This is a genomic window from Erythrobacter tepidarius (assembly GCF_002155695.1).
GTDB classification, from domain to species: Bacteria; Pseudomonadota; Alphaproteobacteria; order Sphingomonadales; family Sphingomonadaceae; genus Erythrobacter; species Erythrobacter tepidarius.
This window is the reverse complement of sequence record NZ_MUYJ01000007.1, coordinates 56,684-111,890: the sequence shown is the minus strand read 5'-3', so window position 1 is coordinate 111,890 and position 55,207 is coordinate 56,684. Positions and strand designations below refer to the sequence as shown.

The following is a 55,207-nucleotide window of genomic DNA, read 5'->3' as shown; positions in this document are numbered from 1 at the left end:
GGTGAAGGAGATCGCGCTCTATGGCGGCGATATCGCCAAGTTCGTCAGCCCGGCGGTGTGCGCGGATGTTGTTGCCCGGGTCCGCGAACGGGGACTCAAGGGCCAGAACTAGGCACCCCTGTCCACAGGCGCGGCTTCATTCATTGAAGTGTCAGGCCCGCAGGGCTACAGGCGGCATCGCACACGGATGAAATGATGATCAAAGCCACACTCAATTCCGCCCTCGGCGCATTGCTCCTTGTCGGCGCGGCCTGTCCCGCGCTTGCCCAAAGGCAAAAGGACGATACCCCGCCGGTTGCCTTTGGCGACAATGCCAAAAAGGATGAGGACAAGGACGCGAAAGCCGCGACACCGCAGCGCACCTATGCGCCGATCAATTACGATGTGAACGCCGATCCAGAGAACATCTGGGTGCTCGATCTGTCGAATGGCCAGCGGGTCAAGATCCGCCTCCAACCCGATTGGGCGCCGGCCCATGTCGCGCGGATCAAGGAGCTGACCCGCCGCGGTTTTTACAACGGCGTAATCTTTCACCGGGTGATCGACGGCTTCATGGCCCAGGGCGGCGATCCGACCGGCACAGGACAAGGCGGCAGCGAGCTGCCCGACCTGAAGGCTGAGTTCAATCCGATGCCGCACGTGCGCGGCACCGTGTCGATGGCCCGTGCGACCGAGGAAGACAGCGCCAATAGCCAGTTCTTCATCGTGTTCTATCCGCGCTTCAGCCTCGACAAGAGATACACCAATTTCGGCCGGGTGATCGAGAACATGGACGCGGTCGACGCGATCAAGCGGGGCGAACCGCCTGCCGATCCAACCTTCATCGTCCAGGCATCCATCGCGAGCGACAACCTGCCACCCCCGCCGCCGCCAGCACCCAAGGACGATGCGCCAATCACCGCCGACATGCTGAACGCGCCGGTAGGCTAAGGGGCTTTTCCGCCCCGGTTCAAGCAGCTAGGGGCGCGGGGCGATGAAGGTAGACCTGTTCGATTTCGAACTGCCGCCGGAGCGCATCGCGCTGCGTCCGGTTCGCCCACGTGATGCGGCGCGGATGCTGGTGGTGCGTGGTTCACAAGCTCGGTTCGAGGACCGCGGAGTGCGCGACCTGCCGCAACTGCTCAATCCCGGCGACGTGCTTGTGTTCAACGACACCCGCGTGATCCCCGCCCAGCTCGAAGGTCGCCGCGCCGAAGGCGAAGCCAGGATCGGCGCGACGCTGCACAAGCGCATCGACTTGCGCCGCTGGCAGGCGTTTCTCAAGAATGCCAAAAGGGTGAAGATCGGTGATCAGCTGGTGTTCGGCGGCGGCGTCACCGCGCTGGCCGAGCAACGCCATGCCGATGGTTCGCTGACCTTGTACTTCGAAGGTGAGGAGCCGGTCGAGGTGCTGCTCGACCGGGCGGGCACCATGCCGCTGCCGCCCTACATCGCCAGCAGGCGGCGGGTCGATGCGCAGGATCTGGAAGACTACCAGACCATCTTCGCGCGCGAGCAAGGGGCGGTCGCGGCGCCCACCGCCTCGCTCCACTTCACCCCGCGCCTCGTCGATGCCCTCGACGCTGCCGGAATCGGCCGGGCGATGCTGACGCTGCATGTCGGCGCGGGCACCTTCCTGCCGGTGAAGGCCGAAAATACCGAAGATCATCAGATGCACGCCGAATTCGGCCGTGTCTCGCCGGAAACCGCCGACCAGCTCAACGCGGCCCGCGCGGCAGGCGGCCGGATCATCGCGGTCGGCACCACGTCGCTGCGCCTGCTGGAGAGCGCGGTGGACGAGAAGGGCATCATCCGCCCCTTTTCCGGAGATACCGCGATCTTCATCACCCCCGGCTTCCGGTTCAAGGCGGTCGACGGGCTGATGACCAATTTCCATCTGCCCAAGTCGACGCTGATGATGCTGGTTTGCGCGCTGATGGGGCGCGAGCGGATGATGGCGGCCTATGCCCACGCCATTGCCCATCAATACCGCTTCTATTCCTATGGTGACTCCTCGCTGCTGCTCCCCTAACCGGCAGTCATGGACCAAGCAATTCTGTCGATCCGCGGCCTGACCAAGACCTATCGGGGCGGCATTCGCGCGCTCGATGCGGTCGATCTCGATATCCGCAAGGGCGAAATCTTCGCGCTGCTCGGGCCGAATGGGGCAGGCAAGACCACGCTGATCGGCGCCGTCTGCGGCCTGGTGCGGCCCTCGGCCGGGACGATCATCGCCTTTGGTCGCGACCTGGCTCGTGACTGGCGTTCGGCACGCGCGCGGATCGGGCTGGTGCCGCAGGAACTCGCCACCGACATGTTCGAGACCGTGTGGCACGCGGTCGCCTATTCGCAAGGGTTGTTCGGCAAGCCCCATGATCGCGCGCGGATCGAGGAAATCCTCCGAAGCCTGTCGCTGTGGGACAAGAAGGATGCCCAGATCCGCGCGCTTAGCGGCGGAATGAAACGCCGCGTGCTGATTGCCAAGGCGCTGGCGCATGAGCCTGAACTGCTGTTCCTCGATGAGCCGACTGCCGGCGTCGATGTCGAATTGCGCAAAGGCATGTGGCAGCAGATCGCCGCGCTGAAGGAGCGCGGGGTGACGATCATCCTGACCACCCATTACATCGAGGAGGCCGAGCAAATGGCCGATCGGGTCGGCATTATCCGCGGTGGACGCATCCTGATGGTGGATGAGAAACACGCGATTATGGAGCGGCTCGGCACGACCGAGGCGGTGATCGATCTGGTCGCACCTCTGTCCGCGCTGCCGCCCGAAATCGCCACTTTCCCGGTCGAGCTGGGCGCGGGTGGCAGGCAGCTGGTGTATCGTGGCGGAACGGGAGAGAACGGCGGGCGTGCCGAAGTCGCGCAGCTTACGCAGGCGCTCACCCGCGCGGGGATCGGCTATGCCAGCATCGACATCCATGATTCCTCGCTGGAGGACATCTTCGTCGGCCTGCTCGGCAAGCAGGTGGAGGCGGCGTGATGCACTTCAATTGGCGCAGCGCCCATGCGATCTACCGCCGCGAGATGGCCCGTGCCTTCCGCACCGCGTTCCAGTCGATCCTTTCGCCGGTGCTCACCACCGCGCTCTATTTCCTGGTGTTCGGCTCTGTGATCGGGGCAAGGATGGAACCCATCGGCGGGGTGCCTTACGGTGCCTTCATCATCCCCGGCCTGCTGATGCTGACCCTGCTCGGCGAGACGACAAGCAACGCCAGCTTCGGGATCTACATGCCGCGATTCACCGGTACCATCTACGAGCTGCTCTCGGCCCCTGTGGGCGTGGCCGAAACTCTGGCCGGTTTCGTCGGCGCGGCGGCCACCAAGGGGCTGATCCTCGCCGCGATCATCCTCGGCACGGCGCGGCTGTTTGTCGACTACGAGATCGCCCATCCCTTTATGGCCGCGGGCTACATCATGCTGGTGGCCGCAAGTTTTGCGCTGTTCGGTTTCATTCTGGGCATCTGGGCGGATTCCTTCGAGAAGCTCGGGATCATCCCGATGCTGATCCTCACCCCGCTGACTTTCCTCGGCGGCACCTTCTATTCGATCCGCGATCTTCCCGCACCCTGGGAGGCGATCGCGCTCGCCAATCCGATCGCCTTCCTCGTGAGTGGGCTGCGCTGGACCTTCTTCGGGGTGTCGGACGTGCCGATTGCCGTCTCGCTCGGCCTCACGCTGGGGTTTCTTGGCCTGTGCACCTTAATCATCGCGGTGATTTTCGGCACCGGGTGGCGGCTGCGCGAGTGACGGGCGGGTCTGCGAGCGTCCTTTGTCGAGGGCAAAGCGCTGTCCGTCTGACATCAACCGCAGCTCGTCGCCTCGTTCATGTGCCCGAAAGTGACCGAATCCTAACGCCTTGGTCACCGCCGCACCCCCTGCGGCAGGCAAGTAACAAGGATTTGAAAATATGAGAAGAATCGCAATCACTTCGCTCGTTGCGATGGGCGCGATGGCACTTCCGGCGGCTGCCCATGCGCAGTCGAATGATGACCCGAAGGTCGAACCCTACGTCGGCGTGACCGCAGGGATCCACGATCTCGGCATCGGTCTGCCAAACGATGACGGCGGCATCTACGGCGTTGTCGCTGGTGTTGATGTGCCGGTCGGCAAGACCTTTTTCGTGGGTGCCGAGGGCAACTACAACATCGGTGATGGCGCGATCGACAGCGAATACGGCATCGCCGCGCGCGCCGGTGTGCGTGTCGGCCAGACCGGCAAGGTCTACGTGCGCGGCGGCTATCAGGAAGTCGATTTCGATCTCGGCAATTTCGTCACCCCGGCTGTGATCGGGCTTGACGACACCGATGGCGATTATCTCGTCGGTGCCGGTGTCGAATTCGGCCTCGGCGATAGCCCGATCCGCTTCCGCGCCGGGCTCGACACCATCGCCTTCGATTCGACCCGTGCCACGGTGGGTGTGCTCTACACCTTCTGAGGCCCGAGCCACTCCGCACATTACCGGCCGGAGCAGCACCTGCTGCTCCGGCCTTTTTGCTGCGCGCGTGACAGCGCCGCTCGCGCCCGCTAGGGGCGCGCTCGCCATGACGCTCCCGCGCTTCTCCTTCACCCTTCACGCCACCTGTGGCAAGGCCCGCACCGGCACGATTGCGATGCAGCGCGGCCAAATCCGCACGCCTGCCTTCATGCCGGTCGGCACCGCGGCGACGGTCAAGGCGATGAAGCCCGAGGCTGTGCGCCAAACCGGCGCCGACATCATCCTCGGCAATACCTACCACCTGATGCTGCGCCCAGGTGCCGAGCGGGTGAACCGGCTGGGCGGTTTGCATCGCTTCATGAACTGGCCGCGCCCGATCCTGACCGATTCGGGCGGCTATCAGGTGATGAGCCTGTCGGACCTCAGGAAACTGAGCGAAGAGGGCGTCGAATTCAAAAGCCACCTCGACGGCAGCAGGCATATGCTGACCCCGGAACGCTCGATGGAAATCCAGCGCCTGCTCGGAAGCGACATCGTCATGGCCTTCGACGAATGCCCGCGTGCCGACCGTCCGCGCGACGAGATCGCCGCGTCGATGGAGCTCTCGATGCGCTGGGCGAAGCGCAGCCGCGAGGGCTTCGACAAGGGCGAGGAACACGCCGCCCGCGCCGCGCTGTTCGGCATCCAGCAGGGCGCGCTCCACGAAGATCTGCGCCGCATCAGCGCCGACAAGCTCGTCGATATCGGCTTCGATGGCTACGCCGTCGGCGGGCTGGCGGTGGGCGAGGGGCAGGAGGCGATGTTCGGCGTGCTCGATTACGCCCCCGATATGCTCCCGGCTGATCGCCCGCGCTATCTGATGGGCGTGGGCAAGCCCGATGACCTCGTCGGCGCGGTCGAACGGGGCATTGACATGTTCGATTGCGTGCTGCCGACCCGGTCGGGCCGCAACGGGCAGGCCTTCACCAGGAACGGCCCGCTCAACCTGCGCAATGCCCGCTTTGCCGAGGATGCCGGCCCATTGGACGAGCGATGCTCCTGTCCGGTCTGCGCCACCTATTCGCGCGCCTATATCCACCATCTCGTCAAGTCGGGCGAGATACTCGGGGCAATGCTCGTGACCGAGCACAACCTCAGCTTCTATCAGGCCTTGATGGGAGGCATGCGCGATGCCATTGCGGCAGGCGTATTTGCCGATTTTGCCGCCACGTTCCGACGCGATTACCTTGGAAGTTCCGCTTGATGCCCAAAGCCCCCGAAGACTGCGAGACCATGGTCGAGGTGCGCGAGGGTGTCGACGCGCTCGACCGCGCGCTGGTCGCGCTGCTGGCGCGGCGCTTCGGCTACATGCGCGCCGCCGCCCGGATCAAGCCGGAGCGCGATGCAGTGCGTGACGAAGTGCGCAAGGCCAGCGTGATCGCCGCCGCGGTCGCCGAGGCCGAGGCGCATGGCATCCCCGGCGATGTCGTCGCAGATATCTGGGAACGCCTCGTCGAAGGCTCGATCGCCTACGAGTTCTCCGAGTGGGACCGGATCAGGGGCTGATGGCCTCGCCCAGAAACGCGGCGAGGCGCGGCTGCTTCTTGTCCGGCGCCTGCTGACGGATCGAGCGGGCCAGCTTCGCCACGCGCGCCTCCCACCTGGCGATATTGCGCGGCGGGGTGTTTTCACCCACCGGCCCGAGCGACAGCGTGCGCACCGGAGCAAAGCCGCAAAAGCCGAGGATCTGCCCCTTCCAGCGCCGGATCACGGGATTGCCGTGATACCACCTGAGCACGAAGGGCGGGGTGTCCATCGTCACGATGAGATCGGCCGACCGGCCCTGCATGAGCTTGTCCCACCACGGATCGCCGACGTGATAGGCGAAGGTGAATTTCGGCAGGAACAGCCGGTCGATCAGGCCTTTGAGCTCGGCCGGTTCTGCCCCCCACCACATCGGGAAGGCAACGACGAGATGGTCGCAGGCATCGAGCACCTCGGCCAGTTTGGCGATGTCCGGTTCCCACGCGGTGCGCTGGCGGTAGCCGGGGCGCAGCACGGGGGTGAAAGCGAGCCGGCGCACCGCCACGCGGGTCACTTCGGCGCTGGCAGGCAGCGCCGCCGCATAGCAATCGAGCAGATGGGTGGTCAGGCGAGCCTCGTCGGGATGCCCGTCGAGCAGCAGAACTTTCATCGTCGAGCGGATCCCTTCTGTCAGGCGTCCGGCCAATGATGGCCAAGGCCTGAGCAAAAGAAAAGGGCGGCCCCGAAAGGCCGCCTTCATGCCATCTGCTGTGAAACCCGCAGGATCAGCGCGAGTAGAATTCGACCACCAGGTTCGGTTCCATCGTCACCGGATAGGGCACCTCGTCGAGCTTCGGCACGCGGGTGAACTGCACCTTGTCATTGCCGTCGGGCACGACGTAGTCGGGAATGTCCCGCTCGGGCAGGCTCTGGGCCTCGATCACCAGCGCCATTTCCTTGGCCTTGTTGCCGAGGCTGATGACATCGCCCACATCCACCCGACGCGAGGCGATGTTGCACTTCACGCCGTTGACATAGATGTGCCCGTGGCTGACGAGCTGGCGCGCAGCGAAAATGGTCGGCGCGAACTTGGCGCGATAGACCACCATGTCGAGGCGACGCTCGAGCAGGCCGATCAGGTTCTGGCTGGTGTCGCCCTTCATCCGCGCGGCTTCGGCATAGGTGCGCTTGAACTGCTTTTCCGTGACGTCGCCGTAATAGCCTTTGAGCTTCTGCTTGGCGCGCAACTGCAGACCGAAGTCGCTCATCTTGCCCTTGCGGCGCTGGCCGTGCTGGCCGGGGCCGTAGGAACGCTTGTTCACGGGCGAATTCGGGCGACCCCAGATGTTTTCGCCCATCCGGCGGTCAAGCTTGTACTTGGCGCTCTTGCGCTTCGACATAAGTCGTATCCTTCAATGTGCTGGATTGCCCCTGCGGCAACCATTCAACCCGGCATCGCTCCACCGCGCAAAAGGCGCGATGCGGCGCCTGCTTCACCGGGGTGCAGGGCCCATTTGCGAAGGCGCGCGCTTAGCAGGTTTGCCGCCGAGGTCAAGCCGTGCCTGCCTGCGCGAGGCCAGCGGCTCCTGTCGCGCTTGTCCAACCCTGGTTGATGCACACCTTCAATCCTCCGGCTCACGCTCAAGCGCGCTGAGGATGCCGCGCAGGGTGCGCACTTCAAGTTGATTCCAGCCGGGCTTGGTGAGCAGATTGCGCAAGGTGCGACGGGTGCTTTCGGTGCGGGATTCGGGACGGAAATAGCCGCGCGGTGCCAGCAGCCTTTCGAAATGGGCAATCATCGCGTCGAGCTGCTCCTGCGGAGCCGGAGGGAGCACGTCCTCGCGGGTCGGCTGCACCAGCGCATCGTCCGCACCGGCCAGCTCGCGCCCCATGCGCGACCATTCATAGGCGACGATCACCACTGCCTGCGCGAGGTTGAGCGAGCCGAACTCCGGGTTGATCGGGATGGTCAGGATATTGCGCGCCAGTGCCACGTCCTCGGTTTCGAGGCCCGATCGCTCGGGGCCGAACATAATCGCGTGACGGCCTGGCAGGGTGTGGACCTGACGCCCGGCCTCGTCCGCGCCGATCACCGGCTTGGTCACCCCGCGCTTGCGCACCGTGGTCGCATGGATGTGCTGGCAGTCGGCCACGGCCTCGGCGGTGGTGGCATAGACCTTGGCCTGTTCGAGCACGATGTCCGCACCCGAGGCAGCGGGGCCGGCAGAAGGGTTGGGCCAACCGTCGCGAGGGGCCACCAGACGCATTTCGGTCAGTCCGAAATTGAGCATCGCGCGCGCCGCCTTGCCGATGTTCTCGCCCAGTTGCGGGCGCACGAGCACGATCGCCGGCTTGCTGAGATCGGCCATGTTTGCCTTAGTCCTTTGCCGCTTGCTGGACGGTGCTGGCAAATTCTTCGAAGTCGCGCGCCTCGGAGAAATCGCGATAGACGCTGGCGAACCGAATATAGGCAACCGAATCGATCTGGCGCAGGCCCTCCATCACCAGCTCGCCGATGTGCGAAGAGGGCACTTCGGCCTCGCCCGAGGTTTCGACCTGCCGCTGAATGCCGGAAATCAGCTGATCGAGCCGTTCCTGGTCGATCCCGCGCTTGCGCGAGGCCAGCGCGATCGACTGCTCGAGCTTGTGGCGGTCAAACGGCTCACGCCGGTTGCCCGACTTGATTACCACCACCTCGCGCAGTTGGACGCGCTCGAAGGTCGTGAAACGCGCGCCGCAGGACGAACACTGGCGCCGCCGCCGGATCGAGGTGCCATCCTCGGTCGGGCGGCTGTCCTTTACCTGGGTATCGTCATGTGCACAAAAAGGGCAGCGCATTCAGCGATTTATTTCTTGATTCTCTGATAGAGTGCGAAGCCTGCGCCGATCGCGAGGCCGATTGGCCATGAAACCACCGGCAGCAAAGCCCCAGCCACCGCGCCGACCGCGGCACCGGTGAGAACCGGCGCGGTAGAGGGGTGGTTCAATCCCTCCTTGGCCATGCCGGTGACTTCGGCCTTCACATCCTCGACCCAATCCGGGGTCTGGCGCGGTTCCCGATTCATGACGCGGCTCCTCACATGCCCGGATAGACGGGGAAGGCAGCGCACAACGCGCTCACCCGCTGGCGCACGCTCTCTTCGGTCTGCGCGTCGCCTTCGGGTCCGTTTTTGGAAAGGCCTTCAACCACTTCTGCGATGAGCTTGCCGATGGTGCGGAACTCCTCGGGGCCGAAGCCGCGGGTGGTGCCGGCGGGCGTGCCGAGGCGGATGCCGCTGGTGACGAAGGGCGAGCGGGTATCGTAGGGAATGCTGTTCTTGTTGCAGGTGAGAAATGCCCGGTCGAGGCCCTTTTCGGCGTCCTTGCCGGTCACGTTCTTGGCTGTGAGATCAACCAGCATCGAATGGTTGTCGGTGCCGCCACTGACGATACGCAGGCCGTTCGCCTCAAGGCTGGCCGCCAGTGCCCGCGCGTTCTCGACAATCCGGTGGGCATAGGTCTTGAACGACGGATCGAGCGCTTCCTTGAAGGCCACTGCCTTGGCCGCGATCACGTGCATCAGCGGGCCGCCCTGGAGGCCGGGGAAGACCGCCATGTTCAGGGGCTTGGTGAACTTCTCGTCGTTCCACAGGATGATGCCCGAACGCGGACCGCGCAGGCTCTTGTGAGTGGTCGAGGTGACGATGTCGCAATGCGGGAAGGGCGAGGGGTGCGCACCGCCGGCAACGAGGCCGGAGATGTGGCTCATGTCGCACAGCAGCACCGCGCCCACTTCGTCGGCGATGGCGCGGAAGGCAGCGAAGTCCCAGATGCGCGAATAGGCGGTGCCACCGCAGATGATGATCTTCGGCTTGTGTTCGCGCGCCTTGGCGGCGACTTCGTCCATGTCGATCGTCTCGGTCTCGCGGGAAACGCCATAGGAGACGACGTTGAACCACTTGCCGCTCATGTTGACGGGCGAGCCGTGGGTGAGGTGGCCCCCGGAGTTGAGGTCCAGACCCATGAAGGTATCGCCCGGATTGAGCAGGGCGAGGAACACCGCCTGGTTCATCTGCGAGCCCGAATTGGGCTGGACATTGGCGAAGTTGCAGCCGAACAGCTGCTTGGCCCGCTCGATGGCGAGGGTCTCGACCACATCGGCATAGTCGCAGCCGCCGTAGTAGCGCTTGCCGGGATAGCCCTCGGCATATTTGTTGGTGAACACGCTGCCGGTCGCTTCGAGCACTGCGCGGCTCGCGATGTTCTCTGACGCGATCAGTTCGATCTTGTCGCGCTGGCGGGCGAGTTCCTTGCTGATGGCGGCCGCAATCTCGGGATCGGCGGTGGCAAGATCGTTGCGCCAGAAACCGTCCATCGCGGCGACGGCTTGACGGGCGGAGAAATCGGCGGGGGCGGTGCTCATTGATGGGTCTCGATATGGTCGGGGGAGAACGGGGGCTTGCCGAGCTTGCCGACCCGGCGCTGGTGTCGCCCGGCCGGATCGCCGGCATCGGCGAATTCTGTTTCGAGGAAGGTCGCAACGCAGGACTTCGCCATTTCGATCCCGACCAGGCGCGCGCCAAGCGCGATGCAATTGGCATCATTGTGCTCGCGCGCGAGCGCAGCGGAGAGCGGCTCGCTCACCAACGCGCAGCGCACCTGCGGGTGGCGGTTGACGCTGATCGAGATACCGATGCCGCTGCCACACAGCGCGATGCCGTATTCGACCGTGCCGTCGGCAATGATTTCGGCGAGGCGGTAGCCGTAATCGGGATAGTCCACGCTCTGCCCCGGTTCCGGCCCGAGATCGGCGACTTCGTGGCCTTCCTCGATAAGCCATTCGGCAAGCTCGGCCTTCAGTTCGACGGCCGCGTGATCGGAGGCGATGGCGATGCGCATGGGGGGGCTATAGGCGCGCGGGCGACGATTCTCCACCCCCGCACGCGGGGTTTTTCGACCAAGTGCGCAACGGTGCGCGCAGCTTTTGCTTTACGCGGCCGAAAGGGCATGGGTGGTAGGCACTTGTCGATGGATGATCCCGCACCTCGCCTGACTGCCGAGCAATGGCTCGCCCGGGTCTTTGCCGATGGCCGCCCGCGCCATTTCGGCACGGGCTGGCTGAGCGGGGTGCTGGGCATCGTGCTGGCGCTGCTGGCGCTGCTTTCGGTGCTGTGTTGGCATTTCCCGCAATATCTGACCTTGCCCGAATTGCGCGAGCGCTATCCGCTCGCACTGGTGCGGCTCGCGATTGATATCGGCCTGCTGGCAGCGATGGGGTTGGCAGGGCTTTCGATGCTGCTGCGCAAGCGCAAGGCGTTGGGGGTGACGGCGCTGATTCTGGCGGGTGCGGCGCTGACGCTGGGCGCGGGAGGAGCCGAAATCCCGCGCGCAGGCAGCAGCGTGATCTATCTCGGGCTCGACTGGTTCGTGCTGGGGGTGCTGAGCACGGCGGCGATTCTCGTGCCCTTGGAAGGCGCCTTTCCACTGCGGCGCGGGCAGGGGGCGTTCCGGCGGGGCTGGCTGACGGACACGCAATATTTCTTTGCCAGCCACGCGCTGGCACAGCTGATGAGTGTCGCAGTGCTCGCCCCGGCGGTGGCGCTGGGCGAGATGCTGGCCGTGCCTTCGGCACAGGCTGCGGTGCAGAGCCTGCCGTGGCTCGTGCAGTTTGCCTTGTGCGTTCTGGTTGCCGATCTGGCGCAGTACGGCGTGCACCGCGCCTTTCATGCCATCCCGTTACTGTGGCGCTTCCACAAGGTGCATCACTCGGTCGAGACGATGGACTGGTTGGCAGGATCGCGGCTGCATCTGGTCGATGTGATCGTGACGCGCGGGCTGGTGCTGCTGGCACTGCTGGTGGCTGGATTCGCCGAGACTGCTCTCTATGCCTATCTCGCGCTGGTGAGCTTCCACGCGGTGTTCATCCACGCCAACTTCGCGCCCCGTTCACGGTGGCTCGAACGCTGGGTGGCGATGCCCCGCTTTCACCACTGGCACCACGGGGTAGAGCCCGAAGCGCGCGATGTGAACTTCGCGGTACATTTACCCGTAATCGACCGCTGGTTCGGGACGTATCATCTTCCGGAAGGGCGCTGGCCCGGCGGTTACGGCATCGCTGGGGAACGCGCGCCCGAAGGCTGGGTGAAGCAGCTGGTGTGGCCATTTTCGATGCGCCAATGAAAAACCCCGCCTGAGCGGGGTCTTTCGCGTTTTACTGATCGAGGAACGAGCGCATCTTCCTTGACCGGCTCGGGTGCTTCAATTTGCGCAGGGCCTTGGCCTCGATCTGGCGGATACGTTCGCGCGTCACCGAGAATTGCTGGCCGACTTCCTCCAGCGTGTGATCGGTGTTCATCCCGATCCCGAAGCGCATCCGCAGCACGCGTTCTTCACGGGGAGTCAGCGAAGCGAGCACGCGGGTGACGGTTTCCTTGAGGTTGGCCTGGATCGCGGCATCCACCGGGATGATCGCATTCTTGTCCTCGATGAAATCGCCGAGGTGGCTGTCCTCCTCGTCCCCGATCGGGGTTTCGAGGCTGATCGGCTCCTTGGCGATCTTCATCACCTTGCGCACCTTTTCGAGCGGCATGGAGAGGCGCGCGGCCATTTCTTCCGGCGTCGGTTCGCGGCCTTCCTCGTGGAGGAACTGCCGGCTCGTGCGCACCAGCTTGTTGATCGTCTCGATCATGTGCACCGGGATGCGGATGGTGCGGGCCTGATCGGCAATCGAACGCGTGATCGCCTGCCGGATCCACCACGTGGCGTAGGTCGAAAACTTGTAGCCGCGGCGGTATTCGAACTTGTCGACCGCCTTCATCAGGCCGATATTGCCTTCCTGAATGAGATCAAGGAATTGCAGGCCGCGGTTGGTGTATTTCTTGGCGATTGAGATAACCAGCCTGAGGTTCGCCTCGACCATTTCCTTCTTGGCGATGCGCGCCTCGCGCTCGCCCTTCTGCACCATGTTGACGATGCGGCGGAACTCGGGAAGGCTCATGCCGGTCTGCGCGGCAATATCGGCGATTTCCGAGCGGATGCGCTCGATCGCGGGGCCCTCGCGTTCAAGGAAGGCGGCCCACTTCTTGTCCTTCTTTGCGCGTTCCTTGATCCAAGCGTCGTCCATTTCGTTGCCGACGTAGGAATCGAGGAAGTCGATCCGCTTGATCTTGTGACGCTCGGCGAGCCGCAGCATCTGCCCACCCAAGGTCGTCAGCCGGCGGTTGAAGGCGTAGAGATTGTCGACCAGAAATTCGATCTTGGTGGCGTGGAACTGCACGCTCTCGACCTCGGCGGTGAGATCTTCGCGTAGCTGCTCGTACTTCTTCTCCTTGGCCGCGGGGAAGGCATTGCCCGCCGCCAGCGTCTCGACCCGCTCGGCCTGGAGCTTCTCGAAATCTTTGAACAGTTTGGTGATGCGTGCGAAGCGTTCGAGCGCCTCGGGCTTCAGCGCGGCTTCCATCTGGGCGAGGGAGAGGGTGTTGTCCTCCTCGTCGTCATCCTCGCGCTTGGCGCGCGGCGCGCCGTCCTCGTCCTCTTCCTCGGGCTCCTCCTCGACCTCGTCATCCTCGCGGATCGTCGGGCCGGCAGTAGCTTCGGAGATTTCGTCGTCATCGGCATCCTCGGCGCCCTCGGCCATCTTCTCGGCCGGAGGCTCCTTGGACAGCATTGCGTCGAGGTCGAGGATCTCGCGCAGCTGCATATCGCCATTGTTCAATGCTTCGGACCACTGGATGATCGCGTGGAAGGTGATCGGGCTTTCGCACAAGCCCATGATCATCATGTCGCGCCCGGCCTCGATGCGCTTGGCGATGGCGATTTCGCCTTCGCGGCTGAGCAGTTCGACCGCGCCCATTTCGCGCAGATACATCCGCACCGGATCGTCGGTGCGCTCGCTTGTGGCGACTTTCTTGTTGCCGGCGCGGGCGTCCTTGGCGGCCTTCTTCTCGCCGTCCTCGTCGTCTTCGTCCTCGTCGTCGACGGCCAGCGTTTCGTCCCCTTCGCCGTCCTCGTCACCTTCGGCCTCGGCGTCCTCGTCGCTCTCGACAATCTGTACGCCCATCTCGCTGAGCGCGGTCTGGATGTCCTCGATCTGGTCGGGGCTCATCTCGCCCGATGGCAGCGCTTCATTGAGCTCGTCATAGGTGACATAGCCGCGCTTTTTCGCCTTGCTGATCAGTTTCTTGATCGAAGCCTCGTTGAGATCGATCAGCGGGGCGTCTTCCTTTTCGGCCATAATTTCCGTTCAGTCCGTTACCGGGCGGCCGTTCCTGCGTGACGCAGGTGGCGGTCGCCAATTCATCCCATCTCCTCCGTCGGAGCGGAGTCGTCACCCATGGCCACCGGAGCGGCCTTTTTGCGCCCGAAAGCCTTGAGGCGTTCGTCGAATGTCATGAGCTGTGCACGCAACCTGGCCTGTTCGGCGAACGATCCTTCGGGATCGCTCTCGAACCGGGCAATCGTGGCCGCAAGCGCAGCCTCAAGCGCTGGCCGTTCAACCAGCAGCGACACAGCTTCGGCCAGTTCCTCGCACGCATCGCCGGTGGCTGTGCCCTCATCGAGAAAGGCGTAACGGATGTCTGCCGGCGGGGCAGGGTGACCTAGCGATTCGCATATGGCGTGTGCGCCGTGCGAATCAAGCGTTTCTGCAAGTTCGAACAGCGATTCGACCAGCGGCGCCGCGGTGCGGTCGTGCCGGGCGAGGGTGGAAAGCGCTTCGGCGTGGCGGGCAATCTCCTGCGGATAGCGGGCAAGTCCGGCAACCACGGCGGCGAGCAGGCCCTTTCGCTGGCCGCCATGGATGATGTCCCGCAGCCGCCTGCGCCCCTCGTCCGACAGCCCTGGAGGCGGCAGCGTCGCGCCGCGCCGTGGCCGGGTAAAACCGGGGCGGGGCGCGCGCGGCGGATAGGCGAAGGCGGAGAAGCGGTCGGAAAGCTCGCGCCGGTAGAGCGCCTTGATCTCGGGATCGCGGATGGTTTCGACATGGGCCATCAGCCGGGCTTTCAGCCCCGCCTTGGCTTCGGGTGTGGCAAGCGGCTGCGCGTCGCGCTCGAACTCCCAAAGCGTGTCGATCAGCGGGGCAGGACTGGCGAGCAGCCGCTCCATCGCATCCTTTCCCTGCGTCTTGATCAGATCGTCGGGATCAAGCCCGGCAGGCAAGCGCACGATGGCGAGCGAGCGCATCGGCGCAAGCAGCGGCAGCGCCCGCGCAATTGCGCGCATCGCCGCGCGCTGGCCCGCGGCATCGCCATCGAAGCACAGCACCGGCACCTCGACCATGCGCCACAGCAGCTCAAGCTGCATCTCGGTCAGCGCCGTGCCCAGCGGGGCGACCGCATCGTTGATGCCCGCATTGGCGAGGGCGATCACGTCCATATAGCCTTCGACCACCACCACCCGGCCCGACTGGCGCGCGGCAGGCGCGGCGCGGTGGAGATTGTAGAGCGTGCGGCCCTTATCGAACAGCGCGGTATCGGATGAGTTGAGATACTTGGCGACGCCTTCCCGCTCGTTTAGCACGCGAGCGCCGAAAGCGATCACCCGGCCACGCGCGTCTTGGATCGGGAGCGTCACGCGCCCGCGGAAGCGGTCGTAACGCTCGCCCGCCTCGTTGGCCGCGCGCATCCCGGCGCCTTCCAGCATATCCTCGCCGAACTGGGCCAGCGCCTTGGCGAGCGCCTGACGATCATCCGGCGCCCAGCCGAAGCCGAACTCGCCTATGATCCGCGCGGAAAAACCGCGCCGCTGCAGGTATTCGCGCGCCGCAGCGCCGCTCGGGCCGGCAAGACTTTCGACGAAAAAGCGCTGGGCGGCTTCGGTCACGTCGATCAGGCTGGCGCGCTGTTGCGCTTTCTTCGCCTGCACCGGATCGGGGGCGGGAACCTCCATCCCCGCCATCGCCGCTAGTTCCTTGATCGCATCCATGAACGACAGGCCGGCATGATCGACCATCCAGCTGATCGCATCGCCATGCGCGCCGCAGCCGAAGCAGTGGTAGAATGCCTTCTGATCATTGACGTAGAAGCTCGGCGTCTTCTCGTCATGGAACGGACAGCACCCTTTCCACTCGCGCCCAGCGCGGGTCAGCTTCACCGAGCGCTGGACGAGCGAGGACAGCGCGATCCGCGCACGCAGCTCGTCCTTCCATTGCGGGGTGATCGCCATGCATCTTAGGTGCGCTCGAAAGCGGCCGCGTTCAAGCGCAGCTGTGGATGGGTCTGTGGCTTAGGACAGCGCCGCCTTGACCAGCGTGCTGGCGAGCTTGCCGTCGAGCGCCGCGCCGTGGCGGGCCTTCAACGCGGCCATGACGGCGCCCATGTCCTTCATGGTGGCAGCGCCCGTCTCGGCCTTGATTGCCTCGATCGCGGCCCTGGTGGCGGCCTCGTCCATCATTTGCGGCAGGAATTCCTCGATCACCGCCAGTTCCGCGCGCTCGATCGCCGCCAGTTCCTCGCGCCCGCCCGAGACATAAAGCTCGATCGATTCGCGGCGCTGCTTGGCCATCTTCTGCAGGACGCTGACCACCAGCTCGTCGTCGGGGATGGCCTTGCCCGAAGTGCGTTCCTCGATGTCGCGGTCCTTGATCTTGGCGCTGATCTGGCGGAGCGCGGCGATGCGGGCCTTATCGCCCGCCTTCATCGCGGCGATGGTGGCGGCCTTGATATCGTCACGGATCATGGGTCTTTTCCTGTGGAGGGGTTTCGTGGGTGCGCCTCTAACGCAAATGGCGCGGCACGCCTAGGTTGACGCGAGGGATGCATGAGCCTAGCGGACGAAACTTAGCACCATCGCTGGAACCCCTGTCACGGAGCGCCCCATGGCCGACCCCGCAACCTTTCGTGCGCCACCTCCAGGGACGACCGGAGTCCTCGTTCTGGCCGATGGCACGGTGATCTGGGGCCGCGGGTTCGGTGCAGTCGGTTCTGCGGTGGGCGAGGTCTGCTTCAACACCGCGATGACGGGCTATCAGGAGGTGATGACCGATCCTTCCTACGCCGCGCAGATCGTCACCTTCACCTTCCCGCATATCGGCAATGTCGGCGCGAACGGCGAGGATGTGGAAAGCCGCGTCGAGGGCGCGGTCGGCTGCATTGTGCGCGAGGACGTGACCGAGCCGAGCAATTTCCGCAGCATCGAGCGTTTTGGCGAGTGGATGGCGAGGAACGGCAAGATCGGGCTTTCGGGCGTCGATACCCGCGCGCTCACCCGCCGCATCCGTCTGTCCGGCGCGCCCAATGCGGTGATCGCCCATGCGCCCGACGGCAAGTTCGATATCCCCGCACTGCTCGAGCGCGCCAAGGCATGGCCGGGGCTGGAGGGCATGGATCTCGCGATCCGCGTGACGCGCGGGGCGCAAGAGGCCTGGGAAGGCGGCCCATGGTCGCTCGGCAAGGGCTATGGCCGCGCCCCGTTCGATGCCAAGCCGCACGTGGTCGCAATCGACTATGGCGCGAAGGACAATATCTTCCGCAACCTCGTGCGCGCCGGGGCGCGGGTGACGGTGGTGCCGGCCAAGACGAGCTTCGAGGCGATCATGACGCTGAAGCCCGACGGCGTGTTCCTCTCCAACGGCCCCGGCGATCCGGCGGCGACCGGCGAATATGCGGTGCCGGTAATCAAGGCGCTGCTCGATGCCGATGTGCCGCTGTTCGGCATCTGCCTCGGCCACCAACTGCTCGCGCTCGCCGCGGGCGCGAGAACGATCAAGATGCACCAGGGCCACCGCGGTGCGAACCACCCGGTGCAGCGCGTGGGCGAGGGCTGGGGGGAGACTTCGGGGCTGGTCGAGATCACCTCGATGAACCACGGCTTTGCGGTGGATGCGGCAACCCTGCCGGAGAATGTCGAGCAGACCCATGTGAGCCTGTTCGACGGGACGAATTGCGGCATCGCGATCAAGGGCAAGAAGGCCTTCGCGGTGCAGTATCACCCCGAGGCAAGCCCCGGGCCGCAGGACAGTTTCTACCTGTTCGAGAAGTTCGTGGGAATGTTGGCGAGGGAGACTGTCTGATGGCTGTTGTTCGTAGCTTCACAACAAAAGAACTTGATCGGCAGGTGGCTCACTCTGAGGTGGATGCGACGATCTCAACCGTTGAAGTTGATGGCGAGAAGTTCGTCCAGATCGACACCTACGGCTCCAAACGGAGAGCCATGCCAAACAAGGTCTCGCAAAGCCTCCGGCTGTCTAAATCGGCCTTCGACGAACTCGTTAAAATTGGATCGAAGCACTTCTGATGCCCAAAAGAACCGACATCTCCTCGATCCTCGTCATTGGCGCTGGTCCGATCATCATCGGGCAGGCCTGCGAGTTCGATTACTCCGGCACGCAGGCGATCAAGGCGTTGAAGGAGGAGGGCTACCGCGTCATCCTCGTCAACTCGAACCCCGCGACGATCATGACCGATCCGGAGTTCGCCGACGCGACCTATATCGAGCCGATCACGCCGGAAATCGTCGCCAAGATCATCGCCAAGGAGCGGCCCGATGCGCTGCTGCCGACGATGGGCGGGCAAACCGCGCTCAACTGCGCGCTCAAGCTCGACGAGATGGGCGTGCTGGCGGAATACGGGGTCGAGATGATCGGGGCCAAGGCCGACGCCATCGACAAGGCGGAAAACCGCCAGCGCTTCCGCGAGGCGATGGATGCGATCGGGCTGGAAAGCGCGCGGTCGGGCGTCGCCAACACGGTTGAACAGGCCTTTGCCGTGCTTGAACGCACCGGGCTGCCCGCGATCATCCGCCCCAGCTTCACCCTCGGCGGCACCGGCGGGGGCATCGCCTACAACAAGGCCGAGTTCGAGCGCATCGTGCGCGAGGGCCTCGACGCCTCGCCCACCACCGAAGTCCTGATCGAGGAATCGCTCCTCGGGTGGAAGGAGTTCGAGATGGAGGTGGTGCGCGACCGCAAGGACAACGCGATCATCATCTGCTCGATCGAGAACGTCGATCCGATGGGGGTGCACACCGGCGATTCCATCACCGTCGCCCCGGCGCTGACGCTGACCGACAAGGAATACCAGATCATGCGTTCGGCCAGCATCGCCGTGCTGCGCGAGATCGGGGTGGAGACCGGCGGCTCCAACGTCCAGTTCGCGGTCAATCCCAGGGACGGGCGCCTGATCGTGATCGAGATGAACCCGCGCGTCTCGCGCTCCTCGGCGCTGGCATCCAAGGCAACGGGCTTCCCGATCGCCCGCGTCGCGGCCAAGCTGGCAGTGGGCTACACCCTCGATGAACTCACCAACGAGATCACCGGCGCAACCCCGGCCAGCTTCGAACCCACGATCGACTACGTCGTCACCAAGATCCCGCGCTTCGCCTTCGAGAAGTTCAAGGGTACGGCCAACGATCTTTCGACCGCGATGAAGAGCGTCGGCGAAGTGATGGCGATCGGACGCAACTTTCAGGAAAGCGTGCAGAAGGCGCTGCGCGGGCTGGAGACCGGGCTCGACGGCTTCAACCGCGTGCCCGAGCTGGAAGGGGCGGACAAGGACGTGATCACCGCCGCTCTGGCGCGCCGCACGCCCGACCGGCTGCTCAAGGTCGCGCAAGCCTTCCGCGAAGGCCTTTCGGTCGAGGAGATTGCCGCTGTCACCTACTACGATCCGTGGTTCCTGCGCCAGATCGAGGGCATCATCGCCGCCGAACGCGAAGTGCAGAACGACGGGCTGCCGATCGACGCGGCTGGCCTGCGCCGCTTGAAGGCGATGGGCTTTTCCGACAAGCGCCTGGCCACCCTCGCGGTGCGTTCGGTCGGCGTCGCGGGCGGGCTTGCCGAAACGCAGGCGAAGCGTTCCGGGCTGCTCCACGACGCGCTTGTTGCCATGGCCGGCGCGACCAGCGAGGAAGAGGTGCGCGCGCTGCGCCACAGGCTCGGCGTGTTGCCGGTGTTCAAGCGGATCGACAGCTGCGCCGCCGAGTTCGAGGCGATCACGCCCTACATGTATTCGACCTATGAGGCCCCGAGCTTCGGCGAAGCCGAGTGCGAGGCCAATCCTTCCGATCGCCGGAAGATCGTCATCCTTGGCGGCGGGCCGAACCGGATCGGGCAGGGCATCGAGTTCGATTACTGCTGCGTCCACGCCTGTTTTGCGCTGCGCGAGCAATGGCATGGGCCGGCGTTCGAGACGATCATGGTCAACTGCAACCCGGAAACCGTCTCGACCGATTACGACACCTCCGACCGCCTCTATTTCGAGCCGCTCACGGCCGAGGACGTGCTCGAAATCCTGCGGGTGGAACAGTCGCAGGGCGAGCTGGTGGGCGTGATCGTGCAGTTCGGCGGGCAGACCCCGCTCAAGCTGGCGCAGGCGCTGGAGGATGCGGGCATTCCGATCCTCGGCACCTCGCCCGATGCGATCGACCTTGCCGAAGATCGCGAGCGCTTTGCCAAGCTGGTCAACAAGCTCAATCTGAAGCAGCCCGAAAACGGCATCGCCCGCAGCCGCAACGAGGCCGCCGCGGTGGCGGCGCGCATCGGCTATCCTGTGCTGTTGCGCCCCTCCTACGTGCTCGGCGGGCGGGCGATGGAGATCGTCGATTCCGAAGCCCAGCTTGACGATTACATCGCCTCAGCGGTGAACGTGTCGGGCGATAGCCCGGTGCTGATCGACCAATATCTGCGCGATGCGATCGAATGCGATGTCGATGCGCTGTGCGATGGCACCGAGGTGCGCGTTGCGGGCGTAATGCAGCACATCGAGGAGGCCGGCGTCCATTCGGGTGACAGCGCCTGCACGCTGCCGCCCTATTCGCTGCCTTCCCACATCATCGCCGAGATGGAGCGTCAGACCGAGGCGCTCGCCTTCGCGCTCGGCGTGAAGGGGCTGATGAACGTCCAGTTCGCGGTGAAGGACGGGGTGGTCTATCTGATCGAGGTCAACCCGCGGGCCAGCCGCACCGTGCCCTTCGTCGCCAAGGCCACCGGCCAGCCGGTCGCCAAGATCGCCGCGCGGGTGATGGCGGGCGAGCCGCTCAGCGCGTTCGAGCCGTTCAAGCGCGATCTGGCCTACATGGCGGTGAAGGAGGCAGTATTCCCCTTTGCCCGTTTCCCTGGCGCCGACCCGGTGCTCAGCCCGGAGATGAAATCTACTGGCGAGGTGATGGGCATCGACACCAGCTTCGAGGCCGCCTTTCTCAAGTCGCAGATGGGCGCCGGGATGAAGCTGCCGCGCGCCGGCACGCTGTTCGTTTCGGTCAAGGATACCGACAAGGCGCAGATCGTCCCCGGCGTGCGGCGCTTGATCGAGCACGGTTTCCGCGTCGTCGCCACCGGCGGCACGCAGTCTTATCTGGCCGAGCAGGGGCTTCCCGTGGAGCGGGTCAACAAGGTGGCCGAGGGCCAGCCGCATATCGTCGACAGGATCATCGACGGGGAGATCGCGCTGATCTTCAACACCACCGAGGGGTGGCAATCGCTGATGGATAGCAAATCGATCCGTCAGGCTGCGCTTGCGGGCAAGGTGCCCTACTACACCACCGCCGCCGCCTCGCTCGCCGCGGCGGCGGCGATAGTGGCTGTCGGGCCGGAGCAACTTGCAGTCCGCTCGTTGCAGGACTATTATGCCACTTAATTGAGCCCGCTCTCCCCGACATTCCATTGCGTCGTGGCCGCGTTTCTTGAAAAATGCGGTCGTGAGGCGGTGGCATTATTGTCCGTCGGGCAGAGCCAAGAGCAGAGCAGGAAGAGACAAAGGCAATGGCTACGATGGAAAAGGTCCCGATGCTGGCCGAGGGCTACGAGCGCCTCACCGCCGACCTCAAGACCCTGCGCGAGGAACGCCCCAAGATCGTCGAGGCGATCGAGGAAGCCCGTGCCCACGGCGACCTGTCGGAAAATGCCGAATATCACGCCGCCAAGGAACGCCAGGGACAGATCGAGGCGATGATCAGCGAGCTCGAGGACAAGATCAGCCGTGCGCAGATCATCGATCCGACCACGCTGTCGGGCGACAAGATCATCTTTGGCGCGACCGTGACCCTGCTCGATGAAAACGACAAGCCGGTGCGCTACCAGATCTGCGGCCAGACCGAGGCGGACGTGAACAAGGGCCGCATCAGCTACAATTCCCCGCTGGCGCGTGCGCTGATTGGCAAGCAGGTCGGTGACGAGATCGAAGTGACCGTGCCTTCAGGCGAAAAGTTCTACCTGGTCGACAAGATCGAGTTCATCTGAGGCGGACCGACAACATGGCCGCTCCCGCCGTCCGCGTAATTGCCGAGCGCAAGGTCGCGCAGCATTTCATCACGGCCGGCGCAACCAGCATCGCGGATGCGATCGGCTACACCCCGACCCGGCTCGGCCATGCCCGCGCCTTCGAGCGGCTCAAGGGCGCCGACGTGCTCAAAACCGACGGGCGCGGGCACTGGTATCTCGACGAGGCGCAATGGCAGCGTCGCCGTTCCAGCCGCCGCGCGCGGGTGGTGCTGACAATGTTGGCCGTGGCCGCCGCCGGAGCCTTTGCGGCGCTGCGTTAGGCGGGTCGTTGGCGGGTCATTGTCCGATCATTGCCGGGTCATCCGGTGTTTCATGTGAAGCATGATCCGCGCCGCCGGAACCTTCGGGCGAGCCGCTTTTCCATCGCAGGCTTGCGGGTCATCACCTCACGGTCTTTGCGCGGTGTGGTGAAGCCGCGGCGGAGCGGCAGACGATCGCCTCGCACAGCGGGCGCATGTCATGCCCATCGCGCGCGCCGCGCGCTCATTCGTCGGGAGTCAGCAGCTTGTGGATGTGAACCACAACATATTTCATCTCGGCATCATCAACCGTGCGTTGCGCTTGCGCACGCCAGGCATCGACCGCGGCCTCATAGGAACTGAACACGCCGACGACGTGGATGCTTTCCGGGTCCTGGAATTCGAACCCGCGCGGGTCTTTCACGCGGCCGCCCATGACGAGGTGGAGCCGCTGGGTGGGGGTGGTTTCAGCCATGATGCAAATCCTTGGGGAGGAACGATGGGCGCCCCTCTAGCGTCAGCAGCGCCAAGGGCAAGAGCGCATCGGCCCCGGTCGGATCAGTCTTCGGTCTTGTTGGCCACGCGGCGCGCGGCGCGGGCCGCCTTGCGCGCGGTGTCGGCCAGTCCGGCCGTGACGTTGCGGGCCTGCTCGCCTGCGGTCTCGGAGAGGTCGCTGAGCCGTTCCTGCCCCGCGCGGCTCTGCTCGAGCACGTTTTCGATAACCTGTATGCCGTAGGCGATCACGGCCTCGCCCAGCAGGGTTCCGAGCCGCGAACCGCTGCGGGCGGCCAAGGCCTTCACGCCCGAGGTGGCGCTGCTCGCCGCATCCGAGGCTGCCGCGCTGACTGCCCCCGCAGCGCGGGCGGCGACCTGCCGGCCGGGGCGAGTGACCAGGCCGACCAGCAGGCCGAGCACGAGCGCCCCGCCGACCACGGCGAGCGGATGGGCGCGGGCATAGTCGGTCGCGGCCGCTGCCGCCTCGCGGGCCTGATCGGCGAGGCCGCGTTCGGCGTTGCGGCGTTCGGCCGCTTCGATGCGTGCGCGTAGCGAATCGCGCGGGGGGCTGGAGAGATCGTTCATGCTGCCTGCTCCTCGATTGCCGGGGGAAGCGATGCCCCGCCAGCCTCGGACGGTGAGGCGTTCGCCGGGGTTGACTGGATGTCAGCTTCTGCCTGCTCCTCGCCTTCGAGCGCGGTCTCGATCAAGTCGAGCAGCGTGCCGCGCATCAGCCAGAGAAGGATAGCGCCGATGACGAGGGCGATGATGCCGGGATGCTCGGCCGCGCTCGCCCTCGCCTGAGCGAGCACATCGGCGGCCCCGGCCTTGATGCGCGTGGTGACGGTGGAGCTTACGCTGGAGGAGACCCGGCTCGCCACGCCCTGTTGATCGAGACTGGCACGCAGGCGGGCGATGTCCTGCTCCAGAACGGCGCGGGCCGCATTGCGCAGGGCGCGATCCTCGATAAAGGCGGGGGGCAGGGCGCTCATGCCCCGTCTCCCGGCTCGCGGGCGAACAGCGCCGCCAGCAGCGCGCCGTCTTTTCTGGCGCTCAGCACCAGCCCGGCAACGCCTGCCAGCATCACCCCGACCACCATCGCAATCGCGCCCCATACCGTGATCAGCGGAGCGAGCGCGATCACCGCGCCCACCGCCAGCGCGATCAGCGCGATGTGGAGCAGCACCAGCGCCAACACCAGCATCACCAACGCACGCCCGGCGGACTTGCCGGCCAGCGTCGCGCGGGTCTTCTGGAAGCGCGCCTCGGCCTCGGCATAGGTGCGCGCGTCCTCGATCAGGACGGCAATCTCTTCGCGCAGCGCGGCGAGCGCGTCGGCCTGATCGGGCGCATCATCGCCGGTTCGAGACCCGGTCTCCGGGCCGACCGATGCGTCCAGCGCGGGCTCGGCTTCATGCATTGGCAGCATCGCTTCGGTTAGCGTGCGATTCTGCCTACTTGCGCTTGCCGCCGATGAGGCGGGCGAGGAAGAAGCCTACCAGCGCCGCGATGCCGACCGCAACGCCGGGGCTTTTGCGCACCATTGCGCGTGCGTCCTCTCCAAGTTCCTCGACGCTCTTGGAATCGAGCTTGGCCGAGGTCTCCTGGAGGGTGCGCGAGGCCTTGCGGGCATAGTCGCCAAACGGCTCGCCGAGCTTTTCGTCAATCTGGGCGGCGCTTTCGCCGACCACCTTGCCAAGGCTCGCAATCACGTCGCTGGTCACCTTCTTGCCCTCGACCACGAGCTCGCTGGCCTTGCCGAGCGCCTGTTCGCCATAGACCTTGGCTTCGGCCACCAGATCGCTGCCCTTTTCCCTCGCCTGCTCGCCATAGGCCCCGACACGGTTGCCCGCTTCGGCGCGCAGCGCGGCAGCGCCAGCCTTCGCTTGCTCGAGCGCGGCGTTGAAGCGGCCCTTGGCGATCGCGGTGTTGCTTTCAGTGGCGGGAGCAGGCGCAGCATCCTCGCCGCGCTTGGTCGCGCCGGTCTTGCGCGGCGCCGACTTGGCCGGGCTCCTGTCCTTGGAGGTCGCGCCCTTGGCCGACTTGGCCGGGGATTTCTTCGCCGCGGGTTGGGTGGGCGTGGTGTCTGCCATAGGGATAATCCTCTTCAAGCGGTGCCATGGGCCATCATCTGCGCTCACCCCCACGCCCGCCTTGCGCTTGCGCAGGAGATTTCCCGCGCATAGGGACGCGTCCAAAGGGCGTGAACCAGAATCGGGCCGCTCATAGTGTCTTATTATCCTACAACACATTCCTGCCGGAGCCAAACATGACCGCCATCATCGACCTGCACGGCCGCGAGATTCTCGACAGCCGCGGAAACCCGACCGTCGAGGTCGATGTGCTGCTGGAGGACGGCAGCTTCGGCCGTGCGGCGGTGCCCTCGGGCGCCTCGACCGGGGCGCACGAGGCGGTCGAACTGCGCGACGGCGATCCCGCGCGCTACCTCGGCAAGGGTGTGCTCAAGGCGGTCGAAGCGGTCAATGGCGAGATCCGCGATGTGCTGATCGACGATTTCGATGCCGAGGACCAGCGCGACATCGATCTCGCGCTGATCGCGCTCGATGGCACGCCCAACAAGGCGCGGCTCGGGGCCAATGCGATCCTCGGCACTTCGCTGGCGGTGGCCAAGGCAGCGGCCAATGCGCGCGGCCTGCCGCTCTATTCCTACCTCGGCGGGGTTTCGGCGCATGTGCTTCCCGTGCCGATGATGAACATCATCAACGGCGGCGAGCACGCCGACAATCCGATCGACATCCAGGAATTCATGATCATGCCGGTCGGCGCGGGTTCGTTGGCGGAAGCAGTGCGCTGGGGCGCGGAGGTGTTCCACACGCTCAAGAAGGGCTTGGCGCAAAAGGGCCTCGCGACGAGCGTCGGCGACGAGGGTGGCTTTGCGCCCGATCTCGCCAGCACCCGCGCCGCGCTCGACTTCATCATGGAGAGCATTGCCAAGGCGGGCTTTACGCCCGGTGAGGACATCGTGCTCGCGCTCGACTGCGCGGCGACCGAGTTCTTCAAGGACGGCAAATATGTGATCGCCGGCGAGGGCCTCAGCCTCTCGCCCGAGCAGATGGCCGATTACCTCGGCAAGCTCTGCGCCGACTACCCTATCCGCTCGATCGAGGATGGCATGAGCGAGGACGATTTCGAAGGCTGGGCGGCGCTCACTGGTCTGCTGGGCGGCAAGGTGCAGCTGGTGGGTGATGATCTGTTCGTTACCAACCCCGCGCGCCTCTCGGACGGGATCGCGCGCGGGCTGGCCAATTCGTTGCTGGTCAAGGTCAACCAGATCGGCACGCTCACCGAGACGCTTGCCGCCGTCGATATGGCGCACCGCGCGCGCTACACCTGCGTCATGAGCCACCGTTCAGGCGAGACCGAGGATGCGACCATCGCCGATCTCGCAGTTGCTACCAATTGCGGGCAGATCAAGACCGGATCGCTGGCGCGATCGGATCGGCTGGCCAAGTACAACCAACTGATCCGTATCGAAGAAGAGCTGGGCGACAGCGCCCTGTTTGCGGGCAAGGGCTGCTTCGGCGCACGCGCTTCGGGACTGCCGACCGCGTCGAAGAAGCGCTCCATCGCGGTGATGCCTTTGGCGCTTAGCCGCACCAGCACGCGGCGGTTGTCCTCGGGATCGTTTTCGCGCACCACCAGGCCTTCATCCGCCAGCACGCCGAGCCAGCGCAGGCCGGTGGTGGGGGGCGCAGCCGAGCCGATGCAGGCGCTCGATACCGAAACCGGCTTGGCTTCGCCATGGGCGATGTAGAGATCGAGCAGGATGTCCCACGCCGGTTCGCCGAAAAGTTCGGGATTGCCGAAGATCGCGTTGCGCCTGCGCCGGAGCGCATAGGTCTGGCGGGCCAGCGTCAGATAGCGCCGCTCGCCATGCGGCACCGCCCTGCCGGGAGCATTGGTGTCGCGTGTCGTGGCAACATTGCGCAGCCGTGCCGCAATCGCGACCAGTTCGTCGGCGAGCGGTTCCAGCAGCCCGCCATCGCTTTTGCTCGGGGAAAGAGGCGTCGCGTCATGCATCGGCGGCGTGCTGGCTGGAGGTCGCTGTATGCGGGAAACCGTGTCGAACCACGCAGGCATAATAGCGGGGCAATCCGGATTTTGCTTTAAGGGCAAATACGCATGTGCCTCTATTTGCGGTCTAAACCGTGGCGGCGCGGCGCCGCGTCAGGCCTGGCTCACCGCAGCCACGCCCGTGCCTGATCGAGCCGCAATTGCTGGATTGCCGCATCAACATGCGCCGCGCCGATATGGAGGTTCATCCGGTCGAGCTCGGCCAACTGGTTCTCGAGTATGGCGATGACGCGGGGGAGGCCGGAGCGATCCGGCGCCGGGTCAGTTGTCTTATCCAAGGCGAAATCCCGAAGCTGACTGCCTGATACTGCTAACCCGTGCGACCGGCGAGCGACAGCAGAAGCTGTTCGGATATCGCGTTAATGGCTTACGGAAATCTACAGAGGGAAACTACGTATCCGAGGGGGTGGTTTCAAAGTGAGACACAAGGCCGCGATCCGTTAAGCGAAGCCTTCCCGCAGCGCCAGCAGCGCCAGCGCCGCCTTGGCCGCCTCGCCGCCCTTGTCCTTCTGTGCGGGGTCCGCGCGCACCAGTGCCTGCGCCTCGTTCTCCACCGTGAGGATGCCGTTGCCGATGGCGATGCCGTCCATCGTCAGCGCCATGATGCCGCGCGCGCTTTCGCCGGCGACGATCTCGAAGTGATAGGTCTCGCCACGGATCACCACCCCGATGGCGACGAAGCCATCATAGCGATCGGTCTCTGCGGCCAGCGCGATCGCCCCGGGGATTTCGAGCGCGCCGGGCACGGTCAGCACCTCGACTGCGTGTCCGGCCGCCTCCAGCACCGCGCGCGCGCCGGCGATGAGCATGTCGTTGAGATGGGCGTAGAAGCGCGCTTCGACGATGAGGATACGAGCCAAGGCAGGTTACTCCGGAATAGGGTGGAAGTCGGTGATGGTCAGGCCATAGCCTTCGAGCGCGACCAGATCGGGCCGGCTGTTCGACAGCAGCACCATCTCGGTCACGCCGAGATCGGCGAGGATCTGCGAGCCGATGCCGATATTGCGCTGTTCCTCGCCCGGCTGCCACTCGCCGGTGCCCACGCGACCGGTGAGGATCACGATCACGCCTGCGCCATGTTCGCCGATCGCCTGCATCGCGCGCTGAAGCGTGCGCTTGCGCGGCCCGGGCGCGCCGAGCACGTCGTCGAACACCGAAATCGGGTGGACGCGGGCGAGGGTGGGCTTGCCGGGAATGACGTGGCCCTTCTGCAGGACGTAGGCCTCGTTGCCCTCGATCCGGTTGCGATAGGTGATCATCCGCCACTGCCCGCCATAGTCGGAAGTGAAGGCCCGCTCGCCCAGCCGCTCGACGAGGTGATCGTTGCGCATCCGGTAAGCGATGAGATCGCGGATCGTGCCGATTTTCAGATCATGCTTGCGCGCGAACTTCACGAGGTCATCGAGGCGGGCCATGGTGCCGTCCTCGTTCATGATCTCGCAGATCACGCCTGAGGGGTTGAGGCCCGCTAGCCGCGAGATGTCGACCGCCGCCTCGGTGTGCCCGGCGCGCACCAGAACGCCACCCTCGCGCGCCATCAGCGGGAAGACGTGGCCGGGGGTGACGAGATCATCCGCCCCCTTGGTCGCGTCGATCGCGACCGAGATGGTGCGCGCACGGTCTGCCGCCGAGATGCCGGTGGTCACGCCCTCGCGCGCCTCGATCGAGATGGTGAAGGCCGTCTGCATCGATTCCTTGTTGTTGCGGCTCATCGGCTCGAGGCCGAGATGGTCGACGCGGTCCTTGGTGAGGGCGAGGCAGATCAGTCCGCGCCCATGGGTCGCCATGAAGTTGATCGCCTGCGGGGTTGCCATTTGCGCGGGGATGATGAGATCGCCCTCGTTCTCGCGATCCTCGTCATCGACGAGAATGTACATCCTTCCATTGCGCGCTTCGTCGATGATTTCCTCGATGGTGGCGAGCACCGGGCGATCATCGTTCGCCTCAAGGAAGGCTTCGAGCTTGGCGAGGGTCTCCGCAGTGGGATTCCAGCCGTCCTCGGCACAGTCGCGCAAGGTGTTGGCGTGCAGGCCGGCAGCACGGGCGAGTCCGGCGCGGGTCATGGTGCCCGATGTGATGAGATCACGAACCCGTGTGATAATTGATGTGTTCATCAGAGCGTAGTATCACATCGAAATGTGATTACAAGCATCGTGTAGCCGCCTGTGCTGGAGGAAGGCAACAGCGGATGCGCGTTCCGGCCTATCCGAGCCGCGCATTCGGCAGGGCGCGCCTCGGGCACGTGCTTTGACCTTTTTGCGGTGCCCTGGCCAGCACGAAAGGTGCTTCCATCGTGCTGGAAGAGACGGCGCAGACGGGCCGAGCTGCAGCCGTCTTAAATCCCGTCATTTTAAGACGGAACCGCCGGAGACCTCTGCTAACCTATTGAAAAGGTGGTGGACGCACTAGGGCTCGAACCTAGGACCCGCTGATTAAGAGTCAGCTGCTCTACCAACTGAGCTATGCGTCCATTCCGATCCGGTCGGAAGCCGCGAGAGACACCGCCGAAGCCGCGTCCCGATTCGCGTGAGGCGCTGCATTTAGCGCGTCCCGCCCCGATGGCAAGGGGCTAATTTCGGGGCACCGCACCTCAGGCAACCAAGCCGCGGCGCGGGGCGTTCTGGTTCCAGCGGTTGACCATCATCAGCAAGCCGATGCAGATCATGTTGGTCATCATCGAGGAGCCTCCGTGGCTCATCCACGGCAGCGGGATGCCCTTGGCCGGGGCCATGCCCATCACCATCAAAAGATTGATAGCAATGTAGAAAAATATCGTTGCCGTTGCACCGGCGGCCAGCAGCGCGGTGAAGCGGTCCTGCGATTGGCGCGAGACCTTGGTTCCCCACCACAGGATCATCGCGTACATCGCCAGCACGAACAGCCCGCCCATCAAACCCCACTCCTCGGCCATGGTGGCAAAGACGAAGTCGGTATGCGGTTCGGGCAGGTATTCAAGGTGGCTCTGGGTGCCCGCATTGAAACCCTTGCCGAAGATCCCGCCCGATCCGATTGCGATCTTGGACTGGGCAATGTGGTAGCCGGCGCCTAGCGGATCGCTTTCGGGATCGAGAAAGGTCGTCACCCGCGCGCGCTGGTAATCGTGCAGCGCGAAGAAATAGATCAGCGGTGCCGCGGCGATCGCAGCGCTGCCCGCGGCCACGAACCACCATAGGGGAAGGCCGGCGAGGAACATCACCACCACGCCACCGAAGGCAATCGCCACCGAAGTGCCGAGATCGGGCTGCATCAGCACCAGCCCCATCGGCAAAGCAATCAGCCCGCAGGCGGGCACCAGCGAGCGCCAGGTGCCGATCATGCCCGCCGGCAGGGTTTCGTAGAAGCGTGCCATGGCCAGCACCACAGCAGGTTTCATCACCTCGGAGGGCTGGATGCGGATCGGCCCGATTTCGAGCCAGCGCTGGCTCCCCCCGCCGACCTGCCCGACCACTTCCACCCCGAGCAGCATCACCAGCACGAGGATATAGGCGGGATAGGTCAGCACCTGCACCGCCGCGCGCGGCATGGCTGCGATGATCGCCGCCATCACCATGAACACGGCAAAACGGATGAAGTGCGAAGTGGCGAAAGGCTCCATCGAACCACCGCCGGCAGAATAGAGCACCAAGCCGCCGAACAGCGTGAGCAAAAACACCGGAATCAGCATTTCCCAGGGTTGGCGGGCGATCGTGGCCGGGACGATGCCGGTGGAAGGGCCGAGCGTACCGTTGATCATTGCGCTCCGCCCCGCGGGTTGACAGCGTCGCCGGCCGGTGTTGCCGGCGCGGCCGAGGCAGGCGGTGCGGGTGGTTGCGCGGCGCCGGCCTGCGATGCAGCACTGCCCGCGCCGGGGAATTCGGCACTGGGCGTGGCCGAGGGATTGGCCTCGGGCCTCGGTGCGATCACCTGTTCGGCAATCGCTTGCGACTGGCGCGCGGCCACGCGCGCCTCGGCCTCGACCCGGTCGAAGATCTCCTCGTCACGGCGTGGCGGGCGGGAAACGTTCTGGCCGCGCTCGGCGGCATAGGCGGCATAGCGGCGTTCAAGCCGCTGCTGCGCGGTCCCACCCCATTGGGCCTCGAGCGCGCGCAAGGCATCCATGCCCTTGGCCGGATCGAACAGGAAGGTCATCACGTCGCGCGCGATCGGATAGGCCGCGCCCGAGCCGCCGCCATGCTCGATCACCACGGCGCCGGCGTAGCGCGGATTGTCGTAGGGGGCAAAGAAGATGAACAGCCCGTGGTCGCGATATTTCCACGGGCCTGACTTGCCGTTCGAGATCGACAGCGAGACTACCTGCGCGGTGCCGGTCTTGCCCGCCATCAGCGTGTTTACGATCGGCAGGCGCGCGCGCCCGGCGGTGCCCGGGCCATTGACCACATCGCTCATCGCCTTGCGGACATATTCGACATGCTCGGCCGGGAAGTCGATGCTGTCGAAGCCCTTGGGCTTGGTGTCGAGCGTCAGGCGCGGCATCACGTGCTTGCCGGTCGCAAGGCGCGCGGCCATCACCGCCAGCTGCAAGGGGTTGGAGAGCATATAGCCCTGACCGATCGTGGCATTGACGGTGTCGAAGGTCTGCCACTCACGACCCCACTTCTTCATCTTCCACGCCGGGTCCGGCACGGTGCCGTAGAACTGGCTGGTGACGGGGAGGGGAAATTCCTGTCCCATCCCGCAGCGTCGCGCCATCGCCGCGATCGGCTCCATTCCGACGCGCTGGGCCATGGCGTAAAAATAGACGTCGCAGCTCTGATAGATGCCCTTGGCCATGTTGACCGCGCCGTGCCCGCGCCGGTTCCAGCAGCCGAACACGCGGTTGCCGACGCGCAGGCCCCCGCCGCAAAACACCGTTTCTTCCGGATCCACCCCGGCCTGCATCAGCGCCATCGCCACCATCGGCTTGACCGTGGAGCCGGGCGGGTAGAGCCCTTTCAAGACCTTGTTGCGCAGCGGCACGCGCTCATCATCGCGCAGCATCGCATATTCGACGCTGCCGATTCCGTCGGAAAAGGAATTGGGATCGAAACTGGGCATGGAGGCCATGCACAGCAGATCGCCGGTGCGGCAGTCCATCACCACCACCGAGCCGCTTTCCAGCCCGATGCGGCGCGCGGCATAGTCCTGCAGAGGCCCGTCGATGGTGAGGCGGATGGGATTGCCCTGCACATCGTCGCGGGTTTCCAGATCGCGGATGATGCGCCCGCTCGCGGTCACCTCCACCCGCCGTGCGCCGGGGATGCCGCGCAGTTCCTTTTCGAACTGCTTTTCGAGGCCATCCTTGCCGATCTTGTAACCCGGCGTAATCAGCAGCGGGTTGGGATCCTTTTCGAATTCCTCGGCCGAGGCAGGCCCGACATAGCCGATCAGGTGCCCGACCGAGGAGGCCGTGGGATAGAAGCGCGAGAAGCCGCGCTGCGGCACCACGCCCTGAAGATCCGGCAGGCGCACGCTGATAGCGGCGAACTGTTCGTAATCGAGACCGCTGGCGACTTCGATCGGCTGAAACCCGCGGGCCTCGGCAACCTTGGCCTTGATGTCGGCGATCCGCGTCGGCTCGAGCGCCAGGAGCGCGCCTAGCTGGTCGATCGTGCGATCGGGATCGGACAGGCGCTCGGGGATGATGTCGACGCGAAAATCGGCGCGGTTGGAGGCAAGCGGGGCGCCGTCGCGATCGAGGATCCACCCGCGCCGCGGCGGGATCAGCGTGAGATTGACGCGGTTGCTTTCGGATTGGAGCCGGTATTTCTCGTTCTCGGCAATCGCAAGATAGGCCATCCGGCCGGCCAGGAGCACCCCGATCCCGCCCTGCACGGTGCCGATCAGCACCGAGCGACGCTCGAAGGTGTCGCGCAGGATCGAGGCATTGACAATACGGCCAGGGCGCCCCGGGTGCTTGGCGCGCGAAAACGGCGACTTCACCCGATCCTCCGCGCCCGGGCCAGCCGGAAACGGTCAAGCGCGGCAACCATGCGTGCCACTATCGGGTAAAGCAGCACCGCCAGCAAGGCCTGCGGCAACGCCACAAGCAGCATTTCCCGCGTGACCGGCGCGCCTGAGAGCATCAGGCCGCCAAGCCACACCAGCACTGCGATAAGACCGGCGGTGAACCAGTCCTGCCAGAATCCGCGCCACGGAAAGCGCGCTTCTACCAGTTCGAGGCTGATCAGCGCCAGCGACCACAGCAGCATCGCGCTGCCGAAAGGCTGACCGCTGAACAGATCGTCGAAGGCCCCCAGCGGCGCGCCGACCCACAGCGGCAGCAGCCCCGGGCGCACCAACCGCCATGCCAGCAGCATTAGCAAGCCGAGCGAGGGCAGCAGCGGCATGACATCGGCGATCAACAGCGCCGGCAGCAGCGAGCCGAGCATGATCGAGAGATAGGGCACGCTGCCCGCGCAGATCGGGGATTGGGTGCGGTTGATGCGGCTGCCATACCGGTCGGCCCGGGCGTGCGGGTTGAGCCGCTCCATTACTCTGCGCCCCCTTCGCTTGCGCCCGCCGTGGTGGGCGAAGACGATCCCTGCGCCGCGCTTGGTGCACGCCCGCCTGACGCTTCGGCGCGCTCCGCCTCACCGTTGGCCGCGCGCCTGGCGCGCAGGGCAGCGATGGCTTCGGACTGATAGACCGGTTCGACCGCGACATAGTTGGTGGCCGACGGTTCCGCCACCAGCCGCGCAATGCCGCCATCGGGGGTGGTCTCGGTGATCACCGCCACCGCCACGCCCGGACGATAATAGCCACCCGCGCCGTTGGTCACCATCAGATCGCCGGGCTTAAGCGGATTGATGCCGAGATTGACCAGCCGCACCCGCAGCATGCCGTCGCCGCGTCCTTCGGCAAAGGCCACCACATTGCCCTTGGCGCTGCGCACCGGCAGCACGCTTTCGCTGTCCGTAAGGAGCAGCACCCGCGCCGAGGTGCGCCCGGTTTCGAGCACGCGCCCGATCACGCCGCGTTCGGACAAGACCGGCATTCCCGGCCGCACGCCAGCACTGCTGCCCGCGCCGAGGAAGGCGAAACGCCGGCCGCTCGTCGCCGTCGACCCGACCAGGCGTGCGACAACGACAGGCTTGACCGCCTTGTCCTGCAGGCCGAGCAGCGCCTTGAGGCGGCGGTTTTCGGCCTTGACCGCCTCGGCCTCGGCGAGACGGATGCGCGCCAGTTCCACTTCCTCGCGTAGCGCCGCATTCTGGCTCCCGGCGCGCAGATAGCCGGCGATGCCGCTGAACAGGCTTTGCTGGCCGGTGCGGACCGTCGCCGCTGCCTCGCCCGCCGGGGCTACGGCGTCGCCTGCCAGCCCGCGCAGCGGCGCAAAGGCGGCCGGTTGCCGCAGCGACAGGGCCAGCAGCGCAAGGCCCAGCAAGGCCCCCGCACCCGCCAGCAGGTAGCTGGTGAACAGCGAGAACTGCGCTTTTTTCGAAAAGCCCGACCGTCGCGATGAAGGCGGCGCCATGGCTTGTCGTCCCTTCTGCCAGATCCCCGGCGTCAGGCCGATGCGGCTTAGGCCGTCATCAGCACGCCGCGATAGATCGGGTCCTCCATCGCCCGGCCGGTGCCGATCGCAACGCAGGTCAGCGGATCTTCGGCGACCGATACCGGCAGGCCGGTTTCCTCGCGCAGGTGCTCGTCAAGGCGGCGGATCAGCGCGCCGCCGCCGGTCAGCACGATGCCCTGATCGACGATGTCGGCGGCCAGTTCCGGGGCGGTGTTTTCGAGCGCGATGCGCACGCCCTCGACAATCGCGCCGATGGGTTCGCTGAGCGCCTCGGCGACGTGCGCCTGGTTGATGGTGATTTCCTTGGGCACCCCGTTGACGAGATCGCGCCCCTTCAGGGTGATGGTCTCGCCCACGCCGTCCTCGGGGATCATGGCGATGCCGTAATCCTTCTTGATCCGCTCGGCCGTGGCGTCACCGATCAAAAGATTGTGGTGGCGGCGCACGTAGCTGACGATGGCTTCGTCCATCTTATCGCCCCCGGTGCGCACCGAAGTGGTGTAGGCGAGGCCGCGCAGGCTCAGCACCGCGACTTCGGTGGTCCCGCCGCCGATATCGACCACCATCGAGCCGACCGGCTCGGTCACCGGCATGTCCGCACCGATCGCGGCGGCCATGGGTTCGAGGATGAGATGCACTTGCGATGCGCCTGCATTCGATGCGGCATCGCGGATCGCGCGCTTTTCCACTGAAGTTGAACCCGAAGGCACGCAGATCACGATTTCGGGATAGCGGAAGAGGTTGCGCTTGCCGTGGACCTTGCGGATGAAGTGCTTGATCATCTCTTCCGCGATTTCAATGTCGGCGATCACGCCGTCACGCAGCGGGCGGATCGCTTCGATCGAGTCCGGGGTCTTGCCCATCATCATCTTGGCATCATCGCCCACGGCCTTGACGCGCTTGATCCCGTTGATCGTCTCGATCGCGACCACCGAAGGCTCGTTCAGCACGATCCCTTGATCCTGCACATAAACGAGGGTGTTCGCGGTTCCGAGATCGATCGCCATGTTCTGCGAGCCGAACTTGAAGAGATTGGACAGGAAGCTCATGTCGGTTGGTGTTCCAATGATGGCGGGACGGGGCTGCGCGCCATAGATGGGGGTGACGGCAGCGGATTTCGACCCGGTTGTGACTTCAAGCCCCGCGCCTAGCGAATCCGTCGGCAAAACGCCAAAATATTTATCGGCGCGACTGGTGATTTCTGGGGCCTTCCCCTCGAATTTGCGGTCATCGCCCGCTAGCGTGCGACAAATGCCCGAAATCCGCCGCCTCCCGTCCGCTCTGGTGAACCGCATTGCCGCGGGCGAGGTGGTCGAACGGCCAGCTGCGGCGCTCAAGGAGCTGGTCGAAAACGCCATCGACGCCGGGGCCAAGCGAATCGGGGTGGTGCTGGCGGAAGGGGGGCTGAGGCGTATCGAAGTGGTCGATGACGGCTGCGGGATGGCGCCCGATGCCATCGCGCTGGCGCTTGAACGCCATGCCACCTCCAAGCTGCCGGATGCCCTGATCGGCCCCGATGGTGCGATCGAGCGGGTGACGACGCTGGGCTTTCGCGGCGAGGCGCTGCCCTCCATCGCCAGCGTCGCGCGGTTGACCATCGAGAGCCGCGAAGCCGCCAGCGGCGAAGGGTGGCGGCGGGTGGTCGATCACGGCGCGCTGGTGGCCGACGAGCCTGCCGCACTACCGCCGGGCACCCGCGTGCGCGTCGAGGAGCTGTTCGCCAAGGTGCCCGCGCGCCGCAAGTTCCTGCGCTCGGCCCGCAGCGAATATGCCGCCTGCCTCGATGTGGTGCGGCGTCTGGCGATGGCGCGGCCCGATATCGCCGTCACGCTCGAAACGCTGGGGGAGGGGGCGAAACGCACGGTCCTCAACCTGCAGGCGGGCGAGGAACTGGCGACCCGCGTGGCGCGGATCATCGCCCACGAATTGAAGGACAACTCGGTTCCGATCGCACTTGAGCGCGACACGCCCCACGGGGTGATGCGGCTGACCGGGGTGGCGGGCCTGCCGACCTGGAACCGCGGGGTGGCCGATCACCAGTATCTGTTCGTCAACGGCCGCCCGGTAAAAGACCGGCTGCTGGTGGGCGCGGTGCGCGGGGCCTATGCCGATATGCTCGCGCGCGATCGCCACGCGGTGCTGGCGCTGTTCCTCGATCTGCCGCCGCAGGATGTCGACGTGAATGTTCACCCCGCCAAGACCGAAGTGCGCTTCCGGGACGCGGCGGGGGTGCGCGGGTTCATCGTTTCCGGGCTGCGGCAGGCGCTGGCGACCGGTGACCGGCGAGCCGCGCAGGGGCCTCACCGCGCGGCGATGGCGCGATGGCGGAGCGAACCGCTCGTGCCCTCAAGTAGCGAAGCTGTAGGGCAACAAAGGCTTGCCCCAAGGCTGGAGAGCATTTTTTCCGGCCGTGACTGGACGGCGCCGCAAGCGCGGCTTGGCGAAGCGCGCCCGCAATGGACCGCGCCGCTCGTGCAGCCGCTCTCCATGCCCCAGGGCCGTGCCGAGGAAGCCGCTCCCGTGCCCGCCGAGGCGCAGCAATACCCGCTCGGGATTGCGCGCGGGCAGGTGGCGAACACCTACATCGTTGCGGAGGCCGCCGACGGGCTGGTGCTGGTCGATCAGCACGCCGCGCACGAGCGCATCGTCCTTGAACGCCTGCGCGCCGCCGGGGCAGGGGAGGACGTACGCCGCTCGCAGGCGCTGCTGGTGCCCGATGTGGTGGAGCTGGACGAAGTCGATTGCGACCGGTTGGAGGACGCGGCCGAGGGCCTTGCGCGCTATGGCCTCGTGATCGAACGCTTTGGCCCCGCCGCGATGCTGGTGCGGGCCGTGCCCTCGGCCATCGCCGAGGCCGACACCGCCAAGCTGCTGCGCGATCTCGCCGACGATATTGCCAAGCATGGCAAGCAGGACGACAGCGGCGCGCTGCTGCTGGCCGAGCGGCTCGAACGGGTGCTGGCGACGATGGCTTGCCACGGTTCGGTGCGGGCCGGCCGCCGCTTGAGCGTCGCCGAGATGAACGCGCTCCTGCGCGAGATGGAGGCAACCCCGCGCTCAGGCCAGTGCAATCACGGGCGACCAACCTGGGTGAAGCTGTCGATGGAGGATGTCGAAAAGCTGTTCGGGCGGCACTAGCCTGCTTCACACATTGAACTTGAACAGCATCACGTCCCCGTCCTGGACCACATAGTCCTTGCCTTCCTGCCGCAGCTTGCCCGCTTCCCTGGCGCCCGCTTCGCCGCCAAGGGCGATGTAATCTTCATAGGCAATGGTCTCGGCGCGGATGAAGCCCCGCTCGAAATCGGAGTGGATTTCTCCGGCGGCCTGCGGCGCCTTGGCGCCATCGGGGAAGGTCCAGGCGCGGGCCTCCTTGGGGCCGGCGGTGAAGAAGGTTTTGAGGCCGAGCAACTTGTATCCGGCGCGGATCACGCGCGAGAGGCCGCTTTCGGTGAGGCCGAGCGCCTCCAGAAACTCGGCCCGGTCTTCCGCCGGCATGGCGACCAGCTCCGCCTCGATCGCGGCCGAGACGATTACGGCTTCGGCGCCTTCGGCCGCGGCCTTGGCGAATACCTTGTTGGAAAGCGCATTACCGTGCGCGGCATCTTCCTCGGCAACGTTGCACACGTAGAGCACCGGCTTGGCGGTGAGCAGCTGCGCCTGCTTGAACAGCCGGGCTTCCTCGGCGTCGTTGGGGACGGTGAGCCGGGCAGGCTTGCCTTCGCGCAGCAGTTCGAGCGCTTGCCCCAGTACGCTGGCCATCGCCTTGGCTTCCTTGTCGCCCCCGCTGGCGCGCTTGGCTGCGGCAGGCACGCGCTTTTCGAGGCTTTCAAGATCGGCCAGCATCAGCTCGGTCTCGACCACTTCGGCATCGGCAATGGGATCGACCTTGTTGGCCACGTGCTGGATGTCGTCGTTCTCGAAACAGCGCAGCACGTGGACGATCGCATCGACCTCGCGAATATTGCCGAGGAACTGGTTGCCGAGGCCCTCGCCCTTGCTCGCACCTTTCACCAGGCCGGCAATGTCGACAAAGCCCAATTGCGTCTCGATGATCTTGGCGCTGCCCGCGATCGCGGCGATCTTGTGCAGACGCTCGTCGGGCACCGCGACCTGCCCGACATTGGGCTCAATCGTGCAGAACGGATAGTTGGCCGCCTGCGCCGCCTGCGTTTCAGTCAGTGCATTGAACAAAGTGGACTTGCCGACATTCGGCAGGCCGACGATCCCGCAGCGGAAACCCATGATCTTTGTCTCTTGATAAGCTGGAAAGCGCGGCCCTTAGCGCCAAGGTGGGCGTTAGGCCAGAGCGTCAGCCATCATGCACCGCACGTCCGCGCGGGCCATGGGGCGAATCCCCGCGCCAATCTGCCGGCGCTCGCCCGCGATCGAAGGGGCCGATGATGGGGTCACGGCTCACCCCCTCAGCCCTGCATCCGCAGCGCGACATCGTTCATAAAGCGCACGTCATCACCCTTGGCGAGCCATTCCGCCTCCGCGCCGATCGCGCCGAGCATCGCAGCCAGATCGTCCTGTTCGTCCCTGGCAAAGTTTCCGAGCACGTGCGCGGTGACCCGGTCCTTGTGGCCCGGGTGGCCGATGCCGAGGCGGACACGGCGGAAGTCGGGCCCGCAATGCTGGTCGATCGAACGCAAGCCATTGTGGCCGGCGTGTCCGCCGCCCCGCTTCACCTTCACCTTGAAGGGGGCGAGATCAAGCTCGTCGTGGAAGACGGTGAGCGTCTCGGTGCCCAGCTTGTAGAAGCGCAGCGCCTCGCCCACGGCCCGGCCGCTTTCGTTCATGAAGGTCGCGGGTTTCAGGAGCAGCACCTTGTGGCCGCCAATCCGCCCTTCCTGCGCCCAGCCCTGGAACTTCTTCTGCACCGGGCCGAAGCCATGCATCTCGGCGATCGCGTCCACGGCCATGAAGCCGACATTGTGCCGGTGCAGCGCATAGCGCGGTCCGGGATTTCCGAGGCCGACCCAGATCTGCATGAGGTGTCCCTAGCTGCGCCTGGCAAAAAGGCAAACGCCGGGCTTCCGGCGAAGGAAGCCCGGCGTTCCCGGTGCCGTTACCGGCGTTCCGCTTATTCCTGCGCGGCTTCGTCTTCGCTGCTCTTGAGGCCCGAAGGCGCAACGAGCGTGGCGATGGTGAAATCGCGATCGGTGATCACGCTGGTGACGCCTGCGGGCAGGGCCACTTCGCTGATGTGGATCGAATCGCCGATGTCCTTGCCGGTCAGATCAATCCGGATTTCTTCAGGAATATCGGCATTGGGGCACAGCAGTTCGAGTTCGTGCCGCACGATGTTGAGCACGCCGCCCTTCTTCAGACCGGGCGAGGCGGCTTCATTGACGAACACCACCGGCACCTGCACTTCGACCTTGCTTTCCCCGGTGAGGCGCAGGAAATCGACGTGGGTCGGACGGTCGGTGACGGGATGGAATGCGACATCCTTGGGTAGCGTGCGAACGGTCTTGCCACCGATCTCGATGTTGACGATCGAGTTCATGAAGTGGCCGGTAGCCAGCTGGCGAACCAGCTCCTTTTGCTCGACGTGGATCAGGGTGGGTTCTTCCTTGCCGCCATAGATGACGCAAGGAATCCGGCCTTCGCGGCGAAGTGCTCGGGAGGCTCCCTTGCCAGCCCGTTCGCGCGCTTCGGCCGGCAGGGTAAGAGTCTCGCTCATACGGATGCCTTTCGAATGCGTGTTGGATAAGAACAATCAGCAGTGCAACCGCCTCCAGGGATGTCCGGAAGCACCGAAGCGCGGCCCCTTAGAGAGAGATGGCCGGTTTGGCAACCGCTTTCGGGCGCTTCGGGGCGCCTCAGGGCAGGCGGCGGACACGGTAGCCGCGCGCTTCGAGCAGTGCCGCCAGCCCTGCGGGGCCGACCAGATGCGCCGCGCCCACCGCGATCAGCGGGCGAGGCCCTGCTTCCAGCAGCGGCGCAATCGTCTCGGCCCAGCGGCGGTTGCGGCCGGCCAGCAGCGCCTCGTGCAGGGTGGGATCGGCGAGCAAGCCCTCGCGGCTCGACTGTTCGATCACCGCCGCATCCCCCGCCAGCCAAGCGCGCTGGAGCCGGGCCGGATCCTTGCGGACGGTCTCGCTCTCGCGCACCACCGCGGCGAGCATGGTGCGCTGGGCGCTTTCGGGCAGACGGTCGAAGATCGCCAGCTGGCCGCGCATGCCTTCGAGCTCGCGCACCGGGCGGCCCGCAAATTCTTCGATCAGCGCGCGGTCGACCCCGTGGGCCGGATCGCCGGTCGCATCGATGCGGGCGAGCGCGATTGCCGCGGCCCAGGTTTCCTCGGCGGCGAAATCTTCCGGCTTCATGCCGCCCCGCTCCAGCATCGCCGCCAGCTGCGGGCGCAGAGCAGGCGGCAGGCGCTCGGCGAGCGGGGGCAGGCCGGGGCTTCGCGCGAGGCTGGAATAGATCGACGGCCCCGCGTCACGCCCCGTCAGATCGCCGATCTCCACGACGAGCAAATCGGCCGAGCCGATGGCCCGGCCGATCTCGGTGGTGCGCCACTCGGTGCCTTTGGGGAGGGCGTGGATGGTGCCGAGCATCCACCCCTCTACCGTGCCGTTGGCGCTGGCGATTTCGTAGAACAGCGGGCTGGGCGGCGCGATGGCTGCGCGCTCGGCAGGGGTATCGCCGCATCCGGCCAGCGCAAGAACAAGGAGCGGGGCGATGATCGCGGCGCCGCCGCGTCCGATCAACGCCCGCAGCGCCCGGATCATCACTTCACCCTGGTCACCGCGATGCCCTTCTGCGCGAGGTATTCCTGCACGCTCTTGGGGCCCGCGAGGTGGCCGGCGCCGACCGCGACGAACAGGCTGCCGGGCTGATCGAGCCGGGCGTCGATCCATTCCGCCCAGTTGGCGTTGCGAGCAAAGAGCAGCGCCTCGGCGACGGCGGGATCGGTCATGCCTTCGTTCATGATCGCGGCCAATGCCTCGGCATCGCCCTTGACCCATTCGGCAACCATGCGGTCGAGCATCGGCTTGACTTCGTCCATGCTGGCGACCGCTTCCATCAGGAAGGCGATTTGCCCTTCGCGCGGCATCCCGTCGAAGATGCCGAGCTGAAATTCGGGAGTTTCGAGCGCGTCTTGCCCCTTGGTGCCGGCCTTGGCGAGCAGCACCTTCTCGACCCCGCTATTGGGATCATAGCCCTGCCGCATTAGCGGGATGATCGACAAGGTGAGGCCGGCCAGCCACGGCTTGAGCTGGTCGAAGGCTGCCGGCGGCGCGCCGATCTTGGCGAGGGCGGCCTCGTAGGCGATGGTCTGCTCCGGAGTCAGCAGCGAGCGCAAGGTGGTGCCCTGGGGCAGCACGCCCAACGTCATGCTGAGCTGCTGGAGCCTCGTCTCGCTCGCGGGGTCCATCTTGATCTCGGTGACGATCATGTCCGAGCCTTCAAGCGCCTCGGCGATGGTGGGGTCATACCACTCGATGCCCTGCGGCAGCACGTGGATGGTGCCGAACAGATAGATCGTGGTGTCCTCGTCGGCGACCTTCCACAGCGCCGGGCCATGGCCACTGGTGGCCGGCAAGGCAGCGGCGACCTCGGTGGTGGCAGGGGTCTCGGCGAAGGCAGGGGTCTCGGCGAGGGCTGGGGCGGCAGCAAACAGCGCCAGCGGGGCAGCGGCCAGAGCAAGCAGGTTGGCACGTTTCATCGGGGTGTCTCCTTCGGGGCAGAATGGGCTGGAATGAACGGACAGGCGAGGAAAATTCTAGAAATAGCGGCGGACAAACCACACGGCCGACCAGATGACGGCCACCGCCACCAGCATCAGCATCGGTTCGATCTGAGGCAGCCAGCCAGCGCGGCTTGCCAGCCACCAGGCGGGGGTGATGAAGAGATAGGCGTGGGCCGCCACCAGCGCGCCTTCGCGGTAGGCGCCGGCCTCGTGCTCGTCGATCTTCTGCCACCACAGCCAGGTGATCAGCGGCCCGAGAATGAGCCACATGAGCATGGAGATCGCGGCGATGCCGGCGCTGACCGGGGCGTTGGAGAACAGCGTGCCGCTGCCCTCCTCGCTCAGGCCCAGCAGGAATCCGAACGGCAGGCCCAGCGCGATGGCCAAGACGACCAGCCTTCGCGCACTTTGCACGCGCGGGGCGACCGGCTCTCGCCCGCTGCGCGGCCAAAACCACCACATGCCGAGCGCCACCAGCCCCGCCAGCAGCACCACGCCAGCGATGAGCGCGCCATCGAACAGGTCCGGCCCGCCGCGTTCGAGCGCGCTTCCGACATATCCGGAAATCATGCCGGCGATGAAAATCAGCGCGATGCCGCCGCCGAGACCGAGCCCGGCCTGCCTTAGCAGCACCGCACCTTCGGTGGGTTCGGTGGTGAGGTCGTCGCGATCAGGCTTCGTCATCGAAAATCTCCTCGATCGGCAGCTCGAACAGGCGGGCGATACGAAAGGCGAGGGGCAGGGAAGGGTCGTGCTTGCCGGTCTCGATCGCGTTGACCGCCTGACGCGAGACATCGAGCCGCTCGGCCAGTTCCGCCTGGCTCCAGTTGCGCATCGCCCGCAGAACCTTGAGACGGTTCTTCACGGCGTTCAGATTCCCAGCGCCTTCATCAGCTTGGCGATGATTGCGCCGGTGGCAAAACCGCTCAAGAGCAGCATCGCGAACAGGATCCACTGCTTCACCACGACGTTTTGTTCGAGGAATTTCATCGGCTCACCTCATCAGGTTTGCCTGACGATATGTCAGGTATACATGACTATATGTCGCGATTCGCTGACTATGTCAAGTTAACCTGACTTTATGTCTTGGGGATGCGACCAATGACCGGTGCATCCCCACCTTGCTGCGCTGCGGCATTGACGCCATTGGGGTGTTCCGCCATGGCGAGCCGCCATGAGTCCCGCCCCGCCTTCTGCCGCTGCGTCGCGTGACCCGGCGCGTTCGTTTCAGGACATGATCCTCACGCTCCATGACTTCTGGAGCGCCAATGGCTGCGTGATCCTGCAACCTTACGATATGCGCATGGGCGCGGGCACCTTCCATACCGCCACCACGCTGCGCGCCTTGGGGCCTGAGCCGTGGAGCGCCGCCTTCGTTCAGCCCTGCCGCCGCCCGACCGACGGGCGCTATGGCGAAAACCCCAACCGGCTCCAGCACTATTACCAGTATCAGGTGATCCTCAAGCCGAGCCCGCCGGATATCCAGGAGCTTTATCTGCACAGCCTTGCCGCGATCGGCATCGATCCGCTTGCGCACGACATCCGCTTCGTCGAGGACGACTGGGAAAGCCCCACGCTCGGCGCATGGGGGCTGGGCTGGGAAGTGTGGTGCGACGGGATGGAAGTCACCCAGTTCACTTACTTTCAGCAGATGGGCGGCTTCGACTGCAAGCCGGTCGCGGGCGAGCTGACCTACGGGCTTGAACGCCTGGCGATGTATATCCAGGGCGTCGACAATGTTTATGACCTCGCCTTCAATACGGCGGGGGTCAGCTATGGCGACGTGTTCCTCGAAAACGAGCGCCAGATGTCCAAGTGGAACTTCGAGGTCGCCGATACCGAGACCCTGTTCGAAGGCTTCCGCCGCGCCGAGGCCGAGTGCCTGCGCTCGCTTGCAGCCGGGGTGCCGATTGCCGCCTACGAGCAGGCGATCGAGGCGAGCCACCTGTTCAACCTGCTGCAGGCGCGCGGCGTGATCTCGGTGCAGGAACGCGCCAGCTACATGGCCCGCGTGCGCGACTTGGCGCGTTCCAGTTGCGAGGCCTATGCCACGAAGATGACGCCCGAATGGCAGGTCAAATATCCGGGGTGGAGCCTCGTGTGATGGCCGACTTCCTGCTCGAACTGCGCTGCGAGGAAATCCCTGCCCGGATGCAGACCGGGGCGCGCGCGGAACTCGAAAAGCTGTTCCGGCGCGAGCTGGATGCGGCCGGGGTTGCCGCGGGCGAACTCACGATCTGGTCGACCCCTCGGCGTCTGGCGCTGATCGCGCGCGGTCTGCCGCTGGCGACCGAGGCTGTCAGCGAGGAAGCCAAGGGCCCGCCCGAAGGAGCGCCCGATGCCGCGATTGACGGGTTCTGCAAGAAGGCCGGTGTGACGCGCGAAGAGCTGACCTTACGCGAGGTCAAGGGCCGGATGACATGGTTTGCGGTCCGCCACGCGCCGGGCCGTCCGATGGTCGAGGTGCTATCTGCCGCGATCCCGGCGATCATCCGCGACTTCAGTTGGCCCAAGGCGATGCGTTGGGGCGCGGCGTCGATTTCGACCGAGTCCTTGCGGTGGGTACGCCCGCTGTCGGGGATCGTCGCGCTGCTCGATGGCCAGGTGGTGCCTTGCGAAATCGGCGGGATCGCTGCCGGCCGCAAGACCATCGGCCACCGCTTCCATGCCTCCGGCCCGATCACCATCGATAGCGCGGACGATTACGCCGCCAAGCTGCGCGAGGCCTTCGTGATCGTCAATCACGAGGAACGGCAGGACATCATCCGCACTGGCGCGGCCAAGGTCGCTGCCGCGGCGGGCCTCACGCTGGTCGCCGACGAAGGCCTGGTGGTCGAGAATGCGGGGCTGACCGAATGGCCGGTGCCGCTGCTCGGCCGCTTCGACGAGGCCTTCCTCGACGTGCCGCCCGAGGTGATCCAGCTCACCGCGCGGGTGAACCAGAAATATTTCGTGTGCGAAGGCGCGGACGGCAAACTCGCCAACGCCTTCGTCTGCACCGCCAACATCGAGCCGCGCGACGCGCGCGTGGTGGTGGACGGCAACCGCAAGGTGCTCGCCGCACGCCTGTCGGACGCGCGTTTCTTCTGGGAGCAGGACCAGAAGACGCCGCTTGCAGTTCATGCCGAAAGGCTCTCGCGCATCACCTTCCACGAGAAGCTGGGCACCGTCGCCGACAAGGCCCTGCGCGTGGCGAAGCTGGCGCGCTGGCTGTGCGAGGAGGGGATCGTCACGGGCGACCCGGCGCTGGCCGAGCAGGCCGCACGCCTCGCCAAGGCCGATCTCGTCACCGAGATGGTCGGTGAATTCCCCGAATTGCAGGGCCTGATGGGCGGCTACTACGCCGCGAAGGAAGGCCTGCCGCAGGAAGTCTCCGAGGCGATCCGCGATCACTACAAGCCGGTTGGGCAGGGCGACGAAGTGCCGACGGCTCCGGTGACGGTGGCGGTGAGCCTTGCGGACAAGCTGGATAGCCTGTGTCAATTTTTCTTGATCGATGAGACTCCCACCGGCTCGAAAGACCCATTCGCACTTCGCAGAGCGGCCATCGGGGTGATCTCATTGATCCTTGGAAACGCACTTCGGTTCCGCATGCAGGATGTGCTCCGAAAGGCGGTCGAGGATGATCTAGAGAAGTTTGAAAAGGTCTTCTTTGGCCATGCCGACAAGGGATTGGGCGCGTTTTTCGCCGAGCGCCTCAAAGTCCAGCAACGCGAAGCGGGGATTCGTCATGACCTGATCGACGCGGTCTTCGCGCTCGGGGGCGAGGACGATCTCGTCCGCCTGCTCGCCCGCGTCCATGCGCTGCAAGCCTTCGTCTCCACCGAGGACGGCACCAACCTCCTGGCGGGCTACAAGCGCGCGGCGAATATCCTGAAGAAGGAAGGCTTCGCCGCGGGTGAGGGGGCGCAGGCCCTTTCCTACACGCCGGAAGCCGCCGAAAAGGCGCTGATCGACGCGCTCGATGCCGCCGCCCCTCGCGCTGCCGAGGCGGTCGAGGCCGAGCGGTTCGCCGATGCCATGGCGGCGCTCGCCACCTTGCGCGCGCCCATCGACCGGTTCTTTGAAGAGGTGACTGTCAACGACGCGGATGCGAACAAGCGCGCCGCCCGCCTTGGCCTGCTCGCGCGCTTTCGCGATGCCGTGCATCAGGTCGCCGATTTCAGCCGGATCGAAGGATGATGTTCGCTCGTTTCCCCTGTGTCCGTCACCTTCGGACAAGGCACATAATTTCAGAGGGTTAATGCCACTTTGCAAGGGTGACAGGGTGTCACCTTTGTCACTTTTGAAACTTTTGATCATTCGCGGGAAAGTTCATGACTATGAAGACGGTCTATGTATTCGGAGGCAATGCCGACCATTCCGACCCCCGCCAGAAGGACAAGACCGTCGTGGGCGGCAAGGGCGCGAACCTTGCCGAGATGGCCAGCATCGGCCTGCCTGTCCCGCCGGGCTTCACCATCACCACCGAGGAATGCATCGCCTATCTGAAAGATGGCGCGGATTTCTCGGACAGCTTGCGAAGCGCGGTCGCCGCCGCGCTCGCCCACGTCGAGGCCACGGTTGGCAAGAGGTTCGGCGATCCGGCGGACCCGCTGCTCGTCTCGGTCCGCTCGGGCGCGCGGGTGTCGATGCCGGGGATGATGGACACCGTGCTCAACCTCGGACTGAACGACGTGACGGTTGAGGGGCTGGCCGCGTCCTCGGGCGATGCGCGCTTCGCCTGGGATTCCTATCGCCGCTTCATCCAGATGTATTCTGACGTGGTGCTTGGCCTCGATCACGGCCTGTTCGAGGAAGCGCTGGAAATCGCCAAGGAAGACAAGGGCGTCCACAACGATACCGAAATGGCGGCTGAAGACTGGCAGGCGCTGGTCAAGGCCTACAAGCAGATCGTCGTTGACGAACTGGGCAGGCCCTTCCCGCAGAACGTGCACGAACAGCTGTGGGGCGCGATCCGCGCCGTGTTCGAAAGCTGGGATAGCGACCGCGCCAAGGTCTATCGTCGCCTCAACGACATTCCGGGTGACTGGGGCACCGCGGTCAATGTCCAGGCGATGGTGTTCGGCAACATGGGCGAAACCAGCGCCACCGGGGTTGCCTTCACCCGCGATCCGGCCACCGGCAAGCGCGTCTACTACGGCGAATACCTGATCAACGCGCAAGGCGAGGACGTGGTGGCCGGGATCCGCACGCCGCAATACCTCACCAAGGCGGCGCGCGAGGCGGCAGGGGCCAAGGCGCTCTCGATGGAGGAGGCGCTGCCGGAAGCCTATGCCGAACTCGCCCGCGTGTTCGACCTGCTCGAGCGCCACTACCGGGACATGCAGGACATCGAATTCACGGTCGAACGCGGCAAGCTGTGGATGCTCCAGACCCGCTCGGGCAAGCGCACGGCCAAGGCCGCGCTCAAGATGGCGGTGGACATGGTGGGCGAAGGCCTGATCGATGAGCGCGAGGCGGTGCGCCGCGTCGATCCGATGGCGCTCGACCAGTTGCTCCACCCGACGCTCGATCCCAAGGCCGAACGGCACGTGCTGACCACGGGACTGCCCGCTTCGCCGGGGGCGGCAGCGGGCAAGATCGTGCTCGATGCCGATACCGCCGAACAATGGGCCGGGCGCGGCGAGAAGGTGATCCTGGTGCGGGTCGAGACCTCGCCGGAGGACATCCACGGGATGCATGCGGCGCAGGGCATCCTCACCGCGCGCGGGGGGATGACGAGCCATGCGGCGGTGGTCGCCCGTGGCATGGGCCGGCCCTGCGTCTCCGGGGCCGGGGCGGTTTCGATCGACCGCGCCTCGCGCACCTTGCGGATCGGCTCGGTCGAGCTGAAGGAAGGCGACGCGATCACGCTCGACGGGGCGACGGGCCAGGTGATGCTGGGCATCGTCCCCACGGTCGAGCCGGAACTGGCGGGCGATTTCGGCACGCTGATGACGTGGGCCGATTGCTTGCGCCGGATGCGCGTGCGCACCAATGCCGAAACCCCCGAGGACTGCCGCATGGCCCGCCAGTTCGGCGCCGAGGGCATCGGCCTGTGCCGCACCGAGCACATGTTCTTCGAGGCCAGCCGGATCAGCGCGGTGCGCCAGATGATCCTTGCTGATGACGAGGCCGCGCGTCGCCGCGCGCTGGAAAAGCTGCTGCCCGAACAGCGTGCCGATTTTACCGCGATCTTCGAGGTTATGGCGGGCCTGCCCTGCACGATCCGCCTGCTCGATCCGCCGCTGCACGAGTTCCTGCCGCATGCGGACGAGGAATTCGCCGAGCTTGCCGATGCCACCGGCCTCGGGGTCGATCACTTGAAGCGCCGCGCCGGCGAGCTGCACGAATTCAACCCGATGCTCGGCCATCGCGGCTGTCGTCTCGGGATCACCTTCCCCGAGATCTACGCCATGCAGGCGCGCGCGATTTTCGAGGCGGCCTGTGCGGTCAAGCAGGCGAGCGGCGCGGCACCGCTGCCCGAGATCATGATTCCGCTGGTTGCCACCAAGCGCGAGCTCGCGATCCTCAAGGCTCTGGTCGACAAGGAAGCCGAGGCCGTGTTCGCCGAAACAGGCACGCGGGTCGAATACCTCGTCGGCACCATGATCGAACTGCCCCGTGCGGCGCTGATGGCGGGTGAGATTGCCGAGGAAGGCGCGTTTTTCTCCTTCGGCACCAATGACCTGACCCAGACCACGCTGGGTGTCAGCCGCGATGATGCGGCGCGGTTCCTGTCGGTCTATGTCGACAAGGGCATCTTCCCGCGCGATCCGTTTGTCAGCCTCGACGTCGAAGGCGTCGGACAGCTGGTCGAGCTGGCGGCAGAGCGCGGGCGCAGGACGCGCCCCGATCTCAAGCTCGGCATTTGCGGCGAGCATGGGGGTGATCCGGCGAGCATCGCCTTCTGCGAGAATGTCGGGCTCGATTATGTCAGCGCCTCGCCCTACCGCGTGCCGATCGCGCGGCTTGCGGCGGCGCAGGCTGCTCTGGCGCGGGGCTAAGTCCCCGCCAGGGATCTCCGGCCGGTGAGAGTGACGATCTCGAAGATTTCGGTGACCTTGCCGTCTGCCTCGGCGCGGGCCGCAAAGGCGCTGCGGGCACGGGCGAGCGCCGCCTTGCCGAGCGGAGCGGCAGGTCGGGCCAGGGCATTGCCGAGCGCCTGATCCCTGAGGTCGGCCACCAGCCGGTCGAGCGAGCTGTAGCGAACGGCCAGCGTGTGGGTGTCGACCACGGGATCCTTCCATCCCGCCCGCTGGAGCAGGACAGGGGCGGCGCGCGGGTCAACCAGCGGGTGGATGCGGGCGGCAGGCCTGTCGGCCTCGGCGGCGATCAGCGCGGCGCGCAGGGCCGGCAGGCTGCGGCCGCCGACGAAATGGGCGATCACCAACCCGCCTGGGGCCAGTGCCCGGTGCATGTGGATCAGCGCCCCGGGCAGGTCGTTGACGGCATCGAGCAGGCCGGTGACGACGATCAGATCGTACCCGCCCGACGGGTATGGGGCCTCGAGATCGATCCCGGTGGGCGCCGCCACCTCGGCTCCGGCGGCATCGAGGCGGGCGGCCAGCGCACCGGTCCAGTCGCCGAGAACCAGAGCACGGGAGGGCGAGTGCCGTAAGAAGGCAAGTCGCTCAAGCGTGTCCTCGATCATATCCTCGGCGAGAAAGCGCGCGACATCCGGATTGAAGCGACGCAGGCGCGCGCGTTCGAGGCGGCGGTCACGGCGCTGCGGGCTGAAGATGGTCGGGATCGCTGGGGCGGTCATTGCCAGCGCCCTGCCGCGCTTGCCAGGGCAGTGCAAGCCGTGCGACACGCGGGGTGATGAGATTGGTCGCGCACTTGGGCCGGAGCCTGAAGCCGCTGGTGGATCTGGTCTATCCGCCGCGCTGCCCGCTCTGCGGCGCGGCTCTGGCCGACCAAGACGGGTTGTGCGCCGAGTGCTGGGGGCTGCTCGACATTCCGGGAAGCGCCTCGGAAAGCAACCCGCTGCCCGAGCAAGAGGGCGCGCTGCGCGTCTACGCGGCAACACGTTACAACGCGGCTTCGCGGCGGCTCGTGCTCGATTACAAGCATGGAGGGCGGATCACCCATGCGCGGCTGCTGGCGCGCTTGATCGCAGCGCGGCTGCCCGATCCGCTCCGCGGTGATGCAAGGCCCTTGCTGGTGCCGGTGCCGCTCCACCGCTGGCGGCTGTGGCAGCGCGGCTTCAATCAGGCGGCGCTGCTGGCGGGAGAGCTGGCGAAGATGGGCAAAGGCGAGGCGCTGGTCGATGGTCTCCAGCGCCCCAAGCGGACGCCCAGCCTCGGCGGGCTGGGGCGCGACGCGCGTGACCGTGCATTGAAGGGAGCGATCATCGTCCATCCGCGCCGCCGCACGCGGATTGCAGGGCGCCATGTCGTGCTGGTGGACGACGTTTTCACCAGCGGTGCAACCGCACGGGCCTGTCGCAAGGTGCTGATCGAGGCCGGGGCGCGCATGGTCAGTGTCGCCTGTTTCGCGTTGGTCGACGCGCCGGGAGAGCGGCCCAGCCCAGACGCTGCCAGCCTGAAAAACGAAACGCCCGGGGTCTTTGGAACCCCGGGCGCCGCGTGACGAAACGGTTCGGATCCGCCCCTACGGGCAATGGCGATCAACCCCCTAATTTGACCGCCGGGACCCTGTCCCCTATCGTTCAACCGGTCGCGCTGGCACCCCGCTGCCAGTCCTGCGGTCCGGTCGCCCCCGAACGTGGCATCGGGCGACGCCGTTGTCCGGTGGTGAACCCCTGTCCGAGGCTCGGCATCCTTGTTCCATCAGGTTGCGTGGTTCGGAAGGGCAAACCTTTCACTCGGACATTTTTTGCAACGCGCTGTTGTGAACGTGCAACAATCAGCGCAAGAGGGCGTCGATTTTGGCATGATCTGATTGTCGGAGTGCGACAGATGTCTGACCAAGCCTTGAGCACCGCAGAACGCGAGCAAGGCTCGTATTTTGCCCCGAAGTTTGATGCGTCGGGCCTTCTCACCGCCGTTGTGACCGACGTCGCCTCGGGCGTGGTGCTGGTGGTGGCACACATGAATCGCGAGGCGCTCGATGCCACGCTCGATAGCGGCCGGGTGCATTTCTGGTCGCGCTCGCGCGGCCGGCTGTGGCTCAAGGGGGAAACCTCTGGGCATTATCTCGATGTCGTCGAGATGCTGGTTGATTGCGATCAGGACGCTGTGGTGATTCGCGCGCAGCCGGCGGGCCCGACCTGTCACACCGGCGCGCAGAGCTGCTTTTACCGTCGGATCGAGAAGGGGGAGAATGGCCCCCTTCTCGTAAAGGTCAAGACTTGACGCTGACGTAAAGGTAAGATAGACAGAAGCATGGCTACCGCTTCTACCTCGACCGAGACCGCTAGCAACCGCGAGTCCGAAGGGCGCCGCAACGGTGCCCATCTCGACCGGCCCGACATCCACAAGCGCGAGCAGTTCACGATCTCCGATCTCACGTCGGAATTCGGTTGCACGGCCCGTGCGCTGCGCTTCTACGAGGACGAGGGGCTAATCAGCCCGGCACGGGTTGGGTTGACCCGCGTCTATTCCAAGCGCGACCGCGCGCGCCTGGCATGGATCATGCGCGCCAAGAATGTCGGTTTCAGCCTCAACGAAATCCGCGAGATGATCGACCTTTATGACCTCGATGACGGCCGCGTCGAACAGCGTCGCGTCACGATCGAAAAGTGCCGCGCGCACATCAAGAAGCTCAAGGCCCAGCGCGACGACATCGACAGTTCGATCAAGGAGCTCACCGAATTCGTGGCCGAGATAGAAAAGCTCGACCTGCGCTGAGCGGCAGCACCAGGCCAGAACCGCCCCTAACAGAGAGACCAACCGATGCCGACCTACACCGCGCCCACTCGCGATACCCGTTTTATTGTCAACGAGTTGCTCGACCTTGCCAGTTACGGCAACCTGCCGGGCTTCGAGAATGCCACGCCCGACATGATCGACACCGTCATCAACGAGGCCGGCAAATTCTGTGCCGAGGTGCTCGCGCCGATCAATCAGGCAGGTGACGAGCATGGCTGCACCCGTCACGAGGATGGCTCGGTCACTACGCCGCCGGGCTTCAAGGAGGCCTATCAGGCCTATGTGGAGAGCGGTTGGGGCACGCTCGCCCAGCCCGAGGCATTCGGCGGGCAGGGCATGCCGCATGTGCTGGGTTTCGTGCTGGAGGAATACACCGCCACCGCCAATCAGGCCTTCGCGATGTATCCCGGCCTTACTGCTGGCGCGATCTCGGCGATCCTCGCCAAGGGCTCGGAGGAGCAAAAGGCGACCTTCCTGCCCAAGATGATCTCGGGTGAGTGGTCGGGAACCATGAATCTGACCGAGCCGCATTGCGGCACCGATCTCGGCATGATCCGCACCAAGGCCGTGCCCAATGGCGATGGAACCTACGCGATCACCGGCACCAAGATCTTCATTTCCGCCGGCGAGCATGACCTGACCAGCAACATCATCCACCTGGTGCTGGCCAAGACCCCGGGTGCGCCCGACTCGACCAAGGGCATCTCGCTGTTCATCGTGCCCAAGTTCCTGCTCGACGAGAACGGCAACCCTGCGCAGCGCAACCGGGTGACCTGTGGTTCGATCGAGAAGAAGATGGGTATCCATGGCAACGCCACCTGCCTGCTCAACTATGATGGCGCGACGGGCTATATGGTGGGCGAGGAAAACAAGGGTCTTGCCGCGATGTTCATCATGATGAACGCCGCGCGTCTCGGAGTCGGCATCCAGGGCTACGCCCAGGCCGAAGTCGCCTATCAGAACGCCGTTGCCTATGCGCTTGACCGCCGTCAGGGCCGCGCGCTCACGGGCCCGGCCGACCCTGCGGCCAAGGCCGATCCGATCTTCGTCCACCCCGATGTGCGCCGGATGCTCATGGACGCTAAGGTATTCACCGAAGCGATGCGCGCCCTGTGCCTTTGGGGCGCGCTTCAGGTCGATCTCACCCACAAGGCCCAGACCGCCGAGGAGCGCGAGCGTGCCGACATGTTGATCGGGCTGTTGACCCCTGTCATCAAGGGCTACGGCACCGACAAGGGCTACGAAATCGCCACCAACATGCAGCAGGTGTTCGGCGGGCACGGCTATGTCCGCGAATGGGGCATGGAGCAGTTCGTCCGCGATAGCCGCATCGCGATGATCTACGAAGGCACCAACGGCGTGCAGGCGATGGATCTGTGCGGTCGCAAGCTTGCCATGAATGGCGGCAAGGCGATTCAGGCCTTCTTCGCCATGATTGACGAAGAAATCGCCTCGGCCAAGCAGGTGCCGGAGCTGGCCTCGGTTGCCGAACGCCTCGAAAAGGCTCTCGGCGAACAAAAGGCGGCGACGATGTGGTTCATGCAGAACGCGATGGCCAACCCCAACCACCTCGGCGCGGGGGCGCATCACTATATGCACATCATGGGCATCGTAACGCTCGGCTTCTTCTGGTTGAAGATGGCCAAGGTTGCCCTCGCCAAACTGGCGGGCGAACCGGAAGACAAGGCATTCTACGAAGCCAAGTTGGTCTCGGCCAACTACTACGCCGAACGCTTTCTGCCCGATGCCGGTGCGCTGCGCCGCAAGCTCGAAGCGGGCAGCGATTATATGATGAAGCTGCCAGCAGAGGCCTTCGCGACTGCCGCCTGAGCCCTTCGGGCGTTTCCGGAACGCCAGGGTCGTCATGTGGGCGCATGGCGGCCCTTGCTGTATCCTTGGCGAGGTTTTGGTGCCGTTTGCGTTTCCGGCGACGCGCGTTCTTCGCATGGCCCAACTCGGCCAACCAGCAGCTTGGTGTTGCCGGTCGTTCGGGGTTGCGATTCGGGCATGGTTCGGTGAATCGATGTCCGTCTTCGCAAACCTGTCCAAGGTCTCGTCGCCAGCGCCATGCCCGAAATCGCCAGACGCCGCGTCTTTCGCATCTTGCGCCCTTTGCCCTTGGCGCGAGGCCAACAGCACTGCGCTCATCTGCAAGAGCGTGACTGCCGGAAGGGCAGGCGGCGATTGTCGCTACGGTGGTTCAGCAAGGCGCAGGCGATCGGCGCGGCGTGCGCTGGCGGTCCATCAGTCGCCGATATGCCGGACGCATCGTGCGCTTCGTGTCGGTCGGCCTGGCAAGCAATCCCGATTACACCGACGCCGTGCTGTGCTGAGCCCTACTCATGGGCCCCCATCAGGCGCTGGCTGCCGCCCTTGAGCTTGGGAGCGGCGGCCGCAGCGATGCGCTCGGACAAGCTCATGCCGGTGCGCATGACGGGTTTGGGACCTTCGCCGACGCGGGCCGGGGCAGGGGTGAGCGCGGGTTTTGGCGCTGGTGCAAGCGGAACCGACGCGGGCGCTGTGGCGATGCTTTCAGGTCGTGGCTCAGGCATGGGTTCGGGCGCGGGTTGGGGCTGGGGCGCAGTATCCGGAGCCGCGCGCGGAGCAAGAACGGGGGCCGCGGCAGGCGCGGGTGCCGGTGGCGCTGGGGCCGCCTCCTCGGTGCCGGCTCCCGCGAGCAGCTTCGCGGCAACTTCTTCAAGCGAGCCTACCACCAGCAGCGGTTGTCCGCCGATGATGCCGACACTGGTCTGGCCGTTCTCGGCCACGCGCAGCCACGCCACGTTCTCGGCCACGACGAGATAATTGCCGCCGCGCGATTCGAGCTTGACGAATTTCATGATCACCTTTGTTGCGTGTCACCGTCGGATTGCCGTCAGTGCACCCGAAGCGATAGCGCGACACGGTTAAGGAAAGCCTGTTGGTCCGGGGGTATTAGGCAGGCAAGGGCGCGACCTCGTCGATCAGTCCCATCAGCGCCGCCCAGGATTGGCGCTCGGCGCGCGGATCATAGGCTGGATTGGGCATTCCGGTGGGGGTGAGCGGGTTGGTAAAGCCGTGCTCGACCCGCGCGAAGGAGATGAACTGCCAGTTTGCCGCCACGCCGTCCATCTCTTCCCAAAAGGCGATCACATCCTGGCGCGGCACTAGCGAATCAGCATCGCCGTGGCACACCAAAACTCGCGGCTTTATTGGTTGGGTCGCGGGAAGCGGCGTGGCCAGCAGGCCATGAAAACTCGCCACCA

55 protein-coding genes, 1 tRNA gene and 1 pseudogene (2 of these 57 cut by a window edge) are annotated in these 55,207 nt (G+C 65.5%); 23 read left to right on the top strand and 34 right to left on the bottom strand.

Annotation, left to right across the window (positions count from 1 at the left end):
* The 8 genes from coaD to BZF61_RS08455 all read left to right on the top strand — a co-directional run.
* A protein-coding gene (gene coaD / locus BZF61_RS08490) for a pantetheine-phosphate adenylyltransferase (protein WP_086618490.1) crosses the window boundary here: on the top strand, positions 1–112 show its final stretch. 401 nt of this gene lie to the left of the window's left edge; only the last 112 of its 513 coding nucleotides appear in the window; its start codon lies off the left edge, out of view; it ends in the stop codon at positions 110–112.
* Positions 113–195: 83 nt separating this feature from the next.
* Positions 196–930 carry a peptidylprolyl isomerase gene (locus BZF61_RS08485; RefSeq protein WP_086618622.1) on the top strand — a complete coding sequence of 245 codons (735 nt, stop codon included), beginning with the start codon at positions 196–198 and terminating at the stop codon, positions 928–930.
* A 43-nt stretch (positions 931–973) separates the two neighbouring features.
* Complete coding sequence (queA, locus tag BZF61_RS08480) at positions 974–2,011, top strand: tRNA preQ1(34) S-adenosylmethionine ribosyltransferase-isomerase QueA (RefSeq protein WP_086618488.1); 1,038 nt, start codon at positions 974–976, stop codon at positions 2,009–2,011.
* A 9-nt stretch (positions 2,012–2,020) separates the two neighbouring features.
* Positions 2,021–2,965 (top strand): ABC transporter ATP-binding protein, encoded by a 945-nt coding sequence (locus BZF61_RS08475; RefSeq protein WP_086618486.1) that lies wholly within the window; start codon positions 2,021–2,023, stop codon positions 2,963–2,965.
* Positions 2,965–3,732 (top strand): ABC transporter permease, encoded by a 768-nt coding sequence (locus BZF61_RS08470; protein WP_211276749.1) that lies wholly within the window; start codon positions 2,965–2,967, stop codon positions 3,730–3,732. Before BZF61_RS08475 ends, BZF61_RS08470 begins: the two co-directional genes overlap by 1 nt.
* A 160-nt stretch (positions 3,733–3,892) precedes the next feature.
* The gene (locus BZF61_RS08465) at positions 3,893–4,420 is read left to right on the top strand and encodes an outer membrane beta-barrel protein (protein WP_086618483.1); all 528 of its coding nucleotides are present in this window, start codon (positions 3,893–3,895) and stop codon (positions 4,418–4,420) included.
* A 106-nt stretch (positions 4,421–4,526) separates the two neighbouring features.
* On the top strand, positions 4,527–5,663 hold the full coding sequence (gene tgt, locus BZF61_RS08460; protein WP_086618482.1) for a tRNA guanosine(34) transglycosylase Tgt: 1,137 nt from the start codon (positions 4,527–4,529) through the stop codon (positions 5,661–5,663).
* Entirely contained in the window at positions 5,663–5,965 is a 303-nt protein-coding gene (locus tag BZF61_RS08455; protein ID WP_086618480.1) for a chorismate mutase, read from the top strand. Before tgt ends, BZF61_RS08455 begins: the two co-directional genes overlap by 1 nt.
* Here BZF61_RS08455 and BZF61_RS08450 read toward each other — a convergent pair.
* The 7 genes from BZF61_RS08450 to rpiB all read right to left on the bottom strand — a co-directional run bounded on the left by BZF61_RS08450 (position 5,955) and on the right by rpiB (position 10,801).
* A complete protein-coding gene (locus tag BZF61_RS08450) occupies positions 5,955–6,593 on the bottom strand; it encodes an NAD(P)H-dependent oxidoreductase (RefSeq protein WP_086618478.1) in 639 nt (212 codons plus the stop codon). The genes BZF61_RS08455 and BZF61_RS08450 overlap by 11 nt on opposite strands.
* Positions 6,594–6,708: 115 nt before the next feature.
* Positions 6,709–7,323: a 30S ribosomal protein S4 gene (gene rpsD, locus BZF61_RS08445; RefSeq protein WP_086618477.1), complete on the bottom strand. Its 615-nt coding sequence runs from the start codon at positions 7,321–7,323 to the stop codon at positions 6,709–6,711.
* 222 nt (positions 7,324–7,545) lie between these two features.
* Positions 7,546–8,292 carry an RNA methyltransferase gene (locus tag BZF61_RS08440; RefSeq protein WP_086618475.1) on the bottom strand — a complete coding sequence of 249 codons (747 nt, stop codon included), beginning with the start codon at positions 8,290–8,292 and terminating at the stop codon, positions 7,546–7,548.
* A gap of 7 nt (positions 8,293–8,299) precedes the next feature.
* Positions 8,300–8,761, bottom strand: coding sequence for a transcriptional regulator NrdR (gene nrdR / locus BZF61_RS08435; RefSeq protein ID WP_086618474.1), 462 nt, complete (start codon positions 8,759–8,761; stop codon positions 8,300–8,302).
* Positions 8,762–8,769: 8 nt separating this feature from the next.
* Positions 8,770–8,988: a hypothetical protein gene (locus BZF61_RS08430; RefSeq protein WP_086618472.1), complete on the bottom strand. Its 219-nt coding sequence runs from the start codon at positions 8,986–8,988 to the stop codon at positions 8,770–8,772.
* A gap of 11 nt (positions 8,989–8,999) precedes the next feature.
* The gene (gene glyA, locus BZF61_RS08425) at positions 9,000–10,325 is read right to left on the bottom strand and encodes a serine hydroxymethyltransferase (RefSeq protein ID WP_086618471.1); all 1,326 of its coding nucleotides are present in this window, start codon (positions 10,323–10,325) and stop codon (positions 9,000–9,002) included.
* On the bottom strand, positions 10,322–10,801 hold the full coding sequence (rpiB, locus tag BZF61_RS08420; RefSeq protein ID WP_086618469.1) for a ribose 5-phosphate isomerase B: 480 nt from the start codon (positions 10,799–10,801) through the stop codon (positions 10,322–10,324). Before rpiB ends, glyA begins: the two co-directional genes overlap by 4 nt.
* A 129-nt stretch (positions 10,802–10,930) precedes the next feature.
* Here rpiB and BZF61_RS08415 point away from each other — a divergent pair, with 129 nt between their 5' ends.
* Positions 10,931–12,082, top strand: a complete 1,152-nt coding sequence (locus tag BZF61_RS08415; protein ID WP_158094077.1) for a sterol desaturase family protein — start codon at positions 10,931–10,933, stop codon at positions 12,080–12,082.
* A 31-nt stretch (positions 12,083–12,113) separates the two neighbouring features.
* Here the strand turns inward: BZF61_RS08415 and rpoD are convergent, their stop codons facing one another.
* The 3 genes from rpoD to BZF61_RS08400 form a co-directional block, all read right to left on the bottom strand.
* Complete coding sequence (rpoD, locus tag BZF61_RS08410) at positions 12,114–14,135, bottom strand: RNA polymerase sigma factor RpoD (protein WP_086618466.1); 2,022 nt, start codon at positions 14,133–14,135, stop codon at positions 12,114–12,116.
* 62 nt (positions 14,136–14,197) lie between these two features.
* Entirely contained in the window at positions 14,198–16,063 is a 1,866-nt protein-coding gene (dnaG, locus tag BZF61_RS08405) for a DNA primase (protein WP_086618464.1), read from the bottom strand.
* A gap of 60 nt (positions 16,064–16,123) precedes the next feature.
* On the bottom strand, positions 16,124–16,576 hold the full coding sequence (locus BZF61_RS08400; RefSeq protein ID WP_086618463.1) for a GatB/YqeY domain-containing protein: 453 nt from the start codon (positions 16,574–16,576) through the stop codon (positions 16,124–16,126).
* A 139-nt stretch (positions 16,577–16,715) separates the two neighbouring features.
* Here BZF61_RS08400 and carA point away from each other — a divergent pair, with 139 nt between their 5' ends.
* The 5 genes from carA to BZF61_RS08375 all read left to right on the top strand — a co-directional run bounded on the left by carA (position 16,716) and on the right by BZF61_RS08375 (position 22,375).
* Positions 16,716–17,909 carry a glutamine-hydrolyzing carbamoyl-phosphate synthase small subunit gene (carA, locus tag BZF61_RS08395; protein WP_086618462.1) on the top strand — a complete coding sequence of 398 codons (1,194 nt, stop codon included), beginning with the start codon at positions 16,716–16,718 and terminating at the stop codon, positions 17,907–17,909.
* Positions 17,909–18,133, top strand: coding sequence for a hypothetical protein (locus tag BZF61_RS08390; protein WP_086618460.1), 225 nt, complete (start codon positions 17,909–17,911; stop codon positions 18,131–18,133). Before carA ends, BZF61_RS08390 begins: the two co-directional genes overlap by 1 nt.
* Positions 18,133–21,471 carry a carbamoyl-phosphate synthase large subunit gene (carB, locus tag BZF61_RS08385; RefSeq protein WP_086618459.1) on the top strand — a complete coding sequence of 1,113 codons (3,339 nt, stop codon included), beginning with the start codon at positions 18,133–18,135 and terminating at the stop codon, positions 21,469–21,471. Before BZF61_RS08390 ends, carB begins: the two co-directional genes overlap by 1 nt.
* Positions 21,472–21,596: 125 nt before the next feature.
* Positions 21,597–22,073: a transcription elongation factor GreA gene (gene greA, locus BZF61_RS08380; protein WP_086618457.1), complete on the top strand. Its 477-nt coding sequence runs from the start codon at positions 21,597–21,599 to the stop codon at positions 22,071–22,073.
* 14 nt (positions 22,074–22,087) lie between these two features.
* Complete coding sequence (locus tag BZF61_RS08375) at positions 22,088–22,375, top strand: hypothetical protein (RefSeq protein WP_086618455.1); 288 nt, start codon at positions 22,088–22,090, stop codon at positions 22,373–22,375.
* Between the two features lie 223 nt (positions 22,376–22,598).
* Here the strand turns inward: BZF61_RS08375 and BZF61_RS08370 are convergent, their stop codons facing one another.
* The 5 genes from BZF61_RS08370 to BZF61_RS08350 form a co-directional block, all read right to left on the bottom strand.
* Entirely contained in the window at positions 22,599–22,829 is a 231-nt protein-coding gene (locus tag BZF61_RS08370) for a DUF4170 domain-containing protein (RefSeq protein ID WP_086618454.1), read from the bottom strand.
* A gap of 83 nt (positions 22,830–22,912) precedes the next feature.
* Complete coding sequence (locus tag BZF61_RS08365) at positions 22,913–23,434, bottom strand: hypothetical protein (protein WP_086618452.1); 522 nt, start codon at positions 23,432–23,434, stop codon at positions 22,913–22,915.
* A complete protein-coding gene (locus BZF61_RS08360; protein ID WP_086618450.1) occupies positions 23,431–23,841 on the bottom strand; it encodes a hypothetical protein in 411 nt (136 codons plus the stop codon). The genes BZF61_RS08365 and BZF61_RS08360 overlap by 4 nt, the downstream gene beginning before the upstream one ends.
* Entirely contained in the window at positions 23,838–24,269 is a 432-nt protein-coding gene (locus BZF61_RS08355; RefSeq protein ID WP_086618448.1) for a phage holin family protein, read from the bottom strand. Before BZF61_RS08355 ends, BZF61_RS08360 begins: the two co-directional genes overlap by 4 nt.
* A 34-nt stretch (positions 24,270–24,303) precedes the next feature.
* Positions 24,304–24,942, bottom strand: coding sequence for a hypothetical protein (locus BZF61_RS08350; RefSeq protein WP_086618447.1), 639 nt, complete (start codon positions 24,940–24,942; stop codon positions 24,304–24,306).
* A gap of 176 nt (positions 24,943–25,118) precedes the next feature.
* On the opposite strand from BZF61_RS08350, the pseudogene eno reads away from it, so the two are divergent.
* Positions 25,119–26,393: pseudogene (gene eno, locus BZF61_RS08345) on the top strand (phosphopyruvate hydratase); the annotation flags it as partial.
* A 655-nt stretch (positions 26,394–27,048) separates the two neighbouring features.
* Here eno and BZF61_RS15760 read toward each other — a convergent pair.
* The 9 genes from BZF61_RS15760 to BZF61_RS08295 form a co-directional block, all read right to left on the bottom strand.
* Positions 27,049–27,222 carry a hypothetical protein gene (locus BZF61_RS15760; protein WP_158094076.1) on the bottom strand — a complete coding sequence of 58 codons (174 nt, stop codon included), beginning with the start codon at positions 27,220–27,222 and terminating at the stop codon, positions 27,049–27,051.
* 162 nt (positions 27,223–27,384) lie between these two features.
* On the bottom strand, positions 27,385–27,804 hold the full coding sequence (ribH, locus tag BZF61_RS08330) for a 6,7-dimethyl-8-ribityllumazine synthase (RefSeq protein WP_086618444.1): 420 nt from the start codon (positions 27,802–27,804) through the stop codon (positions 27,385–27,387).
* 6 nt (positions 27,805–27,810) lie between these two features.
* Positions 27,811–29,058: a 3,4-dihydroxy-2-butanone-4-phosphate synthase gene (ribB, locus tag BZF61_RS08325; protein ID WP_086618442.1), complete on the bottom strand. Its 1,248-nt coding sequence runs from the start codon at positions 29,056–29,058 to the stop codon at positions 27,811–27,813.
* A gap of 280 nt (positions 29,059–29,338) precedes the next feature.
* Positions 29,339–29,414 (bottom strand) — tRNA-Lys (locus BZF61_RS08320).
* 120 nt (positions 29,415–29,534) lie between these two features.
* Entirely contained in the window at positions 29,535–30,677 is a 1,143-nt protein-coding gene (gene rodA / locus BZF61_RS08315; RefSeq protein WP_086618440.1) for a rod shape-determining protein RodA, read from the bottom strand.
* Positions 30,674–32,863: a penicillin-binding protein 2 gene (gene mrdA / locus BZF61_RS08310; RefSeq protein ID WP_086618438.1), complete on the bottom strand. Its 2,190-nt coding sequence runs from the start codon at positions 32,861–32,863 to the stop codon at positions 30,674–30,676. Before mrdA ends, rodA begins: the two co-directional genes overlap by 4 nt.
* Entirely contained in the window at positions 32,860–33,414 is a 555-nt protein-coding gene (locus BZF61_RS08305; RefSeq protein WP_086618437.1) for a rod shape-determining protein MreD, read from the bottom strand. The genes mrdA and BZF61_RS08305 overlap by 4 nt, the downstream gene beginning before the upstream one ends.
* Positions 33,414–34,397 (bottom strand): rod shape-determining protein MreC, encoded by a 984-nt coding sequence (locus tag BZF61_RS08300; protein ID WP_086618435.1) that lies wholly within the window; start codon positions 34,395–34,397, stop codon positions 33,414–33,416. The genes BZF61_RS08305 and BZF61_RS08300 overlap by 1 nt, the downstream gene beginning before the upstream one ends.
* 47 nt (positions 34,398–34,444) lie before the next feature.
* Positions 34,445–35,488, bottom strand: a complete 1,044-nt coding sequence (locus BZF61_RS08295) for a rod shape-determining protein (RefSeq protein ID WP_086618434.1) — start codon at positions 35,486–35,488, stop codon at positions 34,445–34,447.
* 202 nt (positions 35,489–35,690) lie between these two features.
* Between BZF61_RS08295 and mutL the strand changes: the two genes are divergently transcribed.
* Complete coding sequence (gene mutL, locus BZF61_RS08290; RefSeq protein WP_086618432.1) at positions 35,691–37,577, top strand: DNA mismatch repair endonuclease MutL; 1,887 nt, start codon at positions 35,691–35,693, stop codon at positions 37,575–37,577.
* 6 nt (positions 37,578–37,583) lie between these two features.
* On the opposite strand, the gene ychF is transcribed toward mutL, so the two are convergent.
* The 7 genes from ychF to BZF61_RS08255 form a co-directional block, all read right to left on the bottom strand.
* Positions 37,584–38,684 (bottom strand): redox-regulated ATPase YchF, encoded by a 1,101-nt coding sequence (ychF, locus tag BZF61_RS08285; RefSeq protein WP_086618430.1) that lies wholly within the window; start codon positions 38,682–38,684, stop codon positions 37,584–37,586.
* Positions 38,685–38,863: 179 nt separating this feature from the next.
* The gene (gene pth, locus BZF61_RS08280) at positions 38,864–39,433 is read right to left on the bottom strand and encodes an aminoacyl-tRNA hydrolase (protein ID WP_086618429.1); all 570 of its coding nucleotides are present in this window, start codon (positions 39,431–39,433) and stop codon (positions 38,864–38,866) included.
* Between the two features lie 92 nt (positions 39,434–39,525).
* Entirely contained in the window at positions 39,526–40,128 is a 603-nt protein-coding gene (locus tag BZF61_RS08275) for a 50S ribosomal protein L25/general stress protein Ctc (protein ID WP_086618427.1), read from the bottom strand.
* Between the two features lie 139 nt (positions 40,129–40,267).
* Positions 40,268–41,182, bottom strand: a complete 915-nt coding sequence (locus tag BZF61_RS08270) for a TraB/GumN family protein (RefSeq protein ID WP_086618426.1) — start codon at positions 41,180–41,182, stop codon at positions 40,268–40,270.
* Positions 41,182–42,120 (bottom strand): TraB/GumN family protein, encoded by a 939-nt coding sequence (locus BZF61_RS08265; protein ID WP_086618424.1) that lies wholly within the window; start codon positions 42,118–42,120, stop codon positions 41,182–41,184. The genes BZF61_RS08270 and BZF61_RS08265 overlap by 1 nt, the downstream gene beginning before the upstream one ends.
* 57 nt (positions 42,121–42,177) lie before the next feature.
* Positions 42,178–42,828, bottom strand: a complete 651-nt coding sequence (locus tag BZF61_RS08260) for a hypothetical protein (protein WP_086618422.1) — start codon at positions 42,826–42,828, stop codon at positions 42,178–42,180.
* A complete protein-coding gene (locus BZF61_RS08255) occupies positions 42,815–43,009 on the bottom strand; it encodes a helix-turn-helix transcriptional regulator (RefSeq protein WP_086618420.1) in 195 nt (64 codons plus the stop codon). The genes BZF61_RS08260 and BZF61_RS08255 overlap by 14 nt, the downstream gene beginning before the upstream one ends.
* 309 nt (positions 43,010–43,318) lie before the next feature.
* On the opposite strand from BZF61_RS08255, the gene BZF61_RS08250 reads away from it, so the two are divergent.
* The 3 genes from BZF61_RS08250 (at position 43,319) to ppdK (ending at position 49,133) form a co-directional block, all read left to right on the top strand.
* Complete coding sequence (locus BZF61_RS08250) at positions 43,319–44,248, top strand: glycine--tRNA ligase subunit alpha (protein WP_086618419.1); 930 nt, start codon at positions 43,319–43,321, stop codon at positions 44,246–44,248.
* A complete protein-coding gene (glyS, locus tag BZF61_RS08245; protein ID WP_086618417.1) occupies positions 44,248–46,326 on the top strand; it encodes a glycine--tRNA ligase subunit beta in 2,079 nt (692 codons plus the stop codon). Before BZF61_RS08250 ends, glyS begins: the two co-directional genes overlap by 1 nt.
* A 140-nt stretch (positions 46,327–46,466) precedes the next feature.
* On the top strand, positions 46,467–49,133 hold the full coding sequence (gene ppdK / locus BZF61_RS08240; RefSeq protein WP_425429611.1) for a pyruvate, phosphate dikinase: 2,667 nt from the start codon (positions 46,467–46,469) through the stop codon (positions 49,131–49,133).
* Here the strand turns inward: ppdK and BZF61_RS08235 are convergent.
* Entirely contained in the window at positions 49,130–49,894 is a 765-nt protein-coding gene (locus tag BZF61_RS08235; RefSeq protein WP_086618413.1) for a methyltransferase domain-containing protein, read from the bottom strand. The genes ppdK and BZF61_RS08235 overlap by 4 nt on opposite strands.
* 56 nt (positions 49,895–49,950) lie before the next feature.
* Here BZF61_RS08235 and BZF61_RS08230 point away from each other — a divergent pair, with 56 nt between their 5' ends.
* From BZF61_RS08230 to BZF61_RS08215, 4 genes are all read left to right on the top strand, one after another.
* Positions 49,951–50,721, top strand: coding sequence for a ComF family protein (locus tag BZF61_RS08230; RefSeq protein ID WP_086618411.1), 771 nt, complete (start codon positions 49,951–49,953; stop codon positions 50,719–50,721).
* A 329-nt stretch (positions 50,722–51,050) separates the two neighbouring features.
* A complete protein-coding gene (gene hisI / locus BZF61_RS08225; RefSeq protein ID WP_086618408.1) occupies positions 51,051–51,446 on the top strand; it encodes a phosphoribosyl-AMP cyclohydrolase in 396 nt (131 codons plus the stop codon).
* A gap of 30 nt (positions 51,447–51,476) precedes the next feature.
* Positions 51,477–51,941, top strand: a complete 465-nt coding sequence (locus tag BZF61_RS08220; RefSeq protein ID WP_086618405.1) for a MerR family transcriptional regulator — start codon at positions 51,477–51,479, stop codon at positions 51,939–51,941.
* A 45-nt stretch (positions 51,942–51,986) separates the two neighbouring features.
* Positions 51,987–53,792, top strand: coding sequence for an acyl-CoA dehydrogenase C-terminal domain-containing protein (locus BZF61_RS08215; protein ID WP_086618403.1), 1,806 nt, complete (start codon positions 51,987–51,989; stop codon positions 53,790–53,792).
* 506 nt (positions 53,793–54,298) lie between these two features.
* Here the strand turns inward: BZF61_RS08215 and BZF61_RS08210 are convergent.
* Positions 54,299–54,802, bottom strand: a complete 504-nt coding sequence (locus tag BZF61_RS08210; protein WP_086618402.1) for a hypothetical protein — start codon at positions 54,800–54,802, stop codon at positions 54,299–54,301.
* A 94-nt stretch (positions 54,803–54,896) separates the two neighbouring features.
* A protein-coding gene (locus BZF61_RS08205; RefSeq protein WP_086618400.1) for a dienelactone hydrolase family protein crosses the window boundary here: on the bottom strand, positions 54,897–55,207 show its 3' end. The gene runs 394 nt beyond the window's last position; the window shows 311 of its 705 coding nt (coding positions 395–705); its start codon lies beyond the right edge, outside the window — the gene reads right to left on this strand; the stop codon is at positions 54,897–54,899.

Excerpts from the sequence above, each read along its gene's own strand:
- BZF61_RS08485 (WP_086618622.1), top strand. The coding sequence starts at position 196 with ATGATCAAAGCCACACTCAATTCCGCCCTCGGCGCATTGCTCCTTGTC.
- queA (WP_086618488.1), top strand. The coding sequence starts at position 974 with ATGAAGGTAGACCTGTTCGATTTCGAACTGCCGCCGGAGCGCATCGCG.
- BZF61_RS08475 (WP_086618486.1), top strand. The coding sequence starts at position 2,021 with ATGGACCAAGCAATTCTGTCGATCCGCGGCCTGACCAAGACCTATCGG.
- BZF61_RS08470 (WP_211276749.1), top strand. The coding sequence starts at position 2,965 with ATGCACTTCAATTGGCGCAGCGCCCATGCGATCTACCGCCGCGAGATG.
- BZF61_RS08465 (WP_086618483.1), top strand. The coding sequence starts at position 3,893 with ATGAGAAGAATCGCAATCACTTCGCTCGTTGCGATGGGCGCGATGGCA.
- tgt (WP_086618482.1), top strand. The coding sequence starts at position 4,527 with ATGACGCTCCCGCGCTTCTCCTTCACCCTTCACGCCACCTGTGGCAAG.
- BZF61_RS08455 (WP_086618480.1), top strand. The coding sequence starts at position 5,663 with ATGCCCAAAGCCCCCGAAGACTGCGAGACCATGGTCGAGGTGCGCGAG.
- BZF61_RS08450 (WP_086618478.1), bottom strand. The coding sequence starts at position 6,593 with ATGAAAGTTCTGCTGCTCGACGGGCATCCCGACGAGGCTCGCCTGACC.
- rpsD (WP_086618477.1), bottom strand. The coding sequence starts at position 7,323 with ATGTCGAAGCGCAAGAGCGCCAAGTACAAGCTTGACCGCCGGATGGGC.
- BZF61_RS08440 (WP_086618475.1), bottom strand. The coding sequence starts at position 8,292 with ATGGCCGATCTCAGCAAGCCGGCGATCGTGCTCGTGCGCCCGCAACTG.
- nrdR (WP_086618474.1), bottom strand. The coding sequence starts at position 8,761 with ATGCGCTGCCCTTTTTGTGCACATGACGATACCCAGGTAAAGGACAGC.
- BZF61_RS08430 (WP_086618472.1), bottom strand. The coding sequence starts at position 8,988 with ATGAATCGGGAACCGCGCCAGACCCCGGATTGGGTCGAGGATGTGAAG.
- glyA (WP_086618471.1), bottom strand. The coding sequence starts at position 10,325 with ATGAGCACCGCCCCCGCCGATTTCTCCGCCCGTCAAGCCGTCGCCGCG.
- rpiB (WP_086618469.1), bottom strand. The coding sequence starts at position 10,801 with ATGCGCATCGCCATCGCCTCCGATCACGCGGCCGTCGAACTGAAGGCC.
- BZF61_RS08415 (WP_158094077.1), top strand. The coding sequence starts at position 10,931 with ATGGATGATCCCGCACCTCGCCTGACTGCCGAGCAATGGCTCGCCCGG.
- rpoD (WP_086618466.1), bottom strand. The coding sequence starts at position 14,135 with ATGGCCGAAAAGGAAGACGCCCCGCTGATCGATCTCAACGAGGCTTCG.
- dnaG (WP_086618464.1), bottom strand. The coding sequence starts at position 16,063 with ATGGCGATCACCCCGCAATGGAAGGACGAGCTGCGTGCGCGGATCGCG.
- BZF61_RS08400 (WP_086618463.1), bottom strand. The coding sequence starts at position 16,576 with ATGATCCGTGACGATATCAAGGCCGCCACCATCGCCGCGATGAAGGCG.
- carA (WP_086618462.1), top strand. The coding sequence starts at position 16,716 with ATGGCCGACCCCGCAACCTTTCGTGCGCCACCTCCAGGGACGACCGGA.
- BZF61_RS08390 (WP_086618460.1), top strand. The coding sequence starts at position 17,909 with ATGGCTGTTGTTCGTAGCTTCACAACAAAAGAACTTGATCGGCAGGTG.
- carB (WP_086618459.1), top strand. The coding sequence starts at position 18,133 with ATGCCCAAAAGAACCGACATCTCCTCGATCCTCGTCATTGGCGCTGGT.
- greA (WP_086618457.1), top strand. The coding sequence starts at position 21,597 with ATGGCTACGATGGAAAAGGTCCCGATGCTGGCCGAGGGCTACGAGCGC.
- BZF61_RS08375 (WP_086618455.1), top strand. The coding sequence starts at position 22,088 with ATGGCCGCTCCCGCCGTCCGCGTAATTGCCGAGCGCAAGGTCGCGCAG.
- BZF61_RS08370 (WP_086618454.1), bottom strand. The coding sequence starts at position 22,829 with ATGGCTGAAACCACCCCCACCCAGCGGCTCCACCTCGTCATGGGCGGC.
- BZF61_RS08365 (WP_086618452.1), bottom strand. The coding sequence starts at position 23,434 with ATGAACGATCTCTCCAGCCCCCCGCGCGATTCGCTACGCGCACGCATC.
- BZF61_RS08360 (WP_086618450.1), bottom strand. The coding sequence starts at position 23,841 with ATGAGCGCCCTGCCCCCCGCCTTTATCGAGGATCGCGCCCTGCGCAAT.
- BZF61_RS08355 (WP_086618448.1), bottom strand. The coding sequence starts at position 24,269 with ATGCATGAAGCCGAGCCCGCGCTGGACGCATCGGTCGGCCCGGAGACC.
- BZF61_RS08350 (WP_086618447.1), bottom strand. The coding sequence starts at position 24,942 with ATGGCAGACACCACGCCCACCCAACCCGCGGCGAAGAAATCCCCGGCC.
- ribB (WP_086618442.1), bottom strand. The coding sequence starts at position 29,058 with ATGAACACATCAATTATCACACGGGTTCGTGATCTCATCACATCGGGC.
- rodA (WP_086618440.1), bottom strand. The coding sequence starts at position 30,677 with ATGATCAACGGTACGCTCGGCCCTTCCACCGGCATCGTCCCGGCCACG.
- BZF61_RS08305 (WP_086618437.1), bottom strand. The coding sequence starts at position 33,414 with ATGGAGCGGCTCAACCCGCACGCCCGGGCCGACCGGTATGGCAGCCGC.
- BZF61_RS08300 (WP_086618435.1), bottom strand. The coding sequence starts at position 34,397 with ATGGCGCCGCCTTCATCGCGACGGTCGGGCTTTTCGAAAAAAGCGCAG.
- BZF61_RS08295 (WP_086618434.1), bottom strand. The coding sequence starts at position 35,488 with ATGAGCTTCCTGTCCAATCTCTTCAAGTTCGGCTCGCAGAACATGGCG.
- mutL (WP_086618432.1), top strand. The coding sequence starts at position 35,691 with ATGCCCGAAATCCGCCGCCTCCCGTCCGCTCTGGTGAACCGCATTGCC.
- ychF (WP_086618430.1), bottom strand. The coding sequence starts at position 38,684 with ATGGGTTTCCGCTGCGGGATCGTCGGCCTGCCGAATGTCGGCAAGTCC.
- pth (WP_086618429.1), bottom strand. The coding sequence starts at position 39,433 with ATGCAGATCTGGGTCGGCCTCGGAAATCCCGGACCGCGCTATGCGCTG.
- BZF61_RS08275 (WP_086618427.1), bottom strand. The coding sequence starts at position 40,128 with ATGAGCGAGACTCTTACCCTGCCGGCCGAAGCGCGCGAACGGGCTGGC.
- BZF61_RS08270 (WP_086618426.1), bottom strand. The coding sequence starts at position 41,182 with ATGATCCGGGCGCTGCGGGCGTTGATCGGACGCGGCGGCGCCGCGATC.
- BZF61_RS08265 (WP_086618424.1), bottom strand. The coding sequence starts at position 42,120 with ATGAAACGTGCCAACCTGCTTGCTCTGGCCGCTGCCCCGCTGGCGCTG.
- BZF61_RS08260 (WP_086618422.1), bottom strand. The coding sequence starts at position 42,828 with ATGACGAAGCCTGATCGCGACGACCTCACCACCGAACCCACCGAAGGT.
- BZF61_RS08250 (WP_086618419.1), top strand. The coding sequence starts at position 43,319 with ATGAGTCCCGCCCCGCCTTCTGCCGCTGCGTCGCGTGACCCGGCGCGT.
- glyS (WP_086618417.1), top strand. The coding sequence starts at position 44,248 with ATGGCCGACTTCCTGCTCGAACTGCGCTGCGAGGAAATCCCTGCCCGG.
- ppdK (WP_425429611.1), top strand. The coding sequence starts at position 46,467 with ATGAAGACGGTCTATGTATTCGGAGGCAATGCCGACCATTCCGACCCC.
- BZF61_RS08235 (WP_086618413.1), bottom strand. The coding sequence starts at position 49,894 with ATGACCGCCCCAGCGATCCCGACCATCTTCAGCCCGCAGCGCCGTGAC.
- BZF61_RS08230 (WP_086618411.1), top strand. The coding sequence starts at position 49,951 with ATGAGATTGGTCGCGCACTTGGGCCGGAGCCTGAAGCCGCTGGTGGAT.
- hisI (WP_086618408.1), top strand. The coding sequence starts at position 51,051 with ATGTCTGACCAAGCCTTGAGCACCGCAGAACGCGAGCAAGGCTCGTAT.
- BZF61_RS08220 (WP_086618405.1), top strand. The coding sequence starts at position 51,477 with ATGGCTACCGCTTCTACCTCGACCGAGACCGCTAGCAACCGCGAGTCC.
- BZF61_RS08215 (WP_086618403.1), top strand. The coding sequence starts at position 51,987 with ATGCCGACCTACACCGCGCCCACTCGCGATACCCGTTTTATTGTCAAC.
- BZF61_RS08210 (WP_086618402.1), bottom strand. The coding sequence starts at position 54,802 with ATGAAATTCGTCAAGCTCGAATCGCGCGGCGGCAATTATCTCGTCGTG.